The sequence below is a fragment of the Embleya sp. L77 genome (assembly GCF_055557415.1).
In genome coordinates this window covers 5,600,926-5,658,596 of record NZ_CM145709.1, presented here as the reverse complement: position 1 = coordinate 5,658,596, position 57,671 = coordinate 5,600,926, and the positions used below count along the sequence as shown (strand labels likewise).

The window sequence follows — 57,671 nt, the reverse complement described above, 5'->3', positions numbered from 1 at the left end:
GAATCGCGTACCTTATCGGCCATGACCTCGGCTCGCGCCTATGACGGCGGCATCTACTCGCCGTATTCGGAGACCCCGATCTACGACCGGCTCGTGGCTGAACGGGGTCGCCCGGAGATCGGCCCCTTCAACCTCCCTGTGCCGGACTTCGCCATGCACCCGCTCTTCGGCGAACGACCGGCGCTCCCGGCCCTTCCCGCCCTGCCGTCCTCGTACTCGTCGCCCGCCCCGGCGTACGGGTCCAGCTACGGCTCGGCCGCCCCGGGCTACGGCTACAACGCGCCTGCCCCGATGCAGTCGTTGCCCGCCCCGCTGCCGGTTCCGGCGCAGTACGGCGGTGGCTCCCCGCAGCAGGGCGGCCAGTACAACAACGCGCACATGTCCGGGTATGCGTCGATGGCCCCGGCCGCGCCGCAGGCACCCCAGCAGGCCGTGCACCAGGTGTCGCAGCCCGGCGCCGGGCAGTACGCCGCGCAGTACGTACAGCCGCCCCAGGTACCGACACCGCGTGTGCCGAACATGGGCGAGCCGGGCCAGTTCCCGCCTCGCTACTGACCTCGCTCCGCCCGTACGCCACGCATCACGCCACGCGCACGGGTCCCATCGCGAGCCGTACCACCCGCACACCGTGCGGCACCGTCCCCGGCGGGGAGGCGTCGTACCGATCCCCCGTCGGCTTCCCCTGGCCGGCGTGAAACAGTGAAGACATGCACCACCTCGCCTCCTTGCACGTGTATCCGATCAAGTCCGCACGCGGTATCGACCTCTCCGAGGCCGTGGTCGAACCGTGGGGCCTTGCCGGCGACCGGCGTTGGATGCTCGTGGACGAGGCCGGACGGTTCCTCAGCCAGCGCAAGCAGCCGCTGCTGGCGACCGTGACGGTACGTCAAGAGGCGGACGGCCGACTGGCCGTGTCCACGCCCTCGATGGACGACCTGCGGATCGAACCGACTGCCGAGCTCCGGCTCGTCCCGGTGACCGTCTGGAACGACGAATTCGAGGCCGCCCTGGGCCCGGACGACGCGCACACCTGGTTCGGGAAGATGCTGGGCTTCGACGTCCGACTGGTACATCTCGACGACCCGACCCGACGAACGCCCGATCAGCGGTACGCGGATGCGTCCGATCGGGTGAGTTTCGCGGACGGATTCCCGCTGTTGCTGACGACGACGGGTTCACTCGAAGCGTTGAACGCCGTAATGGATTCTCCGCTGCCGATGAACCGGTTCCGCCCCAACGTCGTCATCGACGAGCCCGAGGGCTGGGCCGAGGACCGCTGGCGCCGAGTCCGTATCGGCGACGTCATCTTCCGCGTCGTCAAGCCGTGTTCGCGCTGCGTGATCACCACGACCGACCAACGCACCGGCGAACGAGGCCCCGAGCCGCTTCGAGCCCTCGGAAAGCACCGCCGGTTCGGCAAGAAGCTGATCTTCGGCCAAAACCTGATCCCCGAACTCCCCCCGACCGGCACGGGCATCCTCCGGGTAGGCGACCCCTTCGAGGTCCTCGAAACCGCCTGATCGGCCGACGGCACCCGATCGGCAACCGCGCCCGATCGGCCCGACCCCACCGATCGACCGACGCCACCAACCCAGCCGATTCCCGGGCCGGTTCCGCCGTGGCGATATGCAACAGGCCGAGTTCCGCCGCCGTCCGATCAGCGGACGCACGAAGGCATCGGTGACATCGCGCCATCCACCCGACGAAACGCGGCACAACCGCACGTTGGGCCAGGGCCGCTCCGTCGCGTCACGAAGCCACCGGCAGGGGCGGGCCGTTCGACGCTCTCGGGCCGCCGCAACCGTACGACGGGCCGAACGGCGGCGTCGCGCCCATCTGCGGGGCGGCCCAGTCAGGAATGCCAACCGGAAGGCCGTACCGCCGGCAGCTGCGCCCGCACCCGAAGCCGCCCACGCCACGGGGCCATTCGCCGAGGTCGGGACGGGCCCTTCGACAAGGTCGGGCCGGGCCCGCCACACCGCGGGACGCCCTACGCTCAGCGCGGTGAACTGCGGCGGCCCTATCCCGTGCGCCGCCGCTCACCCACACCCAGACGTCGCGCCCGATCCCGAACCGCCGTACCTGCACCCGGCGCTCGTCCGCGCGGCACATACCGGGCCTGCATCGCGACGAAACCCGCGTGCGGCTCTGTCGTCGGACAGATGGACCTGCGGTGGGTGAGCAGACCTTGGGCATCCCGGACGCGGGCCGGTGGGCGACGGGCGCACCGGTGCCTGGGCCGGCGGGAAATACGGATGCCAGGCGCGCTCCGCGCCCACGAGAAGGCGGCCGGCACGCAACCGGCGGACAACGAAGGCGCGGGCCGAGAAACGGGAGGCAATCGCGTCGCACCAGATCGAGTGGGCACCTCACCGAGCGGCGGATCGCAGCCATCAGTAGACAGCAGCCAGCCAACGAACCGGCCGACGGCCGAACGAGCGGCAGTCGAACGAACCGGGAGACCGCCAAACAAGCGGCAAGTCGAATTCGAGTACCCGACCTGACGAAGTGGCATCGGGCCAGGCATTGGCCGCCCGACCGGCATGGGCTTTGAGTACACGGACACCCGGCCGACGTACCGACATTGACCTGCCAACGGGGGCGCACCGGACAATCGCGGGCCCGTGAGTCCGCGTGCGCAGCCCGCAGTCGGGTCCGGGTCCAGGTCCGACCCGAACCCGAGTCCAGCGTCGGCGTCAGCGTCAGCGTCAGCGTACGGTCGCCTGGTCTCGTGCCCGTACGCCACAAGAGCGTGCCGCGTGGGCCGCTTGGCGCAGGGGGCGTCACTCACGTGGGTGATACGTCCCGCGCGCCCCGATCCGGTACCGCTCGGCGCCCGGCACGCTGATGCCCCCACTACCTCGGACCGTCCGGCACGTTCCTGCCGGGTGAGGGGCAACGACACCATGGCTACCGTCACCTTCGACCGGGCCACCCGCCGATACACCAAGGGCGACAAGCCCGCCGTCGACGAGCTCTCGCTCGAAATCGGGGACGGGGAATTCCTCGTCCTGGTCGGCCCGTCCGGCTCCGGCAAGAGCACTGCTCTGCGCATGCTCGCGGGCTTGGAGGACGTGAATTCCGGCGCGATCCGCATCGGTGACCGCGACGTCACGAACCTCGAACCCAAAGAACGCGACATCGCGATGGTGTTCCAGAACTACGCGCTCTATCCGCACATGACGGTGGCCGAGAACATGGCCTTCGCGCTCAAGATCGCACACCAATCGAAGGACGAGATCACCCGTCGAGTCATCGAGGCAGCGAAGATCCTCGACCTGACCGAATACCTCGATCGCAAACCGAAGGCCCTCTCCGGCGGCCAGCGCCAGCGCGTCGCGATGGGTCGTGCGATCGTCCGCGAACCCCGCGTATTCCTGATGGACGAGCCGCTGTCCAACCTCGACGCCAAGCTCCGGGTTCAGACCCGCATCCAAATCGCCGGACTGCAAAGGCGGTTGGGGACGACGACCGTCTACGTGACGCACGATCAGGTCGAGGCGATGACCATGGGCGATCGCGTCGCCGTACTCAAGGACGGCATCCTCCAGCAGGTCGCCACTCCGCGCCAGATGTACGAGCGGCCCATCAACGTATTCGTCGCCGGCTTCATCGGCTCGCCCTCGATGAACCTGATCGACACGGACCTGACCGAGGACGGCATCCGCTTCGGCGACGTCCTGGTCCCACTCACCCGCGAGGCGCACGCGACCGCCCGGGCGCAGAACGCGGACCGAATCACCGTGGGCGTCCGCCCCGAGCATCTGGAGGTTGCGTCCGGTACGGAGGCGCGCGGACTCGCCATCACGGTGGACGTGGTCGAGGAACTCGGCTCCGACGCCTACGTATACGGCACCGCCACCCAGGTCGGGGATACCCCGATCACCCTGGTCGTCCGCGTCCCCGGTGACCGTGTCCCACGCAAGGGCGACACCCTGTACCTCACCCCACGCCCCGACGAGATCCACAAGTTCTCGACGTCCACCGGCGAACGCCTGGCCGACTGACGACCCGACGCTCCCAGCCCGGCCCCTGCGCCCCCCACCAGCGCCCGAGCACCCACGTCCTCACCCACCCGCCGAGGCAACCTCGCGGCTCCGACGCCCACACCGCAGCCCCGGCAGCGTGCCAAACCGAGAGCAGTGCTCTCGCGCGAACTTCGGCCCTGGCGCGGTACCGACCCAACCCGATTCCGAACTCGACCCCGACCCAATCTCAAACCGGACTGCCTCAGCCCGGCTCACCCGGGCCGCCGGGACCGCCCGGCCTTCCTGGCCTGCTCCGAAACCGCCCAGGCCGTCCCACCCCAACGAGAGCACTACTCTCCCTCACTTCACGACACCACAACCAAACGTCCAAATAACCAACCACCAGGCAACGCCACAACGCGGCGCTCCCGGACGACGAGAGCACTGCTCTCGTGCCTCCCCCAGGCAATCAAAATCCGACCCAAATTCCGAGAGCAGTGCTCTCGCTTTCGGCCGTAAGTAGCGCCCAGGCGGCCCCTGCCCGCGAGAGCACGGATTCGAGCCTCGCGGGCGAACGGCGCACCTGCACAACGCCGAACCGCGCACCATCTCGACAGCCGGCGGGCACCCACGCAACCGCGTGACCGCGCAACCGGCCCGATCAGGGCACCTGGAGCGCGGCCCCGTAGCAAGGCCGGCCACGTCCGACCACGGCAACCGGTTCGGCGATCGCCCGATCGGCGGGTGGGAACCGGGACTCGGCATCCTGCCCACTCCCCGGGCCGGCCACTCAGGACAATCGCGCCGGCCGGACCTCCCCCGCCCCAACGCAGTGTCGGCTGTCCCACCGGAGCACGACAAGCCGAGTCCCGCTCATGCCCAACAGCCGCCGGTGGGCAAGGTCCAGGCGCGGCGTCGGCGCGCCAAGGAGCGACACCCTCCCGAGCCCGCCGCAGGGACTCGTCCCGAACCGAATCGGGGCCTGCCGCCCTCCAAGTCTTGGCCGAAGCCGCGTCCGAGCCGTCGCTTCAGGCGGCCGCCTCGGACGCGGCGTCAGAGCCCCGGCTCAGTTCATCGCCTCCCGCATTGCCTGCTGAAGGTGGGTGGTTCGCCGACGGGTCGGGTCGGCGGCCACTGCGGCGGCAAGGGCCGGGCCTGCCGCGTGGACGATCGAGACATGGTGTGCACCTCGGGTGATCAGCGTGTACACGAGGGCTCGGGTGTAGGCGTCGGCGCCTTCGGACGGGAGTACGACCACCGCTCCCGGGCGGCGGACGCCCAGCGATTGACGGGCCGTCAAGGCCCAGCCGTGGCGCAAGTCGGTCCGGTGGATCGCTTCGGGAGCAGCGGCGCCGAACGCCACCACAACTCGGCCGTCCGAGAGCACATCGCGAACAACGCCTTGAACCACACCGCTACTTGGGTCGGGCGTGGCCCGAATGACGCAGTCGCCGACGTCGATCGCTCCGACTGCGCCCTGGTCCTGACGAGCCGAACTCCCAGCCCCGGCGCCGGATTCAGGGCTCGGATTGAGCCTTGCCTTGAGCACGGCGTTCAGTGCGGTCGCGCCGGCGGGGCCGGTTGCGAGCGGAGCGACCACGAGTACGTCCCGCGCCGCGATGCCGATCGCACGCGGAATCGAGTCGCAGACCAACTGCGCACACCGGTGGGCAGCCTCCTCTCCGGTGCGGACCGGGATCAGTACCGCGCGGCGCTCCGGATCCTGGATCGGAGGCAGACGACCGTCGCGAATCCCGTCGGCAAGTGCCTCCAGCGGACCTTCGGGGACGGTCGGAGCGACCAGGGCGCGGATCGTACCGGTCGCCGCGAGATCGGTGAACACCCGTCCCGGCCCGGTCGATTCGAGCCCCGCCGGATCGCCGGCGAGGAGAAGCCTGGCGCCGTCCGGTACCGCTTCGAAGATCGCGGCGGCGGCAGTGACGTCGAGGAGCGTTGCGTCGGTGACCACGAGGAGGTCGAGTTCGAGGGTGCCGTCCGGGCCGCGCTCCATCGCGGCGAGTTCCCGGAGTCCGATCGTGCCCGCGCCGAGCCGGTCCCGGCCGTCGATGGTCGGTGCGACGACGGCTACGCGCAGGCCGGCCTCCCGGGCGTGCGCGGCGACGTTCAGGACTGCGGTCGGGGGTTCCTCGCCGGGGCCCGCCGCGTACAGCAGAACTCCGTTCGTGCCCAGCGCACGGTCGAGCTTGGTGTCGCCGATCTCCGGCCATGGTTCGACCGTCGACAGCAGCCGGACGACCGCTTCGGCGATGGCCTCCTCGGCGAGGGCGTAGTCGTCCAGGGCGAGCAGGACACCCCCGACGGCCGCGAGTTCGTCGGGTTCTTCGAAGTCGCCCTCGAAGTCTTCCTCGAAATCCGACTCGAAGTCGTGATCGGATTCCCCGAGTTCGTCGATGTCGTCGATGCTGTCGCCCGGTCCGGGCGGGGCAGCGGCGAAGGCCATCACGCGGCCCTCGGCGAGTATGGCCCGAAGCGCCGTGTCCGGGTCGCTCACCTCGAAATGCGCGAGCGCGGCTCGCGCGGCATCGGCCTCGATCGCGGTATCGCCCTGCCGGGCGGCCCGTCGCAGCAACCACAACACGATCGCGCGCACACGACGGGGGTCGTCGGCGGCCCAGTGGGCGCCGAGGGCTCCGCGGGCGAGCAGGTCGGCCTGTTGGGGGGCGATTCCCGGTACTGCGAGTAGTGCCCAGGGGTCTGCCGCCAACAGTTCTGCGGCCTCGCTACCCAGGGCAGTGGCCACCTGCGGGGCCATGCGCTCGGGGGCGCCTGCGGCGGTCAGGAGCCGGGCGACATCCGCGACCACGTCGGCGAAGGGTCGCCGGGCCTGGTCGGTCGGAGTGGCCGGCGCCGCTGCGGGCGGCGTGGCGTCTGCCCGTGAGGGTCCCATGCCGGGGCCCACCCAATTGCTGCCGGCAGTCCCACCGTCGCCCCGCGGCGAACTCCGCCGGGCAGCGCCGCTGTCCGAGGCTGGGCCGACATGCGCTTGCGCCCAACCCGCTCGTTGCCACCGCTCTCCATCGAGAGCACCGCTCTCCTCACCCGAGCCGGCCCCACCACCGAAATGACGCCCACCGACGAGAGCACCGCTCTCGCGATCCCGAAGCGAGGACGCACCCGCGTCGTTCGAGTCGGCACGAGCACCGCTCTCGCCTGCCGAGCCTTCCGACATCGACCGACCGCCCGCCGATACACCGAGAGCACTGCTCTCGGCACTCGACCCCGACGACACAACCGCGCTACCCCGCTCCGCGAGAGCAGTGCTCTCGACATGCCGCTGCTGCGAAGACGCACCCACACCGATCGAATCACCGCGAGCACCGCTCTCGCTTACCGAGCCTTCCGACATCGACCGGCCGTCCGCCGACACACCGAGAGCACTGCTCCCGGCACTCGACCCCGACGACACAACCGCGCTACCCCGCTCCGCGAGAGCAGTGCTCTCGACATGCCGCTGCTCCGCGAGAGCAGTGCTCTCGCGATCCCGTTGCTGCGCGCTGCCACTAGTCACCGGACCAGCGAGAGCACTGCTCTCGGCATCCTGATTCGGCATCGCCTCGGGTTCGGCCTCGCCGACCGCGGCTGGCGTTGGGTGGATGACCTCCCGAGCATCGAGAGCAGTGCTCTCGATGTCCGGATTTGGCACTCCGGGCGATTGGGTGTCGCCCGCCGAGGTGGCGGCTGGGCTCGCGACGTCCGTAGCGGCGAGAGCACTGCTCTCGGCGTCCGCGCTTGTCACCGCAGCTGACGCATCATCTGCTCCCGTAGCCAACATCCGGCCTGCTTCGCCCAACCCGGTGAGAGCAGTGCTCTCGGTGTCCGGGTTCTGCGGTGCGATGGATTCATCGTCGGCAGTGGCAGATGACGTTGAGCGCGTCGGGTCCTGACTACGGAGAGCAGTGCTCTCGGCTTCCGGGGCAGGCGGCGGGTTCGATGCCTCATCCGCACCGGCGACCGGCATCGGGCTCGCGACCTTCGAAACGGCGAGAGCAGTGCTCTCGGGGTCCGGATTTGGTGCCGCCGCCGAATCTGCCTCGCTGGTCGTTGCCGATGTCGGGGTCCCGTTGGCCGACGTGGCGAGAGCAGTGCTCTCGGCGCTCGGGTTCGAGGTTGACGCGACTTCGGCGGGCGCGGACGTAGACGGCGTCGGGCCCGCATCGCCCGGGGTGGCGAGAGCGGTGCTCTCGCTGCTCGGAGTCGGGGCGGCGAACGACGCGGCGGCGGGCGGAGGCGTAGACGGCGTCGGGCCCGCATCGCCCGGGGTGGCGAGAGCGGTGCTCTCGCTGCTCGGAGTCGGGGCGGCGAACGACGCGGCGGCGGGCGGAGGCGTAGACGGCGTCGGGTCGGTGTCACCCGACGTGGCGAGAGCGGTGCTCTCGTTGTCTGAGCTGGGTGGGAGTTCGATGTCGCGAACCGATCGTGGGGCCAGAGCGGTGCTCTCCTCGTCGGGCTCCGACCGGCTGGTGACCGAGGGCTTTGGTTCTTGGCCGGTCTCCGCGCTGGTGGCGGCTTCGGCGGCAAGGGCTGCCGCCTTTGCGGCCTCGGCGGCCTCGGCAGCCAGTGCGGTACGTCGGCGGGCACGCTCGGCGCCGTCCGACTGAGGGGTGTCGATATGGGCAACGCCGCCGACGACTGTTGGCGCTTCGCCACGCGCCAACCTTGCGAGTTGGTCGCGCAGGAGGGCCACCGGGTCAGGCTTCGTTCGGCTATCGGAGGTCCTAGTCGGGCCTGCCTGCGCGATCGAGGAGGCGGGCTCGATGGTCTTTGGTGTCGCCGTGGCCGCGGACCGGTCCTCGCGATCCTTCGGCCCGGCCTCGACGCGGGCCTCGGCCGGCTCGCCGGAACGACCCTCGCGGTCCTCGCGACCTACGTCGGGTCCGGTCTTGGCCGCGGCCCCGGAACGACCCCCGCGATCCTTGTGCTCCTCGTGTGCAACGCCGGCATCGGCGTTGGCGTTGGCGTTGGCGTCGGCCGGCGCCCCGAGACGACCCTTACCGTCCTCGCGGCCGCCGTCCATCCCGGCCTCGGCCGCAGCCCCGGAACTGCCTGCGCGATCTTTGTGGTCCTCGCGCCCAACGTCGACCCCGGTATCGGCCGGCGCCCCGAAACGGCCCTCGCCGTCCTCGCGACCACCGTCCATTGCGGCGTCGGCCCCGGAACGGTCCTCGCGGTCCTTGCGGTCCCCGCGCCCGACATCGGCGTGGGCATCGGCGTCGGCCGGCGGGCCGAAACGGTCCTCACCGTCCGCGCGACCGGCCTCGACTTGTCCCTTGCCTGACACTCCGGAACGGTCCGCATCGTCCTTGCCCTCGGGCTTGACTCGGCCCTCGGCTGACGCCCCGAAACGACCCTCGCCGTCCTGGCGTCCGGGCTTGACTCGACCCTCGGCTGACGCCCCGGATTGGCCCTCACCGTCGCCGGGCCCGGGCTCGACTCGATCCTCGCTAGGAGCCTCGGACTGGGACGCGAGTCGATCCTGGGGCGCGCCTTCCTCGCCGTCGGCCAAGTCGTCGCCGTTCATGCCGACACCATCCGCTCCACCTGCACCGCCCGTACCATTCGCACCCTTACCATCCGCATCACTCACGTCACCCACATTGTTCGCACCACCCACACTGCCCGTACTACTGGTATCACCCGCGCTGCTTCGCACTTCTCGCCCCGCTCACCCCGCCTGCACCCTTCACACCGCCCGCTGCGTCCACTCGACTCGCGCCGCCGGCATCAGCCACACCACCGCCTGCTCCACCGGCATCACGTACTCCATCCGCACCGCAACGTCGCGACTTCAGCCGGGTCGACCTGCCCACCACGCCCCACCAGGGTCGCCCCACTCGCCGACCCACGCCCGCGACGCCACGCCGCGCCGGCTCACTCCGGCTCACTCGCCCAACCTGCGCCGCGAACCCGCCGCCCCCAAGGTCTACCGACTCGCCAACCCGCCTCGCGACGCGGCGCCCAGGCCGGACCACTCACCGCGCCGCGGCCGCCTCCTCGAAACCGCCTCCCGACCAGAGCCGACCCACGCCCGCGACGCCACGCCCACACCCACACCGGCTCACTCCCCCCGCCTGCCGGGAACCGACCGCCCACCAGGGTCGACCGACTCGCCGACACACCCGGAGGCCGCGCCGCGCCCAGACCAGCCCGCTCACCGCACCGCGCCCGGCTCCACGAACCCGACTCCCGACCAGGGCCCGACCGGCCCGCCGGCCCGCTCGGGACGCCACGTCGCGCCCAGGCCGGACCACTCACCGCGCCGCGGCTGCCTCCACGAAACCGCCTCCCCATCAGCGCCGACCCACGCCCGCGACGCCACGCCCACGCCGGCTCACTCGCCGCGCCTGCCGCGAACCCGCCGCCCGCTCAGAGTTGGCCCCGCGCCCGTCCCGCCGCAGCCTCACCCTGGACCGGGTCGACTCACTCGCCGACCTTGACCACGCCCGGCCCGACTCGGCCCACCCGGCTCGCCCCGTCCCCGCCCGCCGGCCTGTCCGACCCACCAAGCCCCACCAGCCCGACCGGCCTGCCCCCGGCTCGCCCGCACCCGGGTCGGCCGCACGCACCGGCCCGTCCGACTCACGAAGCCCCACCGGGCCCGACCGGCCCGGCTCGCCCTACCCTGCCCGGCTCGCCCCACCCGGCCCGGCCCGCCCGCAGCCCCGTCCGGCCCACCCGCCTCGCGCCACCCGGCTCCACCAGGCCCGGCCCAGCCCGCCCCTGCCACCAGGCCCCGGCGCCCCAGCCGGCCGGCCAGACTCCCGGACGCCCGGCGGGCCGGCGGGCCGGCGGTTCGTCCCGACCCGCGCGCCACCCCTACTGGGCCTGGCTCCAAGTGTGGTCCGGGTAGCCCGTCATCGGTTGGGAGACGTCTTCGAGGGCGGAGCGGATTTCGGTGGGGAGGGCGACGGTTTCGGCGGCGAGGGAGGCGCGGAGTTGGGTGGCGTTGCGGGCGCCGACGATGGGGGCGACCACGCCGGGGCGGTCGCGGACCCAGGCGAGGGCGACTTCGATGGGGGCGGCGCCGAGGCCGTCGGCGGCGGTGGCGAGGGCGTCGACGATGCGGCGGGAGTGCTCGTCGAGGTAGGGGGCGACGAAGGGGCCCATGTGGGCGGAGGCGCCTCGGGAGTCGGCGGGCATGGCGTGGCGGTACTTGCCGGTCAGGACGCCTCGGCCGAGTGGAGACCACGGGAGCAGGCCGACGCCCAGGTCGAGGGCGGCGGGCAGTACCTCGCGTTCGATGCCGCGTTGGAGCAGGGAGTACTCCATCTGGGTGCTGGCCACGACGACCCGGCCGGGGGCGGCGGATTGCCACGTGGCGGCCTTGGCGAGTTGCCAGCCGCAGAAGTTGGAGACGCCGACGTAGCGGGCCCGGCCGCTGGTGACGGCGAGGTCGAGCGCGTGCAGGGTCTCTTCCAGGGGCGTCGACGGGTCGTAGGCGTGTAGTTGCCACAGGTCGACGTGGTCGGTGCCGAGGCGGGCCAGCGAGTGGTCGAGGGCCTGGAGCAGGTGTCCGCGCGAGCCGTCGAAGCGGCGTTCGCTGTACGGGACGCTCGCGGCCTTGGTCGCGATGACCAGTTCCGAGCGGGGGATGTACCCGTCCAGGAGTCGGCCGATCATGTACTCGGCCTCGCCGTCCGCATACACGTCGGCGGTGTCCACGAGGTTGCCGCCGGCGTCCAGATATGCCTTCATCTGGTCGGCCGCGTCGTGCTCGTCCGTGTCTCGTCCCCACGTCATGGTGCCCAGGCCCATGCGGGAGACCCGCAGGCCGGTGCGGCCGAGATGTCGCTGCTCCATGGCACCGGAGACTAGCCGTTCCCTCCCCCGTGCCGGCGGTGGCGGGGCCGTTCGGCGGTATGCCGTCCGAGCAGGTTACCGGCGGGTAGGTCACACGGTATGGTCGGCCGAGGCAACCTGCTCGACCCACCCGGATCGTTCGCCCATCCGGGCACCACGAACGCCACCGGAACCCGGACACCACACCGACACCACACCGGCTCACCCGACGAACCCCGCCAAGCACGAAACCGCAGTACGACGACACCTCCGCGGCACCGCAACCGGCAACCCCGGCAGCCCCGGCAACCCCGGCAACCCGCGGCACCGCAACACCACGGCACCACAGGCACCACTACGCAGCGCCCGCAGCGCACGCACCGCACCACACCGCAGCGCCCGCACCACGCCGCACCACACAACATCACCCACCAGTCGAACCGCCTCGAATCGGTTCGAACCACGTCCAACAAGCAGGGGGTCCGCGAATATGCGACTCGGTATCAACCTCGGTTACTTCGGTGCCGGCAACGACGCCGACAACCTGGCGGTGGCGCAGGAGGCCGACCGTCTCGGCTATGCCGTCTGCTGGGCCGCGGAGGCCTACGGATCGGACGCGGCCACGGTGCTGGCCTGGGTCGCCGCGCAGACCACGCGGATCGACGTCGGCTCGGCGATCTTCCAGATCCCGGCCCGGACGCCCACGATGACCGCGATGACCGCCGCGACGCTGGACGTGCTCTCGGGCGGCCGGTTCCGGCTCGGCCTGGGCGTGTCCGGGCCGCAGGTGTCCGAGGGCTGGTATGGGGTCAAGTTCGACAAGCCGCTCGCGCGCACCCGCGAGTACGTCGAGGTGATTCGCAAGGCGATGCGCCGCGAGCGGGTCGACCACCAGGGCGCCAACTGGACGCTGCCGCTGCCCGGCGGTCCGGGCAAGCCGCTCAAGCTCACCGTGCACCCGGTGCGGGAGCACATCCCGCTGTACATCGCGGCGGTGGGCCCGAAGAACCTCGAACTGACCGGCGAGATCGCCGACGGCTGGCTGGGCGTCTTCTACGCCCCGGAGCACGCCGAGGAATCGCTCAAGCACATCCGCGCGGGCCGGGAGAAGGCCGGTTCGGCGATGGCCGACTTCGACGTCGTCCCCACCGTCCCGCTCGTGGTCGGCGACGACCCGCGGCAGGCGGCCGACCAGGTGCGCGGCTACGCGGCGTTGTACGTGGGCGGGATGGGCAGCAGGGACCAGAACTTCTACAACCGGCTCGCGGTCCGGATGGGCTACGAGGCCGAAGCCAAGGAGATCCAGGACAAGTTCCTGGCGAAGGACTACGCGGGTGCGGGCGCGGCAGTCCCGTACGACTTCATCGACAAGACCAGCCTGCTCGGCGGCAAGGAACGCATCGCCGAGCGCATGCAGGCGTACGCCGACACGGGTGTGACGACGCTGACGATCGCTCCGAACGGCACCACCCTGGACGAGCGGGTCGCCGCACTCCGGATCGCCGCCGAGGCCCTGGACCTGTCCGGCACGGGGTCCTAGCAGGTCCGCCGGCCCGAGGCCCGAGCCGAACCAACCCACCCCGGCCCGACCCACCCGGCCCGGCCCACCCGACCCACCCGGCCCGGCCCGGCTCGACCATCGCAGCCGGGCCGGAGCCGTCGACGTCGGCGATGGCGGCAACGACGACCGCGACAGCAAAAGCGGCAACCACGGCGACAGCGGCAGCGGCACCAACAGCCGCCCCAACAGCCGCAGCCGCAGCGACAGACCCACGCTCCGCGCCCGCCGCGGCCGACCCGTCAGCGCGGTCCCGGCACCCGTGCCGCGATCACCTCGGCGAATTCGAGGAGGCGGCGGATCTGGCCCGGTCCGCCGTCCTCCAGGGACTTGCTGAACCGGTACGCCTCCTGCCGGAAGCGCCCGGTGGACGCACCGTCCTCACCGCGCACGGTGGCCACCTCCTGGAGGGTCGGCGTGGCCAGGAACACGAACGCGCCGCGCAGTTGGCGTTGTCCGTCGTGGTCGGTGCCGACCAGGGTCCGTATCCCGACGTGCGACACCGAACCCAGCGGAATCACCTGCACGGAGGAATCCAACACCGTGCCGCCGGGCGCGGACGGGTCGGTCATGTCCTCGCTGTGCCACAACACGAGCCGTCGGTCGTCGCAGACCGCGGCCTCCTGCCACACCGAGGTGCCGTTCGCGTTGATGTCCACGACGCGTTCGAGGGTGAATCCGCGTACCGGGCGCCGGCCGAGCACCGAGCCCAGCGCCTCCAGGGCAACGTCCGGATGCAGCAGGTAGGACCGGACCGCGTCCTCCAGCTGGGTATGCGAGGACCAGTCGGCCCCGGCGGCTCCGGCCCCCGGAACCTGGGCCGGGCGCGTCCCCGATGTGCGCTGCCTGCCCGACTTGCCGAACATCCCCACCTGCTTCCGCCGCGTCTGTACAAGCAGAAGCCTACGAGAGTCCGGCGTGGGCGGTGCCGGCGTCCACCGCTTGATCGATCACAGATCGAAATCAGGCCGCGGCGGGGGAGTCCAGTGCATCCCCGCCACGGCCGGTACGTGGGTCAACGACCGCACCCCCCAAAGGACACGCCGAGAACACGCCGAGAACACGCCGCAGGACAGGCCAAGGCACGCCAAAGGGCACGCCAAACGACAGGCCGAAAGAACACACCGAAGGCCACCCCGAAGGCCGCCCCGAAGGCCACACCGCACGCCAAACCACACCACACGCCACCCCGCAGGCCACACCAAAGAACAGTCCGAAGCCCGCGAACCGGCGCTACAACCACCCGCTCCTGCGGAACAGCCGACGCAGCACGATGCACGAACACACCATCAGGGCGAGCGCTCCGGGATAGCCCCACACCGATCGCAGTTCGGGCATGTGGTCGAAGTTCATGCCGTACACCCCGGCGATCATCGTCGGCACCGCGAAGATCGCCGCCCACGCGGAGATCTTGCGCATGTCCTCGTTCTGCCGGACACCCACCTGCGCCAGGTGCGCGCCGAGCACGTCGGACAACAGGCGGTCGAAGGACTCGATCTGTTCGGTGACCCTGGTCACATGGTCGGCCACGTCGCGGAAGAAGGGCCGGGTCTCGGCGGGTACGAAGGCGACGTCCGCCGTGGCCAGCTTGCGTATCGGCTCGATCAGCGGCAGCGCGGCGCGGCGGCACTCCAGGACCTCGCGCTTGAGCAGGTAGATCCGCTCGGCGTCGTTCTCCCGGCTGGGTGAGAAGACCCGTGCCTCCAGTTCTTCGAGGTCGGTCTCCAATTCGCCCGCGATCGCGAGGTAGGCGTCCACGACGGCGTCGGCGACGGCGTACATCACCGCGCCCGGGCCGTGCTTGAGCAGCTCGGGCTGCTTCTCGACCCGACGTCGGACGGATTTCAGCTCCGCGCCCGGCCCATGACGGACCGTCACCACGAACGAGTCGCCGACGAACATCATCAGCTCGCCGGTCTCCACCGAGGAGGTCTCGTCGTAGTAGTGCAGGGTCTTGAGGACGAGAAAGATGGAGTCGTCGTACGTCTCCAGCTTGGGTCGCTGATGCGCGTGCAGCGCGTCCTCGACGGCGAGCGGATGCAGCCCGAACTCGCTGGTGACCAGATCGAACTCGCTCGGCGTCGGCTCGTGCAGCCCGATCCACAGGAACGAGTCGCCGACCCGCCGGGCCTGGTCCAACGCATCCGAGAAGTCGGCGGGACCCTGGGTCCGGTGGCCGTTGGTATAAATGGCGCAGTCGACGATCACCAGGCCATTTTGCCGGCTGCCCGTCGACAGGACAGCGAGCTCGCCGGGGCACACGCGTGGGCGCACCTTCGAAGGCCCGCACACCGAGGCACGCCGGCACACCCGCGGCAGGCACACGCGCGGGGGGGGCGACGGTACGAGCAAGCCGGCGTCGCGAGCACGGCGAGTCAGGCACCCCCGCCCCGCGGCACCACCCCGACCCGGAACACCGCCCGCGGCACCATCCCGAAGCACGCCCGACCCGCGCCACCCGCCCCCGACCGGCGGCCGCCCGTCCCGAGCCGACGCATAGGCTTACGCCCATGACGACGGTGCTCTTTGTTCGGCACGGGCGGACCACGGCCAACTCCACCGGAGTGCTCGCTGGTTGGACGCCGGGGGTGTTCCTGGACGAGCGCGGCGAGGAACAGGCCGCGGCACTCGGCAAGCGTATTGCCGAGGTACCGCTCGCGGCCGTGGTGACCAGTCCGCTGGAGCGGTGTCGGCAGACCTCGGAGGCGGTGTTGGCGGCGCGGCTCGGCACCAAGTTCGCGCTGGACGCCGGTGCGCAGGTGGACGAGCGGGTCGGCGAGTGCCGGTACGGCGACTGGACCGGGCAGGAGCTGAAGAAGCTTGCCGCGGAGCCGCTGTGGAAGACCGTGCAGAACCACCCGAGCGCGGTCACCTTCCCCGGTCCCGGCGGCGAGGCGCTGCGCACCACCCAGGCCCGGGCCGTGGACGCGGTGCGGGAATGGAACGAACGGATCGCCGCCGAGCACGGCCCGGACGCGATGTACCTGGTCTGCTCGCACGGCGACGTGATCAAGGCCCTGGTCGCGGACGCGCTCGGAATGCACCTGGACCTGTTCCAGCGGATCCAGGTCGATCCGTGCTCGCTCACGGTGATCACGTACGGCGAGCAGCGGCCGAGCGTCGGCCGGCTCAACGACACGGGCGGGTCGGTGGCCGGCCTGTTGCCGCCGCCCGGCGGGCGCCACGCGTCGGGGTCCGGTGACGCGGTGGTGGGCGGCGGAGCCGGCGCGCCGTAGGGTGCTTGGGAGGGCGTACTCCCCCCGCACGCCCTCGCCGACCCCGACCGGCGGGAACACCCGGACAAGATCGAACCCGGCAGGAACGGGCAGGATCACCCGGGAATACCGCCCCGGACCCGGCGGATATAACCGGGCGAGACCCACCTCGGGTCCACGCCCGGTCCACGCCCGATCCCATCGAGCACCACCCGCCCCACCGACAAACCACCGACAACCACCGAGAAAGCACCGGCAAAGCACCGGCAAGCACCGACAGATCACCGCCTGCACCGCCTGCACCGCCACGCCGGCAGCATCACCGCCGGCCCACCGGCACCGCCACCCACCCCCGTCCCGCTCTCGACAGAAACACGGAGCAGCTCGTGCCCCGCCAGGTCTTCCTGTACGACCCCCCGGAGCGGTTCGTCGCCGGCACCGTAGGTGAGCCCGGCCAGCGAACCTTCTTCCTCCAGGCCTCCGCCGCCGGCCGTGTCACCAGCGTCGCCCTGGAGAAGACCCAGGTGTCCGTCCTGGCCGAACGCGTCGACGAATTGCTCGACGAGTTGGTTCGTCGCACCGGCGGCGAGACCGCCGTGCCGGCCGTGACGCCGGCCGAACTGGAGGACTCCGGCCCGCTGTTGCCGCCGATCCTGGAGGAGTTCCGGGTCGGCACCATGGCGCTCGCGTGGGATGCCGACGACGAGCGGCTCGTGGTCGAGGCGCAGGCCCAGGTGCCCGACGACGACTCGCCCGAGGACACCCTGCTCGGCGATGACGACGACGAGGACGGCCCGCCGCTGCTCCGGGTCCGGCTCACCGGCGGTCAGGCCCGGGCGTTCGCCAAGCGTGCGCTGCTCGTGGTCGCGGCCGGCCGGCCCGCCTGCCCGTTCTGTGGGCTGCCGATGGACCCCGAGGGCCACATCTGCCCGCGCGCCAACGGATACCGGCGTTGACCGACACGGTTCTCGACGCCGCGGCCGTCCCGAAGCTGTTGCGCCGGGGCGAGTTGACGGTGCAGGCGCGTCTGGAGGACGCCTCCAACGCGACGCTGTACTGCATGGCGACGCTGGACGGGATATCCCTGCCGTGCGTGTGGAAGCCGGTGGCGGGCGAGCGGCCGCTGTGGGACTTCCCGGACGGCACCCTGGCGGGGCGTGAGGTGGCCGCGTACGAGGTGTCCGAGGCGCTCGGCTGGAACATCGTGCCGACGACCGTGTTCCGCGAAGGACCGTACGGGGCGGGCATGTGCCAGCTGTGGATCGACCACAAGCCGGCCGACGACGAACCGGAGCCGGTGGCGATCCTGCCCGCGGTGGACCCGGGCCCGGCCTGGAAGCCGATCGCGCGCGTGATCGTCCCGGACGAGCAGGGCAAGGAACAGCCCGCCCTGCTCGTGCACGCCGCCGCCGACGCGCTGCACCGGATCGCGGTATTCGACGCGGTGATCAACAACGCCGACCGCAAGGGCGGCCACCTGCTGCCCGGTCCCGACGGCCACGTGTACGGGATCGACCACGGCATCTGCTTCCACGTCGAGGACAAACTGCGCACGCTGCTGTGGGGCTGGGCCGGCGAGCCGTTGCCGGACACCGCACGGGAGGCGCTGACCTCGCTGGCGACCGACCTGGCGGGGCCGCTCGGCGTGCGGCTGGCCGAGCTGATTACGCCGGACGAGGTGGCCGCGACCGGCGAACGGGTGCGGGTCCTGCTCGCCGAGAACCGGCTGCCGCAGCCGGACGGCCGCCGACACGTGATCCCCTGGCCGCCGATCTGAACCCGGCCGGACGCACGGCCGTACGCACGACCGCACGCAGGGTCGGCCGAGCCCTGCCCGACGGGTGCGAGCGCCCCCGGCACGGTGCGAGCGAGGCCCACCCGAGCCGATCCCGGGCCCACCCCGGCGCCGAGACCCGATCGCCGGCGCCCGAGACCGTGCATGTCGTTCGGCAAAGACGCGGAAATTAGTCCGCCAACCCTGGAAGATCTTCCACCCCGGCGGACGTTAGTCTCATACGTATGTATGCCTGGCCTGCACCCGAGCTCCCCGTTCTCCCTGGTCAGGGTGCGTCCCTGCGCGTGCACGACAGCTCCGTGCGCGATCTCGTGACGATCACCCCGGGACCGGTCGCGCGGCTGTACGTGTGCGGCATCACGCCGTACGACGCGACCCACATGGGGCATGCCGCCACCTATGTCGCGTTCGACCTGCTTCAGCGGGTCTGGCGGGACGCCGGCCACGACGTGGACTACGTGCAGAACGTCACCGACGTCGACGACCCGCTCCTGGAGCGGGCCGAGCGGGACGGAGTGGACTGGGTCGAGCTGGCGCAGCGCGAGACCGCGCTGTTCCGCGAGGACATGGCCTCGCTGCGAGTGCTCCCGCCGGCCAACTACATCGGCGTGGTCGAGGCGATCCCGCTGATCGTGCCGCTGATCGAGGGCCTGCTCGCGAAGGACGCGGCTTACTCGGTGGACGGCGACATCTACTTCTCGATCGCGTCGGACGAGAGCTTCGGCGGCGTGTCCGGCTACACCGCCGCCCGGATGCTGGAGATCTTCGGCGAACGCGGCGGCGACCCGGAGCGGGCGGGCAAGAAGGACCCGCTCGACCCGCTGCTGTGGCGCGCGGCACGGCCCGGCGAGCCGTCCTGGGACGCGTCCTTCGGCGCGGGCCGGCCCGGCTGGCACATCGAGTGTGTGGCGATCGCGCTCAAGTACCTGGGCATGGGCTTCGACGTGCAGGGCGGCGGCACCGACCTGGTCTTCCCGCACCACGAGATGGGTGCGTCGCACGCGCATGTGGTCACCGGCGAGGTGCCGTACGCGAAGGTCTACGTGCACGCCGGCATGGTCGCGCTGGACGGCGAGAAGATGTCCAAGTCGCGCGGCAACCTGGTGTTCGTGTCCAAGCTGCGCCGCGAAGGCGTGGACCCGATGGCGATTCGCCTGGTGCTGCTGGCCCACCACTACCGCAGCGACTGGGAATGGACCGACGAGGTCCTCGCGGACGCCCAGACCCGACTCGCGACCTGGCGCGCGGCGGTCGGCCGCCCGGACGGGCCGGACACCACCGAACTGCTCGCCACGATCCGCGAACGCATGTCCGACGACCTGGACGCACCCGGTGCACTGGCCGCGATGGACGCGTGGGCGGCCCGGCAACTCGCCGACGGCGGCGACGACATGTCCGCCCCGGGCGTGGCCTCACGCGCCCTGGACGCAATCCTCGGCGTGGCCCTCTGACCCGAGGGTTGACCACCCGCGGCGAAACAGCGCGACCGAACAGCGAGTCCGTATACCGGGCCGACCACCCGAGAGACAAGCGCCGAGACGAACGCTGAGACGAACGTCGAGACAAGCACCGAGACATGCACCGAGACGAGCGTCCGGAGCCGCGCCCACGGCGCGAGCACCCGGCGGCCGAACCCTGGTAGACCGTGGCTACTCGTCGCGAACGAAGGCCCCGACCGGGATTTCCCGGTCGGGGCCTTCGTTCGCGACGAGCCGGTCGAACCGACTCCTTCGCCACTGCGGACGTCGAATCACCGCTCCACCCGGCCACACCCCCGCGACGGCCGACCGGAGCGGCTCCTCGTCCACGACCCCAGCAGATCACGTGTGCCACTCCCGGCACTTCAGGGGAAGCCCTCATCTTCCGAGGAGCCGACGAGGGAGTCCCGCACCGTGCGCCGCACCGTGCGCCGCCCCGGGCGCGCAGCCGGGCGGCCCCCGCCTCCGGTCATGCCTCCATCAGCAGGTATTGCCGCACGTCCAGGTAGCCGGACCGGAAACCCGCCTCGGACCAGGACAGATACAGGTTCCACATACGCCGGAACACGTGGTCGAAGCCCAACTCCTCCACCTCGTCCGCGCGTCGGTTGAACCGCTCGCGCCACAACCGGAGCGTCTCGGCATAGTGCAGGCCGTACGACCTGCTGTCGGCAACCCGCAGCCGGGTGGCGGCGGTCGCCTTGCGCACCGCGTCGTCGGAGGGGATCAGGCCGCCCGGGAAGATGTACTTGTGGATCCAGGTGTACGTGGCCCGACTGGCCACCATGCGGTCGTGCGGCATGGTGATCGACTGGAGCGCGACCCGTCCACCCGGTGCGAGCCGTCGGTCCAGCACATCGAAGTAGATCGGCCAGTACTCCTCCCCCACCGCCTCGATCATCTCCACGCTGACGATCGCGTCGTAGGTGCCGCGCACCTGGCGGTAGTCGCACAGTTCGACCTCGACCCGGTCGGCGAGACCGGCCCGGGCGATCCGCTCGATGGCCAGGTCGCGCTGCTCGGCCGAGATGGTGATGGTGTGCACGTGGGCTCCCCGTTCGGCCGCGCGCAGGGCCAACTCGCCCCACCCGGTGCCGATTTCCAGCACGCGCGCGCCCGGACCGACGTCCGCGAGATCGAGCAGGCGGTCGATCTTGCGGTGTTGCGCCTCGGTCAGCGCGTCCTCCACGGCCCTGGGCCCGCCGTCCGCACCCTGCTCGAACACCGCCGACGAATAGGCCATCGACTCGTCCAGGAACGTCGCGAACAGTTCGTTCGACAGGTCGTAGTGCCGATGGATGTTGCGCTTGGCACCCGTCACGGTATTGCGCTGCGAACGCGGCATCCGGGGCACCACCACGGGGCGAAGTCGCTGTAGTGCGGGCGGGATCAGCGTGCTCACCCGGGACGCGAAGACGGTCAGCACGGCGGTCAGGTCGTCGGCCTCCCAGTCGCCCGCCTGATACGCCTCACCGAAACCGATCAGCCCGCCCGCGCCGACCCGGTTGAAGAACGCCTCCGGTCGCACGATCCGCATTTGGGGCGCCGCCGCGCCGCCGCTCCCGAACACCGCACCGTCGATCCACACGCGTAGCGGCAACCGCGCCACCGCCCGCTCGAACAGGAACCGGGCGGCCGCCGCACGCACCGGCCGCCTGGGCACCTCGGCCACGTCCGGCCAGCGCACCGGGTCGATTCGAGTCGGGGCAACCTCGATCACACTCAACGCAGACTCCCTCCAGTCCTGTGCCGCTCCACGGGGTGCCGCACAGCCCCGAACCGACGCCACACCGGCGGATCCGCGCCACGTCGAGGCGCGACGCCACCGGGTGGCGCAGGGTCGGGACCGGGCCGGGATCGCACCGTGTACGGGCCCGCTCCCCTCGCACCCGAGCCACAAACGGCCGCGCACCCGGATGGTGCAACGTGACCGTCGTCGCCGAGTCCCCGTCCGACTCGGGCAGATTCGGTCGACGGCTGCCCGATACGGGGAGGAACGGCGACACGTAGAACTCCTTTTCGGTCATGCCTCTTCCCGGATCGTCGGTGTGCGGTGTACATCCGCATACCGGCCGCCGTGGCCGTGGTGGGCGCCCGCGAACGCGAGCCTGACCCGGGGCGGTCCGGTTCGGCCGAGAGTCATGTCCCGCTCGCCCGACGGAAGTTCGGGTTCCCCGCTCAACGGAATCGGCACCGCGGCGGGCATCCGCGGGCGGGCGGGTCGGCTCGCGGTTCCGCCGACTACGGCGAGGTGCCCGGGAACGACGAGGTGCCGCGAACGGCGAGGTGCCGGGAACGGCGAAGCACCCAGAACGGGCAAGCATCCGGCTACGGCGAGGCGCCCGCGTACGGCCAAGTACCCGGCTACGGCAAGGCATCCGGTAACAGCCAAGCCCCCGGCTACGCCGAGGCACCCGCGTACGACAAAGCCCCCGGGAACGACGAGGCCCCGGGCGCGTCCCGCGCCGCACCCGGGAACGAATCGGGCCCGGCGGGATCGGGGTCGGCCTCCGCCGCCGTCCCGAGCCCGCCGGGCCGATCATGTTCGTCCGTCCGGGGCCGACCCATCGCGTGCGCCGGGCCGGTGCCGCGTCCTCGGGCGCGGATTCGGCGCCGCGCGGTGCGCGAACGGAGGGGTACGGTCCCCCGGTTCAGCCGCCGCAGCCGCCGCCACCGCCACAACCGCCGCCCCCACCGCAGCTGCTTCCCCCGCCACAGCCGCTTCCGCTGCCACCGTCTCCGCCGCCGCCACCGCCACCGCTGCTGCCGCCGTAGGCCACCAGCGCGGTCCGGGCATCCGGGTCGGGGTGCGCGGCCAGGCCCAGGCAGGCCACCGTGAACAGGCCCGCCAGCGCACCGGCGCCGACCAGGACGCCGGAGCGGCGGTCCGCACGCAACTGTGTGGTCAGGTCGCGCAGTGCCCTGCGCCCCGCGCGGGTGGCCCGGAACGGCGTGCTGAGGATGCCCGCAAGGACGAACGTGAGCACGACCAGCGGGACCAGGAATCCGATCGGCCTGCCGTGTGCCAGGCCGTTGACGAAGCGGGCGATGCCCACCAGGCCGAGCACGAGCATCAGCCGCGGTGGCACCTTGCCGATCCGTCGGGCCAACCGGGAGTGCACGAGGCCGCGTTCGACCAGGCTTTCCTCGATCTCGGCGAGCATGGTGCTGCGGTTCCAGGCCCGCAGGAGTGCGAGCCGGGTGCCCCGGGTGGTGCGCACGCAGTCCATCACGGCCGCCGCGACCGGCTCGGTCGGCCGTGACCCGGTGGCGGCGGTGACCTGCCCGGCGCGCTGGACGTGTACGTATCCCTCGGTGATCAGCGAGGCCACCGCGGTCTCGACGACCCGGACGGGTCCGCCTGCGAGGTAGGCGGCGTCGTATGCGCCGAGTGGCGCCCGGCTCGCCTGGCCCCGGATCGCCCAGGCCATCACGATCCGGAACACGATCGCCAGGACGATCAGGCCGGCGAGCAGGCCGCCGTAGAGCTTGAGGAATTCGGGACCGGTCAGGCCCCATGCTGTGCCGTTCATGCGACGTCCCTCCCGATGGCCCGACTCGCGGCTTTCCACGTCTTGTTCGACTTGTACGGCTTGTTCTGTGTTCGGCTGTTCCGCCTGATCCGGAAGGTAGCAGCGGCCCGTCGCACCCGGTCAGAGGCATCTCCCTACGTTCGTGCGGAACGGTCGCCGACGCCGTTGCCGAGGCGTCACCGACACAGCCGCCGAGGCAGCCGTCAACGCCTTCACCGAGGCCGCCGCCGAGGCTTCGCCGGAGCCGCCGGCGAGGCCCGCGTCGAGCGCTTGCCCCCGCCCGTCGCCGTCCCGCTCGACTGACTGGACGTCAGAACGCCGCCCGGGACGTACCCACTCCGCGCGCGGGTGCAGGATGGGGGGTACACCCGTACACACGTGCCGTTCCGCCTTTCCCGAGGAGCCCGTCATGACGGAGGCTGTCCGTCCCCAGCCCACCACCACCGCGGAAGACGAGGTCGTCGACCTGTGCCGCGATCTGATTCGGATCGACACGAGCAACTACGGTGACGGCTCGGGTCCGGGAGAACGCGCCGCCGCGGAGTACGTCGCCGAGAAGCTCGCCGAGGTCGGCCTCGAACCGCAGATCTACGAGTCCGAGCGCGGCCGGGCCAGCACCGTGGTCCGGATCGAGGGCACCGACCGGTCCCGGCCGGGGCTGCTGATCCACGGCCACCTGGACGTGGTGCCCGCCCACGCCGCGGACTGGACCCACGACCCGTTCTCGGGCGAGGTCGCGGACGAGTGCGTGTGGGGTCGCGGCGCGGTCGACATGAAGGACATGGACGCGATGGTGCTCGCGGTGCTGCGCGACCGGGTGCGTACCGGCCGGTTGCCCTCGCGGGACATCGTGCTCGCCTTCGTGGCCGACGAGGAGGCCGGCGGCCTCTTCGGGGCACGGCATCTGGTGAACAACCACGCCGACCTGTTCGAGGGGGTCACCGAGGGCATCGGCGAGGTCGGCGGTTTCTCCTTCACGGTCAACGACGATCTGCGGCTGTACCTGGTCGAGACCGCGCAGAAGGGCATGGACTGGATGCGGCTTATCGTGGACGGCACCGCCGGCCACGGGTCGATGATCGCCAAGGACAACGCGATCACCGAACTGGCCGAGGCGGTCGCCCGGGTGGGTCGGCACAAGTTCCCGATCCGGGTCACCAAGACGGTGCGGGCATTCCTGGACGAGATCTCGGACGCGCTGGGCATCGAACTCGACCCGGACGACATCGAGTCCACGATCGAGCGGCTCGGCCCGATCGCGAGCATCATCGGCGCGACCATCCGCAACACCGCGCAGCCGACCATGCTCAACGCCGGATACAAGGTCAACGTGATCCCCGGCCAGGCCACCGCGCACCTGGACGGCCGGTTCCTGCCGGGCTTCGAGGACGAGTTCCACGCCGAACTGGACGCGGTCCTGGGCCCGCGGGTGCGGCGCGAGACGGTGCACACCGACCAGGCCCTGGAGACCGGCTTCGACGGTGCGCTCGTCGAGGCCATGTCGGCGGCGCTGCGGGCGCACGACCCGGCCGCGCGGGCGGTGCCGTACTGCCTGTCCGGTGGCACGGACGCGAAGTCCTTCGCCGATCTGGGCATTCGCTGCTTCGGCTTCGCGCCGCTGAAGCTGCCGGCCGACCTCGACTTCGCGGGCATGTTCCACGGCGTCGACGAGCGGGTCCCGGTGGACGGCCTCAAGTTCGGCGTGCGCGTGCTGGATCACTTCCTGGACAACGCATGAGCCCATACAACGCATGAGCCTTCACCGCGCATAAGCCTTCACTGCGCATGAGCCTTGACAACGCGTGAGCCTCGAACGTGCGGGCGTCGACGCCGCGTGAGCCGCGCCGGCCCACGAGCCTCGACAACACCCGAGTGCACGGCGCGCGGACGGGGCGCCGGGAGCGCTCCCGGCACTCCCTCCGCGCGCCGGCTCGGCCCCGTGGCCCGGCGTTTCCGGGGCCGGGCCCGAACGAGTGAATACCTCGGCCGACGCGTAGCCTCCGTCCGGTCCCATCGTTTCCCCTTGTGCGGCGCGCAAGCGCGTCGTGGTGTCGACAAGGAGGACGAAAGAATCATGAAGAAGATGGGCAAGGTCGCGTTCATCGTCGCGGCCGGCGGTGGTCTTGTGCTCGCCGGCGCCAGTGGCGCCATGGCGGACTCCGAGGCGCAGGGTGCGGCCGTCGGCTCCCCCGGTGTGCTCTCGGGCAACAACATCCAGGTCCCGATCCACGTGCCGATCAACCTGTGCGGCAACACCGTCGACATCATCGGTGTGCTGAACCCCACATTCGGCAACACCTGCATCAACGCCTGATCCAGGCCCACACGCTCGTTGGCGTGCGGACGGCCCCGAGACCCACACGGTCTCGGGGCCGTCCCGCTGTGCGGTGATCCCGGGCCCCGAGGACGCCGCCGCGACCCGGCTCGCCGACGTCCCGCCGGCCCGCGCGGGCGTTGATCGCCATCGGTCAGCCGAGCGCCCGACTGGGATGAAAAGCCTCCAAAAACGATCAGATCCTGGTTGCAGGGAATCCCGAAACTCAGCCGTACGAGCGAATCGACTGCGCGTCGGTGACCTCCTGTGTCGGCTCTCGTTGACGTCCGTGCGGGGTCATCGTCCCCCGCCCCTCGCGAGAGAGACACAGGGGTACTTACATGCATCAGTTCGCAAAGAAGGGGCTGTTGGTCGTCATCACCACCACGGGCGCACTCGCGTCCGCGGCGGTGGGCGTGGCCAACGCCGGCAGTGCGGCCGATGGCGCGGCCGTCGGCTCGCCCGGTGTGCTCTCGGGCAACAACATCCAGGTCCCGATCCACGTTCCGGTGAACGTGTGCGGGAACACGGTGAACGTGATCGGCGCCCTGAACCCGGCGTTCGGCAACCACTGCGTGAACGCGTCCAACCCCACGCGCCCTCCGCACACCGAGCCGCCGCACACCAAGCCGCCGACCTCGTGCCCGCCGTGCACGAAGCCGCCGACCACGCACCCCCCGACCACCAAGCCACCGACCACCAAGCCCCCCACCACGAAGCCGCCGACCACCAAGCCGCCGACCACCGGCGGCAGCAACGGTGGCACGACGGGCGGCGTCACGGGCGGGACGACCGGCGGCAGCACGGGCGGTAGCACCGGCTCGGGTGGTGCGACCGGGGGCGACACCGGTGGGTCCACGAGCCACGCCGGCTCGCTTGCCGAGACCGGTTCGAACGCGCTCACGGTGGCCCCGATCGGCGCCGCGCTGCTGCTCGGCGGCTTCGTGCTGTACCGCCGGTCCCGCCCCGCGCAGGACTGAGCGCGACCCGTACGACGGATGAACGCGAGGACTGCTCGCCCCTGGGAGGACAGGGGCGGGCAGTCCTCGTGGTGTGACGGCCCGTCACATGGTCCGCACCTGTCGGATGATCCGGCGCCGCAGCACCACTCGTCGGCTGCCGTCGCCGCGCAGCAGCAATCGGTCCAGCTCCCAGTAGCCGTACTCCGCCTGCTCGGTCAGGATGCGACACGCGTCGGTCCGGGAGGTGCCGCGCGGGATGTCCAGTTGCCGAAACTCGTATTCCGCCATGTTTCCGTTCCCCGGCAGCCGCGCCGAGGCACGGTGACCGGTCTTTTGGTGACTCTCCGACTCCGCCATCAGTGAACCATTGTGCGCGCGTGGGGGTCTTGCGGATAACGTCACCCCATGACCGGTGTTGCGCAGCCCACGCCAGAGCAGGTCCGTGCCGCCGCGGACGTTCTCAAATCGGCGATCGACGACCATTTGGCCGCCGTCGAAGCCCGCCAGGGCGAGAGCGACCCGGCCGTGTTCGCCGCGTACGACGCGCTCGCGGCCGCCGCGGAGGCGTACGACGAGTTGTTGTACGACGCCTACGACGAGGTCACCCCCTTCGAAGTGCCGAGCAGCAGCGAGGAAACCGAGTACGAGGGCCCCACCAACCCGGAGGCGGTCACCGTGCTGATCCGCCGGGACTACGCGATCAAGGATCTGATCACGCTGGTCGACCACGCCCGCCGGGCCGACGCGGAGGCGGGCGACACCGAACCGTCGGCGTCCCCGCGCGACACCGGCGCCGACAGCGCGTCGAGCGCGGTCGCGGTGCTCTTCGACGTGTACGACCCGGACGAGATCGCCCAGCGCGCCGACGAACTCGGCCTGGAACCGGGCGATTCCACCCTGTGGGTATCGGCGATCGAGCCGACCGAGCCGGGCGAATGGCTGGACGCCCCGTTCGACGACGCGGATCCGCGCAGCATCATCTACCGATTCGAGACCAGTACGGCGTACGAGGACGACCTCGAGGCGCTGGAGCGCGACCTGCACTGACCGCTCGACCGAGCCGTCGACCCGCTCCCCGGACAACTCTCGACGACCGAGTGCGGCGACGACCCGCGAAGGGCCGCCGCCGCACTCGTCGTTCGCCGGGCCGGTGCGACGACCCACGATCGGCCGCCGCACGCCCCCCACCACGACACGATCCGCCGAATATGGCCGCGGTGCTCGGCGTGGGATCGAAGACAGGCGCGGCCCTAGTAGCGCAGCGCCAGCGCGATGCCGCCGGCGTCCGCGAGCGTGTCGTCGGGCACGAAGACGACCTTGCCGTCCGCCTCCAGGGTCGCCTCGACCACGGTGTCCACGATGTCGTCCTCGGCTCGGCCGGCCAGTACCGCGTCCTCGGCGTGCGGGCCGGTGAGCACCTGGAGCGCGACCTCCCCGGTGCGATCGACCGTCACCAGTCGACCGGTCACCCGCAGTCCCTCCTCCACCACGAGCAGCGCGCCGCGGCCGGCCCGGGAGGGCGCCCACACCTCCTGGATGCCCTCGGCGTACCGCTTGCCGCTGCGCGCGTCGTCCAGCGCCCGCAGTGCGGCGGCGGTCGCCTCCGCGGCCAGCGCGGTCCGCGCCGGCGCGAGGATCTCGGCGAACTGGCCGGGCGTCGCCTCGCTGACACCGCCGACCTCCAACTCGGTCTCGGCCAGGTGCGCGCCGTTGCGGGTGCTCTCCCGGAACGCCTTGACCTGCGGTCGCAGACCGACCAACACGACCTTGTCCTCGCGTCCGGCGAGCGCGCGCGCCAACTGCTCGTCGGCCTCGTTCAGCAACCGCCGGAAGTCCTCGCTCACGCCCAGGCCGCCGCCCTCGCGCGTGGGCGGTCCGTCCCGCTCCGGACCGGCCGAGGTGATCGGGAAGCCGCCGTCGCGGACCTCGTGTACCTCGTCGCCGCGGCCGTGCCACAGGTGCACCTCGTGCTCGCTGAGCACCAGCGCCCAATAGGGGGTGAGCCGTTCGGCCGCGGCCACCAGGTTGCGGGTGAGGTAGGTGGTGGCGAGCACCACCCGCTCACCGACCGGTGCCTGCACGGTGAACGCGTAGTGTTCGTCGGCCGAGGCGTAGAGCACCAGGCCGTCCAGGAAGTGTTCGGGATCCAGCTCCGCCACCGCGGCCTTGAGCCGGTCGACGGTCTTGATCCGGGCCTCCCGGCCTACCTCCGGATCCGCCGCGAGCCGCTTCTCCGCCTCGGCAAGCACGTTCCGCAGTCGGATGTGGTCCTGCTGGTTCTCCGGGCGGTGCCGGTGCGTGGGCAGCGTCAGGGACACCGCGGGGTACGCGCGCGGGCGGCGCAGCTCGGCGAGCAGTTCCGGCGACAGTGCGGCGGTCGTCATGCGGTCTCCTGGCGTGCGTTCCGGCCTCTGGCATCGACAAACACAGCGTCCTATGCCCGATTCGACAGGGAAATCGCATGAATCACCCGACCGGCCCGCAACCGGCGCCGCGACCTCGGCCGCACCCGGCCGCCTCATCCGCCGATCACTCTGCATGGAACAGTTGTTGACGGTGAGTCAGGAGGGACCTAGGTTGATCCTCGCTGATCCTTGACACGCAGCAACCACGAAGACCCAGGGTCTGCCCGACCCCGGTGGGCCCGTGCGAGGAGAAATCACCGTGCGTTCCGTGCCCACCCGGCAGGCGGCCCTGTTCGCCGCGTTGACCGGACTGATCCTGACCACCGCCGCGTGCGGCTCCGACGACGGCGCCGGCGGCTCGGCGCGCGGCGCGATGACCGTCCTGGTCACCCAGGAGGCGCGCAGCCTGGACCCGATCGTGGCGAGTTTGTCCCAGATCACCGGCGGCACCCAGGCCGCGGCCGTGTTCGACGTGCTGCTGTGGATCGACCCGAAGACGGGTCGCGCCCAACCCCAACTCGCCGAGAGCGCGACCGCGGCGGAGGGCGGGCGGGTCTGGACACTGCGGCTGCGGCCCGACCTGAAGTTCTCCGACGGCACCGCGCTGGATGCCGAGGCGGTCAAGTTCAACTGGGAGCGGCACGCCGATCCGGCGAACAAGTCGCTACAGGCCCGCGTGGTCACCGGGCTCGGCATATCCGTCACCGACAGCCGGACCGTCAAGGTCACGCTGCCGGCGCCGAACGCCCACTTCGACAAGGTGATCGCGCACAATCTCGCGTTCATCGGCTCGCCGACCGCGATCCGGGCCGACCCCAAGGGCTTCGGCGCCAAGCCGGTGGGCGCCGGGCCCTACCGGCTCAAGAGCTGGGTGCGCGACCAGCAGATGGTTCTGGAGCGCAATCCGAAGTACTGGCAGGTGGGCGGTCGGCCGCCGCTGAAGGAGTTGACCCTCAAGCCGGTGGTCGACCAGTCGCAGCGACTGGCCATGCTGGCCGCCAACCAGGCCCAGGTGCTGACCACGGCCCAGGCCAAGCTGCTCGGCGATGCGCAGAAGGCCGGTCTGCCGGTGCTCACCGAGGGCAAGAGCGGCGGGTTCATGACGCTGTTCAACACCAGCCGGCCGCCGTTCGACGACCCGCGTGCGCGGCGCGCGTTCGCGCTGATCATGGATCCGGCGGCGCGCGCGAAGGTGGTCACCGACGGCACCGGCAAGCCGCTGAGCACCTTCCTGCGCCCGGGATCGGACTTCGCCGCGCCGGAGGCGACGCTGCCGTCGAACAATCGGGTCGAGGCCCAGCAACTGCTGGACGCGCTCGCCGCCGAGGGCAAGCCGCTGGCCTTCACGTACAGCACCTACAACAGCCCGGGCTCGCATCTGACCGCCGAGTACTGGCTCGCGCAGGTGGCCGACATGAAGAACATCACCATGAAGACCGAGTTCCTGGAGGGCACCCAATACCTCCAGAAGGTGCAGATCCAGCGGCAGTTCGACGCGGGCGAGTTCGTGTTGTCCTTCGACGACCCGGAGCCGGTGTTGTACAACTTCCTGCACTCCAAGGGCCAGGACAACCACATGCAGTGGAAGAACCCGGCGGTGGACCAGGCACTGGACCAGGCCCGGGCCACCACCGACGCCGCGACCCGGCGGGCCGCCTACGCCGTGGTGCAGCGCGAACTGGCCAAGGATGTCCCGATGTTCGCCTACGAGCAGGCATTTACCGCGGCGATCCGGGCGAAGGACGCGAAGGTGGCCGACCTGACCGTGTTCGAGGACGGGCTGATCATGTTCGACCGGTTGGGTCCGGCGTAGCCGCACCGGATCGGGGCTCGACGGCCCGGGCGGGGCTCGCCGATTCGAGCGGGACCGCCACGGCCGTCGGGCCGGCGGGTTCGGGGATGCACAGGCACGCGACGAGTGCGCAGCCGGCCACGACGCCGGCGATCACGAAGACGACCATGTAGGCGTGCAGGGTGGGCAGCACGCGGCCGCCCACGGACATCGTGTACGACGTGAGCACCGCCGCCACCACCGCGCTGCACACGGCCTGGCCGATCGTGCGCATCAGCGCGTTGATGCCGTTGGCGGCGGCGGTCTGCGCGGCGGGGATGGCCCGGATGACCAGCATCGGCAGCGCCGAGTAGCACATCGCGGTGCCGGAGGCGACGACCGTCGCGCCCATGACGATGGTCCACAACTCGTGGCTGGTGAAGATCCGCACCACGTAGCCCAGGCCGAGCAGGATCGCGCCGATGCCGAGGCAGAACCGGGGTCCTCGGGAGGCGGTCAGCCGGGTGGAGATCGGTGAGAGCACGACCATCATCACCCCGCCGGGCAGCAGACACAGCCCGCCGATGGCGACCGAGACGCCCAGTCCGTAGCCGCTCTCCTTCGGCGTCTGCACCAATTGGGCGGTGGAGAGGCTGTTCGCGTAGAACGAGAAGCCGATGAACAGCGCGGCGATGTTGGGCAGCAACACCGCCGGTCGCGCGGTCACCCGCAGGTCCACCAGCGGGGCGCTCACCCGCCACTGGTGCATCCCCCACGCGAGCACGATCAGCACGGCGGCACCCAGCAGGCCCAGCGTCCGGGTGCTCGTCCAGCCCCAGGCGGTGCCCTTGGACACCGCGAGCAACAGGCAGACCAAGAACGCGGCGAGGCCGAGCGAGCCGACCACGTCGAACCGGCCGGGACTGCGCACCGGCGATTCGCGGACGACCAGCAGGACCAGCCCCAGGACCAGCAGGGCGAGCGCGGTGGCTCCCCAGAACATCGCGTGCCAGTCGGCGTGGTCCACGACCAGGCCCGCCAGGGGCAGTCCGACGGCCGCGCCGATCCCCAGCGTCGAACTCATCATCGCGACGCCGCCGCCGACCTTGGCCGGCGGCAATTCGTCGCGCAGGATGCTGATCCCCAGCGGGACCACGGCGGTGGCCATGCCCTGGAGGGCGCGGCCGACGATCAGGACGCCGATGTCCGAGGTCAGCGCGCACATCACCGAGCCGATCGAGAGCACGCTCATCGCCACGACCAGCATGCGCTTCTTGCCGAACATGTCGCCCGCCCGGCCGAGCAGCGGTGTGCACACCGAGCCGCTGAGCAGGGTCGCGGTGACTGTCCAGCTGACCGTCGAGGCGGAGCTTCCGGTCAGCGCGGGCAGGTCCGGGAGCAGCGGTACCACGACGGTCTGCATGAGCGCGGCGACGATGCCGCACGAGCCCAGGACCGGTACCAGGAAACGTTGTCGCGGGTCCTGCGGGGTTGAAGCGGGGCCGGCCACGGGACGCGCTCCTGGGTGGGGACGAAAATGGTCGGCCCCACCCTAGAGATAGATGTAGAACACATCAATCGTTTGCACGCACCTTTGTCCGCCACTTTGCCGTCCGCGCTCGGGCGTGTGTCCTCGGGTGTCTGCGCTCCGCCGTCCGCCGTTCCACCGTCCGCCACGGTGCCGGCGCGGTCGTCAGCTCGCGTGCCCGGTCGGCTCGCCGCGTCCGGTCCGCTCCGCGCGCAGGGAGGCGCCCACGTCGTGCATGTGGCCCAGTGCCTGCCGGTAGGACTGCACCAGGCTCGTCTCCAGGTAGGGCACGCCGAGCCGGGCGCAGTGCGCACGCACGATCGGCTGCGCCCGCCGCAGGTTCACCCGCGGCATGTTCGGCACCAGGTGGTGTTCGACCTGGTAGTTCAGTCCGCCGAGCATCCAGTCGGTGACCGGGCCGCCCGCGACGTTGCGCGAGGTCAGCACCTGACGCCGCAGGTGGTCCCACTTCACGCCCGGCTCGGGCGCGGGCATGCCCTTGTGGTTGGGTGCGAACGCCATGCCCAGGTGCAGGCCGAGCAGCGCGTGCGTGACCAGGACGAAGACCAGCGCCTTGACCGGGGACATCGCGATCAGCAGCACCGAGAGGTACACGGCGTAGTGCACGGCCAGTACCGAGCCCTCCACCAGACGCTCGCGCGGGGTCCGCTCCTTGAGCGCCATCAGGCCGGTGACCTTGAGGTTGAGCCCTTCGAGCAGCAGCAGCGGGAAGAACAGCCGGGCCTGGTGCCGGGTCAGCCAGCCCATCAGGCCGGTCCGCCCGGCGGTCTGGTCGGCGTCCCAGACCAGCACGCCGACCGAGACGTCGGGGTCCTTCTCCAGGTGGTTCGGGTTGGCGTGGTGCTTGTTGTGCTTGGCGTTCCACCACCCGCAGCTCATGCCCATCAGCAGGTTGCCGTGCAGCAGCGCGAGCACGCGGTGGGTACGGGCCGAGCGGCCGATCTGCTGGTGGCCGGCGTCGTGGCCGACGAAGGATGCGCGGGTGGTGAACAGCGCGACCGGAACGGCCATGGCGAGCTGCCACCACGAGTCGCCCACCCACACGACCGCGGCCCAGGAGCCGAGCAGGAAGAGCAGGTTCAGCCCGATCATCCGGGCGTACCAGGCGGTGCGCCGCTCCAGCAGTCCGGCCGCCTTGAGATCGGCGAGCAGCGGCGCGAAGTCGCTGCCCCGACGCGGAGGCGGCGATATCTCCGGATTGTCCAGCACGGGTGCGGTCAAGGTCATGGGGGCGTCCCTGTATCTGGTGAAGGGTGGTCGGTTGAGCGCGGTGGCTTGGCGCCATCTCGACGCTATTGACCGCCCGTCCGAGGGACGATCCGACAAGCCCCCCGATTGCGGGGGGAGGCTGCGCCCCCCGCGAGGGGGTCGAGCACCATGGACACACGCGGCGCGATCCGGTAAGGGCCGGCACGGGGTCTGGGCACCGTCGCCGCGTTATTCGAACTGTCGCATCTTGATCGGGGTGCCGGCTACCCGTTCCGCCTGCGAATATCCCGGAATCGACCGACCCGTACCCACGCGCGGCGGTGCGCGCGGTGCCGCGCGGGCGTCCAGCCGGCGTGCTGCTCCCGGGCGAACCGCCGCAGCAGGGCATGCGGTGGCGCGCCCGTGGCGCTCAGTCCGGATCGAGCGCCGCCTCCTCGCCGAGCGCGGCCCGCAGCGCCGCGGCCTGATCACCGATGCAGGCCAGGAACGCACTCACCGCCGGCGTCGGCGTGCGGTCCGCCATCAGCGTGGTGCCCACCGTGCGGCGCACCGACTCCAGCGGCACCGGCAGCACCGCGAGCCGCTCGTCGCCGGTGACCACGAGTTCGGGCAGCGCGGCGATCATGTCGGTGGCCAGCAGCAGCGCCCGCACGGTCAGGATCGAGGTGCACTCGACCCGGTCGGCCGGCAGCGGCAGCCCGCTGCGCGTGAACAGCTGGGCCAACTCGCTGCGCAGCGCGGTCTGTTCGAGCGGCAGGATCCACGGGTGGGCGATCGTGTCGGCGAGCACGCGCGCGGTCTCCAAAAGCGGGTGACCGCGCCGCACCACCAGCCGGATCGGCTCGCGATACAGCGCGGTCTGCCGTACCCGCCCGGCGTCCTCGGCCCGGCCGAGCCGGCCGACCACGACATCGATCTCGCCGGCGAGCAGTTGCGGATACAGCACGTCGTAGGTGGCCTCGCGGACGATCACGGTGATCCCGGGTCGGTCCCGCTTGAGCGCGGACACCGCGCGTGGCAGCAGCACGCTGGTGCCCGCGAGCAGCGTGCCGACCGTGACCGTACCGGTCTGCCCCTCGCGCAGGCTCGCGATGTGGTCGCCCGCCCGGCGCACCTCGGCCAGGATCACCCGCGCGTGGGCGACCAGGGCCTCGCCGTAGAGCGTGGGACTCATTCCGTGCGGACCCCGCTCGAACAGCGGGACGCCGACCATCGTCTCCAACTCGCGCAGGGTGCGGGTCGCGGCGGGCTGGGTCAGGTGCAGGGCCTCGGCCGCGCGGCTGACTCCCCCGTGCTCGGCGATCGCCGTGATCAGGGTCAGATGCCGGAACTTCAGGCGTCCGTCGAGCAGGTCCACGCAGGCTCCCGTACCGGTTCGGTGCTGCGTACCGCACGGGCACGCATACCTGTTTGGTGATGCAGTGGCGCCGGATCGGCATTGGATGGACATGCGCCGGCGCAGCCATCATGCACGTGGCGACAGCTTCTTGACGAGCCATCCACCGGGTACGGATGGCCGGATCGAGTCCGGCGCGCCGTCGTTGTTCGGCCACGACGCCGACCCGTTCCGCCCCGGCGGAGCGGATCGGTCCGTCGCACCGCGGTCCTCGACCAACGCCCGACGACACCGGAACATCCGGGGTCACCGGGTCGGGTTCCTTCGCAGGAGGTGCACTTCGCCTGCGAAGAGGTGACGAGGGCGGTTCGGCCGGCCATCACGGCGCGCTCGCCACGCAGCCCGCCGGATCGGCGGCGGGCCGAACCCGCCTCGGCACCCTCGGCCCGCGCCCGCGAAACACCGCCCCACGCAAGCGCACTCCCCCGTCATCGTCCCGTGTCGGAAGGTTCGTCAGATGCGCCGTACGCCTGCCCTCGGCAGCAGATCCCGCAGGTCCCGCAGGTCCCGGAGATACGGCAGGTCGGGCGCGGTCGCGCTGGCCGCCCTGGTGGCCGTCACCGGCAGCACCTACCTGGGCGACCCCGGCCGCACCGCCGCCTCCGGGCCGCACACCGCGAATGCCGCCGGCGCCGCGCCGGACCCGAACATCCCCTTCGTCTGCCAGGAGCGCCGACCGCAGCCGGCCGACCCGAACGCCTACGGCATGCAGCTCGACGGCTCGTTCCTGGCTCCCGCGTCCACCCCGCTCGACGAGGAGAACCCGCACCCCTTCGCGGGGCGCCGTGCCGACTACGACGGCAGGCAGTACGTGAAGAACATGAACGTCGAAGCCGCCTACGAGGGCTACGACTTCACCCCGGACTTCTTCCACACCTGGCAGAACATCGTCGACTTCGGCGGACGCCGGTACATGTTCCAGTACGACCGCTCCGAGGGCCGCGTCTACGACATCACCGACGTCAAGCACGTCACGGTGGTGGAGCGGATGTCCCGCGAGGACGTGGGCGGCGACGAACTCAAGGCCAACGGCACCTGGGCCGCGGGCGATTACTGGGGCGCGTCCACGATCCAGTGGAACAAGCGGCTGAACGCCTATGTGATGGTGCAGTCCTTCGAGGACAAGCGGCAGATCAGCGAACTGACCGACGAGCCGGGCCACGACAAGTACGGCAACCCGGAGGGCGTGGCGAAGCTGCGCACCAAGCCCGGGCTCAAGGGCTTCAAGGTCTATCGCCTGGACGGGCCCAGGAAGGCCGATTGGCGGCTGATCTCGACCGTCAGCACCGACTCGACCCAACCGAACCCGCTGAACAGCGACCCGACCAAGGCCCAGCAGGGCTCGGGTTCGCTGGACGTGCCGTACTGGGACGGCGGCAAGTACATGTTCATCGCCGTCGCGCCGAACGACACCTTCGCCAACACCGAGTACCCGACCAACCTGCACTCGGCCGGCTACCAGTCCTACGACATGTCCGACCCGGCCGCACCGAAGCTCCTGGACACCTGGCACCTGCCCGGACAGGTCACCGGCGAGGAGGACGCGTACGCGAAGAACCCGCGCTGCGGCAACCGGACCAGCTGGCTGGGCGCGCGGATGTCGCTGTTCGTGCCCAAGCCGGTCGAGCACGGCGGCCGTTACGGCTTCGCGGTGCAGGGCGGTCTGGGCATGACCGTCCTGGACATCTCGGACCCGGCGCACATGCGCCAGGTGGGCCACGTGGACCTGCCGCCGTCGGTGGCGGGTACCGAGGGCGACAACATCGACGTGTCGCAGTACGAGAAGACCGGGATGATCTATCTCTCCGGCTACCCGCTGACCGAGGACTGCTACGAGCCGTACAAGCCGATCTACCAGATCGACGCGCGGGACGTGGCCAACCCCCGGATCGTCGGCCAACTGCCCCGACCCACCCCGCCGCGGTCGGCCGGGATCACCGACTACTGCCAGCGCCGGGGCAGCTTCGGGCCCAAGCGCACCGGCTACTACACCAACCCGGGCCGGCACGACGACGGCACGCTCGTGTACGGCTTCTACAACGCGGGCGCCCAGGTCTTCGACGTCAAGAACCCGGCCCGGCCGGAGATCGAGGCCTACTTCGTGCCCAAGGCGTTCGGTACCAAGACCAGGGACTGGCCGACCGAGGACGGCGCCTTCCCGGAGTGGGCGATGGGCAACCAGACGCACGGCGTCTACGTCGAGTGGGACCGCAACGTGGTGTGGGTGCTGACCAACCACGGCATCTACGCGCTGTCGGCCAAGGACGTACTCGGCAAGCCGAACCTGGGCAAGCCGAAGGAGCCGTTCCGCAACAGCCAATTCTGATCCGGATCCCGATCCGGGCCGGGCAGTGCGGCCGAGGCTCGGCGTCCCCCGTGCGGGGCGCCGGGCCTCGGTCCGTCGTAGGCGTCGGGAGCGTCGGCGCATCGGGGGCGCGGGCCTTGAAGTCCTTGGAGTCCCGGGGTCCCGGGCCCTCGGCACGCCCGGTCAGGCGGCCGGCTCCCCCTCGTCCTCGTCCTCGCCGCAGACCACGTCGAAGAAGTACTCCATGTCGTCTTCCGTGCGGGCTCGGAACACGATCATCCCGCCGTCGTAGCGGGCCAGCAGCTCGGCGCTCGCGAACCAGCGCACCCGGTTCCCGGGCTCCTCACACTCGGGGTACCCGGGGAAGGGCAATTCGCGCATCTTCTCCGGCAGTCGTTCGATCTCCTCGGGCGCCAGCTCGATCGCCTCGACGAGTTCGTCGTCGAACAGCAGGACCTCGGACAGCACGATCTCCACCGCCGCGACCGACAACCGCGGCAGCCAGGCCGACCAGGTCTCCTCGGCCGGCTCGGCCAGGCTGTAGCGCGCGAGCACCGCGGGATCGTCGCCGTCCGGCCGCACCCCCCACCACGCGACGCCCTGGTTCTCCTCGCGAAAGACCAGCACCCCGTCCTCGACGTAGAGCTTGTCCGGTGCCAGCAGCACGTCGTGATTGCTCGTCAGGTCGTGGCGCCGACCCAGGAGTTCGTACAGCTCCCGAAGCGCGGTCGGCACCGGCACGCCCAGCCGCGCGGCGCTCGCGTCCAGTTCCGCCCGGTCGTATCCGTCCGCGGCGCCGATCGCCTCGGTCCGGTCGGCGGCGAACGCGCGGATGAACTCCCAGGCCCCGGCCCGATCCGCGAGCGCGGCGGGCAGTGCCGCGTGGATGTCGAAAGTCATGCCCGGACGCTACCGGGTCGCGCGGACGATCCCCGGGGGGAGCGCCGTTCGGGGCAGCGTGCTAGCGAGGCATCGAGGTACGGCCCTTGCGCAGGTCCAGGAAGGCGACCACGAACGCGGCGAGCACGAAGCCCACCGAGACCATCAGCCCGTGGCGCAGCGGCCCGGCCCAGTCCCGGCCCTGGTCGGCGGCCAGCCGGGAGAAGAAGACCGACCCGACGGCCGCGATCCCCATCGCCGAACCGATCCGCTGCCCGGTCTGCAACACCCCGCCCGCGGCGCCGCCCTGCACGGGCGGCACCTCGGCCAGGGTCAGCGTCTGGTTCGGCGAGATCACCAGGCCGCTGCCCAGCCCGGCACACACCAGCGGCGCCACCATCGCCCAGCCGACCCGATGCCCGGGCACCGCGTCCACCGCCACGATCGCGCCGACCAGACCGACCACGACCATCAGCAGCCCACCGGTCACCAGCGCGTGGCCGAACCGGTTCACCAGGCGCCCGCCGATCGAGGCGCCCACCGCCGAGCCGAGCGCGAACGGGGTGATGGCCAGGCCCGCGAGCAGCGCGCTGTAGCCCAGACCGGACTGGAGGTAGAGGGTGAAGACGAAAAAAATCGAGGTGAAGCCGGCGAAGTAGAACAGCATCACCAACAGGCCGAGCGTGTACGAGCGGACCTTGAACAGCGCCAGGTCGACCACGGGCATGCGACCGCGCCGGCCCTGGCGGATCTCCCACCACACGAAGGCGCCGAAGAACACCGCCGCGATCGGCACCAGCAACCACTTGACGGGGCCCTCCCACTGCCGCGCCTCGACCAGCGGCAGCAGCAGCAACGACACGCCGGAGCCGAGCAGGAGCACGCCGATCGGATCCAGATCGCGCAGGCAGGCCCGGTTCTCGTGGTCGGGGCCGGGCAACAGCCGTTTGGCCAGGACGAGGGCGACGATGCCGATCGGGAGGTTGACGTAGAACACCCAGCGCCAACCCTCGTCGGCGCCGAACGCCTTGATGATCAGGCCGCCGAGCAGCGGACCGACGGCCGTGGAGATGCCGATCACCGTGCCGAACATGCCGAACGCGCGCCCGCGTTCGCGGCCGGAGAACATCTGCTGGATCAGCGCGGACACCTGTGGGGTGAGGATGCCGCCCGCGATGCCCTGGAGCAGTCGGGCCAGCACCAGCCACAGGGACGTCTGCGCCGCGCCGCACAGCGCGCTGGCGCCGGTGAACAGGGCCAGGCCGGTCATGAACATCATCCGGCGACCACGCGCGTCGCCGATCCGGCCGGCCGGTACCAGGACGAGTCCGAAGGTCAGCGCGTAGCCGGAGAGCACCCACTGGATGTCGCTCTCGCTCGCGCCGAGGCCCTCGCGGATGGACGGCAGCGCGACGTTGACGATCGACACGTCCAGCAGGGTGATGAATCCCGCGATCAGACAGACCGCGAGCGCCTTCCAGCGACGCGGGTCGGGCTCGTCGCGCTCGGTCACCGTCGCGCACCCCTCCTCCGGAGCCACCCACGTGGTGGCCATCCGAAGGACGGTGCCCCACATACCGGACCGGCAAGGCCGCCGGGCGGGTGACCTCGGGGCCGTGCGGGCGAACCCGGCCTTCGGCCGGGTTCCTCGTACGCCGGGCGGGCGGTGTCGTCAGTACACGAGCGTCACGGCGACGGGAAGGTGGTCGGATGCCTTCGACGGTGGGGAGTCGACGGCGGCGATCCGCAACCTGGGGTCCACCAGGACCTGGTCGATCTCCTCCTTCGGCTTGTCCGCGGGGTAGGTGCGGATCGGTCGGGCCCGGGCCAGGCCGTCCACGAGTCCCCGACCGGTGAACGCCTTCAGTTGCGGGCTGTCGATCGTCGCGTTCATGTCCCCGAGCACCACCACCGGCGCCGAGGTGCCCATCCGCACGGCGAATTCCGCGGCCCGCTCGGCCTGTACCCGAGGCACCTCGTCATCCGCGTCCTGAAGGTGTGTGGACACCACGGCGACCGACTTGCCGGGCGCCGCCTCGACCACCACGCCCAGGGCCTGTGCACCGGTCGGCGCACCACCCGCCGGAAGCTTGATCGACTCCAGGTGCCGGATCGGCTTGCGGGTGAGCACCGCGTCGCCCCACTGCGGATCGGCCGCCGGCGCGAACCGGTACGGCAGGTCGAGCCGGCGGGCGAGCAGCGTCAGCACATCGTGGCCGCCGTTGAGGAACCAGGCCCGGTCCACCTCGTTGAGCAGCAGCACGTCCGGCTTCAGCGCCCGGATCGTGTCCGCCGTGCGGTCCGGATCGAATCGGCCGTCCACGCCGAAACCCATCCGGATGTTGTAGGTGACCACCCGCAGTGTCCCGGCCGCCGCGTCCGGCACCGGCGCCGACCCGGCGGCCGGACGCAGTCCGAACGCGGCGAGCGCGATCAGTACCGGAAACACGGTCGCCAGGGCGAGCGGCGCATGCATCCGTTCGGCCAGGGACGGGGGCGGCGGGACGTCCCGAAGCCGATCCGCCTTGCGGGCACCGGCTCCGCCGGCCGTGGGCGCGGCGGGCGGAGCGGGCCGGCTGCCCGCGCGACCGGGCGCGGGCTTGGCCCCGGGGCGCGTGCCGGCCCGCCGGCCGGGTCGTTGCGCATCCCGGCCGGCGCGGGTTCGGCCGCCGAGCGGGACGTCGGAGCGAACCCCGCCGTGCCCACCGCTGTGGGCGACCGTCCGGCCTCGGGCCCGCGCGGGTGCGCGAGCGGGTACCGGTGCGGCCTCGGCTTCGGCCGGAGCGGGTGCGCGCAGATCCCGCACCGCCGCGAGGCCGGCCGGCACCGCGAGCGCGAGCACGCCCAGGAGCAGCACCCGGCCGCGGGCCAACACGTCGATCTCGATGTCGTAGCGGGCGTAGTGCAGGAAGGTCAGCGCGAAGAAGCCGACCATGCTCCAGGCCGGCGCCCAGCGCACGGCGGGCCGCACCCGCCCGGCGGCGTCGCCCAGGACCAGGCCCACCCCGAGCACGCCGAGCGCCTGCCAACCGGCCGCGCCGCTCGGCGCCAGGCCGACGATGCCCTCGTGGGCGCTCGTCTCCAGGTAGCCCGCGCCGATCACACCGGCCACCAGCAACACCAGGCCGAGCGGCAACACCCACACGCCGCGCAGCCGCGACACCGGCACCGCGAGCGCCCATGCGCCGACCAGCAGCGGTACGCCCCAGCGCGGTTCGCCGGCCGCGGCGTGCGCGACGCCGACGTTGCCGAACAACACGCCGGTGAGGAACAGCACCGGCCCGAGCACGGCCCACAGCACCGGCCGCGGTGCGGGCACCGCCGGCGCCGAGATCCACACCTGCGCGGCCACGAACACCACGGCGAGCGTGCCCAGTACGGCCCAGCCGCGCCAGACCTCCAGCCACATCGGGTCCAACGTGCCGAGCCCCGCGTGCAGCGCCACCGCCGCCGCCAGGCCGGCCACGACCCCGACACCCGCGTCCCAGCCGGTGTACGCCACCGCCACCAGCCAGCACAACGCGGCGACCAGCGCCGCACAGGCGAGGTAGAGCTGCGCGTCACCACCGTCGGTGAACTGCAACCACAACCGCACCATCACCATCGCCACACCGGCCACAACCGCGACCGGCCGCCCACCGACCCGCCGGCACAGCGGCACCACCGCGAACGCGACCACGAACCAGGCGATCGCGAACAGGCCCAGCTGTGCGGCGGGCGTGGCCCCGGCATCCCCGAACACGGTGATCAGCGAGGGCAACCACACCCGCAGGATGTCGACCAGAAAGACGATCCCCAGAGCGATCACGATCACAGGCACGTGCAACCCCCGTCTCGATGGCGGGGTCAGCATAGAGCGGCGAAACACCGTTCGGGAGGCCACTCTTGACGATCGATCAGCCGATCCCCGGTCGGTCCTGTCGAACCGGCGGAGGTGACCGGCGAACGGCCGTGCGACGCACGCGCGGCCCGGGGCGGAGCGGCCTGCGGGTCGCGCTCAGCCGTGGGTGACGCGGGCCGCTTCGGCGAGTGCGGTCAGGGCGGCGGTGATGGCCCCGCGTACGTCCGGGTCGGTGATCAGGCCGTCCGGGCCCACCGCGTCGCGGGCCACGCCCACGCGTACGCAGGCCGCGTCGACGACGTCGGCTCCGGTGTAGCCGAGCACGATGCGCAGCGACTCGTGTGCCTTGGCCGCGCCGCCCGGGTTGGCGGAAGCGTTGATCCAGGCGACCGGCTTCTCGCTGGTCTCCACGCCGCCGACGGTCCAGTCGAGCAGGTTCTTGAACGAGCCGGGCAACGCGCCGGCGTATTCGGGGGTGGAGAACAGCACCGCGTCGGCGGCCTCGATCGCGGCCCGCAGTTCCACGACAGCCGGCGGCAGCGGCTCGTGGTCCTCGTCCGGGTTGAAGTGCGGCAGTCGACCGAGCCCCTCGTACACGACCGCGTCCACGCCGGGCGGCGCGACCTCCCGGGCGGTCCGGACCAGCGCGGAGTTGGTGGACTCCGCGCGAAGCGACCCACTGATCAAAAGCACCCGACGATTCGCTGTCATGGCCGGTCAAGGTAGCACCGCGGGAGTACTACCCTCACCTCATGAACACGCCGGTCGAGAAGGTCGCCGAGGCGCTGCGGGCGCTCGATGCCACGGGAGAGATCCGGGAATTCACCGAGACGGTGCCGACCGCGGCGGCAGCCGCCGAGGTGCTGGGTTGCGACGTGGGCGCGATCGCCAACAGTCTGGTGTTCTCCGCCGACGGCCAACCGCTGCTGGTGATCACCAGTGGGTCGCACCGGGTGGACACCCGGGTGATCTCCCGCCTCCTCGGCATTCGCAAGATGCGTCGCGCCGACCCGGCCTTCGTGCTCTCCGCGACCGGCCAGGAGGTGGGCGGGGTCGCCCCGGTCGGCCACCCGCACCGGATCCGCACGCTGGTCGACACCTGGCTGGCCAAGCACGACGTGGTCTGGGCCGGCGCCGGCGACCACAACCACATGTACCCGACCACGTACGCGGAACTGTTGCGGATGACGGGTGGGCAGGCCGCGGACGTGGAGGCGTAGGGCCTGTCGCAGCTTGGCGGGGTCGCGTCGGCGCGTCAGCGGCCGGTCCACTCCGGCGCCCGCTTCGCCAGGAACGCGGCGACGCCCTCCTTCATGTCCTCGGACGCGGCGATCGTGGCGAATCCCTCCGCCGTGCCGGCCCAGTTCGTCTTCGGCCGCGACCACGGGCTCGACCACATGACTGGCTCCTTCGTTTGGTCGATCGGCCCGGTTGATGATCTTCAGCCCAGGTCGCTCGGCCCCGGATGAGCGGTGCTCGCCGTCTCGGCGGCGGTTCGTCTCGGTCCTGCATCGCAGGCGCCGGCGCCGCCACAACCCGCGGGAGTCGTGCATCGGGCGCGCGTCCCGCAGCCGCTGCGAGAGGCTGCCCGGCCGTCGGCTGAGCGGGCACGCACCCGTCACCCCGGCCTGCGCACGATGGTCTCCCAGTGCGCCCAGATGCCCGGCGGCGGCTCGCGGCGCTCGGTGCGCTCCGCGCGCAACGGCAGCACCGGCTCGAAGTCGGCGAGCAGGGCCTCCAGTTCGCGGCGCCCGTAGTAGTGCACGGTGAGACCGGCCTTGAAGCCCGCCAGGTAGCGGAAGGTGTGACCGCCGTCCTCGTCGGCGTCCAGGACCTCGTGCGCCTCGACCGCCTCGGTGTCGGCGGAGGCGGTGCGCAGCGCGAACAGGCCGCCGGGCGCGACCCGGGCCAGCGAGCCGCGCAGCAGCGCATGCGCGGCGGCACGGGTACCGTGCTGGTGCACCTGGATGCCGATCACCAGGTCGTAGCATCGACCGGGCGGCAGATCCTCCTGGGTGCCGTGCACGAGGGTCGAACCCGGTGCCCGGTCGGCGAGTTGCTCCAGCGCGATACGGGAGGGATCGACGCCGACCAGGTCGAGGCCGGCGCGGGTCAACGGGATCAGGTTGCGGCCGTTGCCACAGCCGATCTCGACGCCCGAGGTGCCCGGCGCGGCAACCGCCAGGATGCGGTCCACGAACGGATCGGGCCCGTCGTCCGCATACATCCCGCCCGCATAGGCGTTGTCCCAATAGTCCACGGCGAGGCGATTGCGGTCCATGCGGCCGAGCCTGCCAGATCCGACCCGGCCCTTCGAAGCAGCACGGGAACGGCTCGCCGGCCCGAATGGCGGGGTTGCCGGATTGCCGGGAACGGTCAGGCCAGTTCTCCCACGAACCGGCCCAGTTGGGTCAGGTTGCGGCACTCGATCATCGGGATCCGCCGGCCGTATACGCCGGCGATCGAGTCGCCGGTGTCCCAGTCCCGTTCCGGCTCGGGGTTGAGCCACCAGGCGTGCCGGGCCGGCGCCACCATCGCCGCGAGCGCTGCCAGGGCCGGGTCCTGGTAGTTGTTCCGCGCGTCGCCCAGGATCAGCAGCGAGGACTTCGGGCCGATCACGTCGCCGTAGCGCTGCACGAAGACGTTGAACGCGTGGCCGTAGTCGCTGTGTCCGCTCAGCCGCACCAGGTTCGCCTCCGCGGTCAGCCGGCGCATCGCCTCGGTGACGTCGCCGCCCGGCCGCTCGAAGAATCGGGTCACCTCGTCCACCGTGTCGATGAACGCGAACGCCCTTACCCGGGCGAACTGTTCGCGCAGTGCGTAGGCGAGCATCAGGGTGAAGTGGGCGAACGAGGAGACCGATTCGCTCGCGTCGCACAACACCACCAGCTCGGGCTTGTGCGGTCGGCGCGGGCGGTGATGCGTGGTCAGCGGTACGCCACCCGTGGACAACGACGCGCGGACCGTCCGGCGAAAGTCCAGGCGGCCGTGTCGGCCCGCCCGTTGCCGGATCGTCAACCGGGTGGCCAGCCGCTGGGCGAGCGGTTGGATCTCCCGGCGCAGCGCGATCAGGTCGGTCCGGCTCGCGCGCAGGATGTCGAGGTTCTCCACGGCGGGCTTGACGGCGGTCTCGGCGACCCGCTCGACGCCGCGCTCCTCGGCGAGCCGGCGGCGCACGTCGGCGAGGATGTGCTCGTTCAGCCGGTCCACCCGGGCCTGGATCATCCGCCGCGCGTTGCGTTCGGCCACCCCGCCCGGGAGTTGCCCGCCCAGCACCGCGCGCAGGAGTCCCGCCATCAGCGTCCGCGGGTCGAGCGCCCGACCGACCATGTGCGCGGACCACGAGGCTCCCGAGGGCCCGTCGAAGGCACCGAACCGCCCGACCGCCTCGCGCGCCAGCCGGCGCAGCGCGATGTCGTCCTCGCCGAGCAGGAGTTCGCGCAACCGGTCGCGAAACACCTCGGCGTCGATGGCGTCCACATCACCCTCGGCCGCGCCGCTCGGCTCCTCGTGGGCCGCGTCGTCCGCTTGATCGGCGTGCTCCTCGGTCGCCGTGCCGACCGGAAACCACAGCTCGAACAGCGTGTCGAAGACCGCCCGGTGGGTGTGCCGCTTGCACAGCGAGGCCGCATATGCGGCCCGTAGCGTCTCCCGGTCGGCGAGGTCGAGCACGGTCAACGCCCGTGCGGCGTCCAGTCCTTCGGCGAGCGACACCGGCAATCCGCCGTGTCGCAGCGCCCGGACGAAGCCGGTGTGTCGGTCGAGGAGGGACATCGGCGGTCAGCCGCCGAAGCCGGGCAGGCCGAGTTCCTTCGCGGCCCGCGTGTGGTCGGAGGCGTGCTTGAGCACGACGCCGAGTGTGCTCGCGATGGTTTCCTCGTCCAACTCGTCGGCCGCCAGCGCGATCAACGTCCGGGCCCAGTCCAGCGTCTCGGCGATCGACGGCGCCTTCTTGAGCTCCAGCGCCCGCAGCGACGCGACCGTGCGCACCACCTGCTCGGCGAGTTGCGCGCGGATCCCGGGCACCCGGGTGAGCACGATGTCCCGCTCGCGCTCCGGCGTCGGGTAGTCGATGTACAGGTACAGGCAGCGCCGCTTCAGCGCCTCGCTCAACTCGCGCGTCGCATTCGAGGTGAGCACCACGAACGGGCGCCGCGAGGCGGTTATCGTGCCCAGCTCGGGGATGGTGACCTGGAAGTCGGAGAGCACTTCGAGCAGCAGTCCCTCGACCTCGACGTCCGCCTTGTCCGTCTCGTCGATCAGCAGCACGGTCGGCTCGTCCCGGCGGATCGCGGTGAGCAGCGGCCGGGCCAACAGGAACTCCTCGGCGAAGATCCCGGCCCGCGCCTCGTCCCACCCGTCCACGCCCGCCTGGATGCGCAGCAGTTGCTTGCGGTAGTCCCACTCGTACAGCGCGCGCGACTCGTCCAGGCCCTCGTAGCACTGCAACCGGATCAGCTCGGCGGACGCGGCCGCCGCGACCGCCTTGGCCAACTCGGTCTTGCCGACCCCCGCCGGGCCCTCGATCAGCAGCGGCTTGCCCAGGGCGTCGGCCAGGAAGACGGCGGTGGCGATGCCGGGGTCGGTCAGGTAGTCGACGGCTCCGAGCCGGGTACGGGCGTCCTCGGGCGAGGCGAACATCGTCATGGTGGTGCACTCCTCGCGGGGCGATCTGCGGCCGGCCGGTGCGCCGGGCTCCGCCGGCTGCCTCTCAAGCTAGCAAGAGGCCCGTGGGGCGAAGGCAACGGCGTGACTGCCCCGCCGCTGGTAAAAGCCCGGCAAGATGAGGGGTTTCCACCCTCCGGCGACCGGTGCGGCGCTGCTAGCTTCCCGATCGTGGCGACCTTTGTGATGCATGGCACGCGAGTTCTCGCGGTGGGCATGAGCGGAGAGGCGGTCAAGGCCCGAAACGGGACGATGATCGCCTATGACGGACGGATGTCCTTCAAACGACTGTCCGGTGGGGGTGAGGGCCTGCGCGGAATGGTGACCCGCCGACTCACGGGTGAGGGCATGACCCTCATGGAGGTGAGCGGTGAGGGCACCTGCTGGTTCGCCGACCGGGCCACCGAGATCAACCTCGTCCAGTTGACCGGCGAGACGCTGCACGTCGAGTCGAGCAACCTGCTCGCCGTCGACCAGAGTCTGCGCACCGGCACCGAGTTCACCGGCCTGAGCGGCGCGACCAGCGGGCAGGGCCTGTTCACCACGACCGTGTCGGGCCAGGGCACGGTCGCGGTCACCTCCGACGGGCCGGCCATCGTGCTGCGGGTCTCGCAGAACGAGCCGCTGTCGGTGGACCCGGGAGCGTATGTCGCGCACACCGGCCAACTCCGCAAGGAGTTCGTCAAGGACGTCAACTGGCGCACCTTCATCGGCGAGGGATCCGGCGAGAGCGTGCAGTTGCGCTTCCAGGGCGACGGGCTGGTCTACGTACAGCCCGCCGAGCGGCAGACCATCGGGGGCCAGACGTGACGTTCGACCGGATCAACTCCAAGATGATCGAGGCCACCGTACGGCCGGGGCAGACGCTGTACTGCCTGCGCGGTGCGATGTTGGCCTACCGGGGCGAGGTGTCCTTCACCCCGACCACCACCGGGGCGCAGGGCGTCGGTGGGATGATCGGGCGGCGGCTGGCGGGCGAGTCGGTACCGCTGATGAAGGCCGAGGGCGACGGCACGGTGATGTTCGGTCACGCGGGCCGACACGTGCACCTGATCGAGATCACCGGCGACACGCTGCACGTCGAGGCGGACCGGCTGCTCGTCTTCGAGGACTCGCTGCGGCAGGGCACCATGTTCATGGGCTCGCAGGGCGGCGTCCGCGGCATGATCCGCGGCCAGGTGACCGGCCAGGGGCTGTTCACCACGACGCTGACCGGACACGGCTGGTGCGGGGTGCTCGCGCACGGCGGCGTGATCGAACTGCCGGTCCAGCCGGGTCGCTCGATCCACGTCGACCCGCAGGCGTACGTGGCGCATCGAGGGCAGATCGACAACCGGATCGGCGCCAACGTGGGTTGGCGCGACGTGATCGGGCGCGGTTCCGGCGAGGCGTTCCAGTTGGAGCTGTCCGGCACCGGAACCGTCTACGTCCAGGCGAGCGAGGAGAAGTTGTGACCGCCCCCGGTTCCGGCCCCGCGGTGTTCGACGCGCGAACGCTGCCGCAGGACGACAACGTCAATCCGTACACCTTCTGTGTGGCCCTCGACGGCGAGTGGTTCGTGCAGAAGGGCAAGATGATCGCCTACTACGGGCGGATCAAGTTCGAGGCCCTGGGCGTGGGCGCACTCGACCGGCTGGTCACCGCGAACTTCAACTCGCCGCTGTACATCCAGGACTGGATCGTCGCGCAGGGCAAGGGCCAACTGTTGCTCGCCGACCGCGGCTTCGACGTCAACTCGTTCGACCTGGAACAGGGCAACCTGACCATCCGGGCCGCCAACCTGCTCGCCTTCCAGCCCGGCCTGGACCTCAAGCAGTCGATCGTGCCCGGGTTCGTCACGCTGATCGGCACCGGCAAGTTCGTCGCCGCCTCCAACGGCGCGGTGCACTTCGTCGAGCCGCCGATCCGGGTGGACCCCGAGGCGCTGCTCGGCTGGGCGGACTGCCCGACGCCGTGCCACCACTTCGACACCAAGTACATGCGCGGCGCGCTGGGCATGGCGCGCCGGCTGACCGGCCTCGGCGGCGCGTCCGGCGAGGAGCACCAGTACGACTTCGTCGGGGCCGGCACGGTGCTGATGCAGTCCTCGGAGATCTCGATCGACCCGAACCTGATCCCGGCCCAGGCCGCGGCGGGCACTCAGCCGCCCGGCGGGCAGCAGGGCGTGCCGGGGATTCCCGGGCTGCCGAACATCCCGGGTCGGCTGGGGCGCCTGCTGCAATGAGATCGGCCCGGCGGGAACCGGCGCCGGGGCCGCGCCGTTGACCTGGGGAGGCCCTTCACTGGGGACGGTGAGGGGCCTCGCCAATGCTTCGGGTGGGCGGACGGCGCGGAGCGGCCGAGGTCGCTTCGCGCGCTCGGGTCGCCTCGGACGCTCGGGCCGGTTCAGGCGCGTGGGTCGCGGGTCGCTTCCGACGCCCGGATCACGCGGGTCGCCTTCGGTGGCCCGTTCGCTCACAGCTGGTCGGCGAGGTCGCTGGCCGCCGCCACCTCGCGCAGCAACTGGACCAGCACGCCGACCCCCTCGTGCTCCTGGTCGGCCCGCCAGAACGCGGTGACCGCGACGTCCGGCGCCCCCGTCAGCGGCACCTGGACGACCCCGCGGACCGGACGCTGCCGGGCCCACCCGCGCGGCGACAGGCCCACCCCCTGGCGGTCCACCACGCGCGCGATCACGTCGTCCACGCTGCCGTACGCCTCGACGATCTCGGTCGCGCCCGAGCGCCGCAGCGCCTCGGTGACGCGGGTGTACAGCCTGGGGTGCGGCTGGCGCGGCCACACCACGATCGGCTCACCGCATCCGACCAGTTCGGTCAGGTTCACCGACAACCGCCCGGCGAGCGCGTGTTCCTGCGGGAGCAGCGCGACGAAGGCGAACGTACCGACCCGGGCGGACTCGAAACCCGCGCCCAGATCCGGCAGCCAGCCCAGCCCCGCGTCCAGGACGCCCTCGCGCACATCGGCCACCTGACGGGCCGTCGGCTCGCTCGTCCACTGCACGCGCAGCGCCGGGTGGCGGATGTGCAGCGCGGAGATCGCGGCCGACACGAGCGAGGGGCCCAGACCGGAGGTATACCCCACGCGCACCTGTCCGGCGTCCCAGGTGGCCCGCCGACGGACCTCGGCGCACGCGTCGTCGAGCACCCGCAGCGACTCGTCGAGCCGACTGCGGAACACCTCGCCGAGCGGCGTGAGCGCCACCGGCAGCGAGGATCGGTCCACCAGCCGGGCGCCGAGCTGCTGTTCCAGGCGGCGCACCGCCTTGCTGACCATCGGTTGGGACAGATACAGCCGTGCCGCGGCGCGGCCGAAGTGCCGTTCCTCGGCAACGGCCAGGAAACATCTCAGGTCACGCAGTTCCATGGAAACCCACCTATGCCGTGTCGGCATAACGTTAGCAACAACAGGGGCTTGGCTGACGCCCCGTCAGCAGGTTTCCTGGATAGCGCAGGGTCCACGCGTCGCAAGCGGGGCCACCGCCATCAGGCCCACGCAGTCGCGCCCAGTCGCGCCCGTCCCACCCGATCGCAATGAGGAGCAGGCCATGACGCTCGAGATCCCGCGCATCATCTCCGTGGACGACCACGTGGTGGAGCCCCCGGACCTGTGGACCTCGCGACTGCCCGCCAAGTACAAGGACCGCGGCCCGCGCGTGGTGCGCGACAAGGCGAAGTTCAACTTCATCGGCGGCGTGTTCTCCTACGAGCGCGGCGTCGAGGACGGCGAGTGGTGCGACTGGTGGCTGTACGACGACCTGGTCTACCCGTTCCCCAAGCTCTCGGCCGCGGTCGGCTTCGACACGCTGGACGTGACGCCGGTCACCTTCGACGACATCCGGCCGGGTGCGTGGATCCAGTCCGAGCGGCTCAAGGACATGGACACCAACCACGTCGACGCGTCGCTGTGCTTCCCGAACATCCTGCCGCGGTTCTGTGGCCAGGCGTTCTACGAACGTGAGGACAAGGAACTCGCGCTGCTGTGCGTCCGGGCCTACAACGACTGGATGATCGACGAGTGGTGTGCGGGTGACGGCAAGGGCCGCCTGCTGCCGATGACGATCGTCCCGCTGTGGGACGCGAACCTGGCCGCCGCGGAGGTGCGCCGGTGCGCGGCGAAGGGTTCGTTCGCGGTCGCCTTCTCGGAGAACCCGGTCCCGCTGGGCCTGCCGTCGGTGCACGACAAGGACCGCTTCTGGGACCCGTTCTTCCAGGCGTGCGAGGAGACGAACACGATCGTCTGCATGCACATCGGGTCGTCCTCGAAGATGCCGTCCACGTCGCCGGACGCGCCGTTCATCGTCTCCTCGGTGCTGACCTTCCAGAACGCCATGGGCTCGATGGTCGACTACATCTTCTCCGGCGTCTTCGACCGCTTCCCGAAGATGAAGATCGCCTACGCCGAGGGCCAGGTCGGCTGGATGCCGTACGTGATGGAGCGCGCGGACAAGCTGTGGGAGGAGCGCGACGACAACGCGTTCGGCTCGTCGCTGAGCCAAAAGCCCAGCTCGTACATCCAGGACCGGATCTACGGCTGCATCTTCGACGACGAGATCGGCCTGCGGAACCGCGACGTGATCGGCATCGACCAGATCTGCTTCGAGGTCGACTACCCGCACGCGGACTCGACGTTCCCGAACACCCACAAGGTCGCCCTCGACATCGCCACGAAGGCGGGCCTGACCCAGGCCGAGTGCGACAAGCTGTTCCGCACCAACGCCATCAAGGCCTTCGGCCTCGAACGCTTCGGGATCACGAAGTAACCCTCACCGACCCCCCGCCGGCCGCCCCCACTCCCCCGGGTGCGGCCGGCGGCCCCCGTCCCGGTGACGTTCACGGTCGGATCACCGGGGCCCGGGGCATACCGCGCGGGTCGGTCAGGGCCGTGGGCCGGTCGTCGGGATCGGAAGGGGCGCGGCCGGGGCGGTGCGGGCGAGCGGTGCGGGTGCCGTGGGCGGTGTGCCGCGTTGCATGCCGGACAGCGCGATGCCGGTGAGGACGATGGCGGCGCCGAGCGTTTCGATCAGACTCGGGCGTTCGCCGAGCACGGCCCAGGCGGTGAGGATGCCGACGATCGGGACGAGCAGGCCGTACGGGGCGACCGCGGAGGCCGAGCGGCGCCCGAGCAGGGCGAACCACAGGCCGTAGCCGAGCCAGGAGGACAGCACGACGGTGAAGGCCAGGCCGCCCACGCCGCTCCACGAGGCCGAGGTGAGTGCGTCCAGGTCCTGCCCCGGCCCCTCGACGGCCAGCGACAGGGCCAGCAGCGGCAGCGGCGCGACCAGGGCGGACCACACCACCAGGCCCGTGCCGCCCGGGATGCCCGCCTTCCGGGTGAGCATGTTGCCGAAGCCCCACGACGCGCCCGCGCCGATCATCAGGACGAACGGCCACAGCGACGCGCCCTGGCCCCGGCCGAATGCGATCACGCCCATTCCGAGGGCGGCCACCGCGAGCGAGATCAGCCGGGTACGGCCCGGGATCTCGCGCAGCATCAGCACCGCGAACAGCACCGTGAACATCGCCTGGCATTGGATCACCACCGAGGACAGCCCGGCCGGCATCCCCGCGTGCATCGCGCTGAACAGGAACGCGAACTGGCCCACGTTCACCGTGAGCCCGACCCCGACGATCAGTCGCCAACTCGTCTGCGGCCGCTTGACGAACAGCACCGCCGGAAACGCGACGAGGGTGAACCGCAACGCGGCCAGCAGCAAGGGCGGGAAGTCGTCGAGGCTCGCGTCGATCGCGACGAAGTTCACGCCCCAGATCACGCTGACGAGCGCGGCGCACAGGGAATCGGTACGGGTCATGAGGCAAAGTGTGTGACTCGACCATCCATCGGGTCCATCTACATTTTCCGGACCTCAATCGGTAGTTTTCCTGCATGGAACTCAAGCGGCTGAACATCCTGCGCGCGCTCGACCAGCACGGCACCGTCGTCGCCGCCGCGCAGTCGCTGCACCTGACCCCGTCCGCCGTGTCACAACAGCTCGCCGTGCTCGCCCGCGAGGCGGATGCGGCGCTGCTGGAGAAGCACGGCCGCGGGGTGCGGCTGACCGCCGCGGCGCACGTGCTGCTCGGCCATGCCGACGCGATCGCGACCCGCCTGGAGCAGGCGCGCGCCGACCTCGCCGCGCAGCGGGACGGGCGGATCGGCCGGGCTCGGATCTCCGCTTTCCCATCCGGCATCTCGGGCCTGGTCGGGCCGGCCCTGGCCCGGCTGAAGGTGACCCACCCGGGGTGGCGGTTCGAGGTGGTCCAGTACGAGACCGAGGAGGCGCTCCCGTTGTTGCCCGCCCGGGAGTTGGACGTGGCGGTCGTGATGACGCACCCCGACATGCCCACGCCGGACCACCCGCGGATCGAGTTGCACCCGCTGTTGGACGAGCCGTTCGAGATCGCGCTGCCGACCGGCCACCCGCTCGCCGAGCGGGCCGAGGTCTCGTTGGCCGCCGACCTCGCCGACGCCGACTGGATCATCACCGCACCGGGGACGGCATGCCACGGACTGCTGCTGACGGCCTGTCATCAGGCCGGATTCCAGCCGCGTCTGGTGCACACGTCGACCGACTTCGGCGCGCAACTGGCCCTGGTGGCGGCCGGTCTGGGGGTGACGATCATCCCCCGGCTGGCCCAGCCGGCGCTGCCGCCCGGCGTGCTGCTGCGCCCGATCGCCGCGCCCGCCCCGCGCCGACACCTGATGGCGGCGGTCCGCCGAGGCTACGGCCCGTCCCCACTGCTGACCACGCTGCGCGCGGTCGGTGCGGAATTGCGCGCCGGGGATACCCGCGAGGCCGGCGCGAGCCGTGCGGTGGCCGGTCCGACCGGTTGATCGGGGATCGATGCGGCCCCTTACCTTGCGATGCCGACCGGCGCCGCCCGATGCGGCACCGGATCAGCCCCGGGCGGCGGCCCCGGTGTCGGCCGCCGGGTTCGCGTCCGTACCCGTTCCCGCCCCCGGTCCCGAACCCGGTCCGGCGGAGGGCTCCTCCGGTTCGTGCTTGCCGAAGTAGGCGACGGCCACCGCGCCGGACACCGCGAGCACGAAGCCCATGACGGCCATCCAGGCCAGTCCGTCCCGCGAGGTGTCGCCGAGCCACAACACGCCCACCGCACCCGGCACCACCGTCTCGCCGACCACGAGCGCCGCCGTCGCGCCGTTCACCGAGCCGATCTGGAGCGCGATGGTGTGCAGGTACATGCCGCCGATGCCACCGATCAGCACCGCGTACAGCGCCGGGTCCGCGGCCAGCTTGCCCAGGTCGAACGGGTCGACCCCGTCCAGGATCCGCACGCCGATGCCCAGCCCGCCGAAGCCGAGCCCGGAGAGCAGACCCGCGACGATCGCGCCGTTGGCGCCCAGGAAGCGGACCAGCAACGTGCCGCCGACGATCACCACGAACGTGATGATCAGCACCCACCAGTGGGTGGCCCGCGGACTGTGCCCGTCGCCCTCGGGACCGGCCGCGATGCCCAGCAGCACGAGTGCTCCGCAGACCACGCCGATCGAGGTCCAGTCGGCCCGATACAGCTTGATCCCGAGCAGCTTGATGCCGAGTACGGCGGTGATCACCAGGTTCGCGCTGATGATGGTCTGCGACAGGAACAGCGGCAGCAGCCGCGCCGCCCACGCGCCGAGCGCGAAGCCGACGAAGTCGAGCACGGTCCCGACGATGAACTCCCACGTGACCGCGGCCTTGGCCGTGGAGGACAGGCTCGGGCCGCCGTACCCGGTCACCTGGGCGCTGCCGCCGCCCCGCTCGGCCCGTTTGGCCGCCTCCTCGCGCGCGGATCGCCGCGACCCGACCGCTTGCAGCACCGACCCCACGCCGTAACACGCGGAGGCCGCGACAGCGGTGACCAGACCGACGATCACAGAAGACTCCCATTCACCCGGATTCGGATATGCCGCGAGGGCGGCTACGGACACCCTGCCGGCCGCGCGAGGGTCCGACCCGCGACCCTCGTGCCGACCGGCCCGCGGCGGACCGGTTCGGGCCCGACCGCGGAACCCTCCCCGCCTCGTCTCGCCACGCCAACGATCGTGTTCCGCACCCGGTTTCCGATTCCGGCTCGTGGATCACATCCCATACCTGCGGCGTACTCGGGCCGTACGCATCTCGGTTGACGACGGGCGAAGCACCCTGTCGGCAGGGGCATTCGGGGGAACCTTCTGCGCGCCTTGTGACGATTTGTAGACTTATATCCGATTCTTCGTGAATGCACAGGAAACCGAACGCCCGGCTCCGCGCGACGGGCCTCGCGCTGTCCGGAGTCGTCACCCTCGGCGGTGTGATCCTCGTCTGCGTGTTCGCTGTCATGGGTTTCGCCAAGCCGCTGCCCGGCGGACTTGGCCCCTGCGTTCCCGGCAGTTGTCCGGCCGTGAATCTCGAACCCAACAACGGCCCGATCGCGGGTCGCGACAACGGCATCAACATGTTCGTCGGCGGCGACTGGTCCGTGAGCGGATCCGCCGCGGAGGCCGAGGGCAAGCTGGTCGCCCTCGGCAACTTCGACATGAACAAGACCTCGGGGTCCAGCATCTACAACGTGGGCATCGTGGGTGTCGGCACCCGGGTGCCCCCCGACAACGGCACCGACTTCCTCACCGTCGGCGGCAACCTCACGGTCGCCAACGGCCAGAGCGTGATCGCCGAGGAGGGAACCGTCAGCGGCGTGGTGCGCTACGCCGGCACCCTGACCGGTACGGTGACGCCCACCGCGGTCAAGGACGGGTCCGCCGCGGCCCCGTACGCCGGCCTGCGTCCCCAGCTGACCGATTCGTCGAGCTGCTACGCGTTCCCGGACGGACGGCCGCGCGCGGCCACCGGCACCGCCACGAACGTGGGCTTCGAGACGCTGTTCACCGGTGACGGCACGTCCCCGCTCCAGGTGTTCAACGTCGACTTCGACATGGTCAATCCCATGGGCGGCGGGGACCAGGGCATCTCGTTCGTCGGGATCCCCGCGGGCGCCACGGTCCTGGTCAACCTGACCGGGCCGACCCGGGTGATCAGCACCTTCATCGGCAGCGCGGACATCCCCACCGGGCTGCGCGAGCACCTGCTGTGGAACTTCCCGGAGGCCACCTCGGTGACCATCAAGGGCAGTGCCCAGTTCCAGGGCAGCGTGCTGGTGGGCAACCCGGCGAGCACCACGACGGTGTCCGTGCCGGGGATGAACGGGCGGTTCTTCACGGCCGGTTCGCTGATCCACCAGTCGACGTCCGGGTCCGAGTTCCATCGCTACCCGTTCGACGGCGACCTGCCGGACTGCGGCGGGTCCACGTCGGCGTCGCCGTCGGCCTCGCCGTCCGCGTCGCCGTCCGCTTCGCCCTCCGCTTCGCCGTCGGCCTCGCCTTCGGTCAGCCCGTCGGCGTCTCCGTCGGCGTCTCCGTCGGCCTCGCCATCGGCGAGTCCTTCGGCCGGCCCGTCGGCGAGTCCGTCCGCTTCGCCGTCGATGAGCCCGAGCGCCAGCCCCTCGGCTTCGCCGTCGGCGAGTCCTTCGGCCAGTCCTTCGGCTTCCCCGTCGGCTTCCCCGTCGGTCAGCCCGTCCGCGTCGCCGTCCGCCTCGCCGTCGGCATCCCCGTCCCGCTCCTCCTCGGCCTCGCCCTCCGCCAGCCACTCGGCGGTGCCCTCCGGTGCACACACCAAGCCGCACGGCGGCGGTGCCGGTGGCCCGGGCGGCCACGGTGGCGGCCCGGGCGGCGGTAACGGCGCCGGCCACGGTGGTGGCATCGGCGGATCCGGCGGATCGCAGCTCGCCCACAGCGGCATGACGGGCAACGCCGCGATGTTGATCGCCGGCAGTGCGATCGCCATCGTCCTCGGCGTGATCCTGATGTTCGCCTACCGCGTGCGCAGCCGTAGCCGCGCGTAGTCCGCATCCGACCCGAATGGCCCCCGCTCTCCCCGGAGAGCGGGGGCCATTCCTACGCCCGGCGCCCGGCAATCCACGTCCGACGCCCGGCGATCCACGCCCTGCGCGCCCGGCGTCGCCCGGCGGGTCCGGCTACCCCAACCAGACGCCCGCCGCGACCAGCAGCGCGCGTACGCCGGTCTCGATGGTCGGCTCGATCACCGGCGCGAAGTGCGGCGAGTGATTGGCCACCACGGACTTCGTGGGACCGTCCGGGCCGAAGTCGGCCGGGTCGTTGCCGCCGAACATCCAGAACACCGACGGCACTCCGGCCTCGGTCGCGAACAGGCCGAAGTCCTCGCTCGCGGACGCCGGACCCATCAGCCGCACCCGGTCCTCGCCCAGCGCCGCCGCGTGCGCCGCCCGGACCCGCTCGGTCTCGGGCACGTCGTTGACGGTGACCGGGAAGCTGTGCAGCGTGGTGATCTCCGGCTCCTTCGGCGCGCCGGCCCCGCGTGCCTCGGCGACCGTCAGCCGCTCGATCGCGGTCAACACCCGGGCCCGCACCCCCTCGTCGAAGCTGCGTACGTTGACGCCCAGTTCGGCCTCGGCCGGGATGATGTTGTCCTTCGTACCGGCCTGCAACCGGCCCACCGTGACCACGGCCTGCTCCATCGGCCCGACCGTGCGCGAGACCACCGTCTGCAACCGCATCACCAGCGATGCGGCCATCACCACCGGATCCACCGCGTTCTCGGGCTGCGAGCCGTGCCCGCCTCGGCCGTGCAGCCGGATGGTGAGCGAGTCGGCGGCGGCCAGGATCGGCCCCGGGCAGTGCGCGAGCATCCCCGCGGGACCGGGGGACACATGCTGACCGAGCACCACGTCCGGTCGCGGGAAGCGGTCGAGCACCCCGTCGTCGAGCATCGCCCGTGCACCCCGGCCGATTTCCTCGGCCGGCTGGAACAGCGCGACCACGGTCCCGTGCCAGGCGTCGAGATCGGCCGCGAGCAGCTCGCACGCACCCAGCAGGCACGTCACGTGCATGTCGTGTCCGCACGCGTGCATCACCGGTACGCCGCTCTCGTCGGTGACCGTCGAGGCATAGTCGAGCCCGGTCTCCTCGCGGACCGGCAGCGCGTCCATGTCCGCGCGCATCCACACGGTGGGCCCG

At 71.3% G+C, this 57,671-nt stretch carries 44 protein-coding genes (1 of these 44 running past the window's edge); 21 read left to right on the top strand and 23 right to left on the bottom strand.

Going from position 1 to position 57,671, the window contains the following annotated elements:
- The first annotated feature begins 21 nt into the window (after nt 1–21).
- From ACZOOI_RS24195 to ACZOOI_RS24185, 3 genes are all read left to right on the top strand, one after another.
- Nucleotides 22–555 carry a DUF6643 family protein gene (locus ACZOOI_RS24195; protein WP_465277784.1) on the top strand — a complete coding sequence of 178 codons (534 nt, stop codon included), beginning with the start codon at nt 22–24 and terminating at the stop codon, nt 553–555.
- A 152-nt stretch (nt 556–707) separates the two neighbouring features.
- Nucleotides 708–1,520 (top strand): MOSC domain-containing protein, encoded by an 813-nt coding sequence (locus tag ACZOOI_RS24190; protein WP_465277783.1) that lies wholly within the window; start codon nt 708–710, stop codon nt 1,518–1,520.
- Between the two features lie 1,386 nt (nt 1,521–2,906).
- The gene (locus ACZOOI_RS24185) at nt 2,907–4,007 is read left to right on the top strand and encodes an ABC transporter ATP-binding protein (RefSeq protein ID WP_465277782.1); all 1,101 of its coding nucleotides are present in this window, start codon (nt 2,907–2,909) and stop codon (nt 4,005–4,007) included.
- A gap of 1,027 nt (nt 4,008–5,034) precedes the next feature.
- On the opposite strand, the gene ACZOOI_RS24180 is transcribed toward ACZOOI_RS24185, so the two are convergent.
- Nucleotides 5,035–9,507 carry a helix-hairpin-helix domain-containing protein gene (locus ACZOOI_RS24180; protein ID WP_465277781.1) on the bottom strand — a complete coding sequence of 1,491 codons (4,473 nt, stop codon included), beginning with the start codon at nt 9,505–9,507 and terminating at the stop codon, nt 5,035–5,037.
- A 1,295-nt stretch (nt 9,508–10,802) separates the two neighbouring features.
- The gene (locus tag ACZOOI_RS24175; RefSeq protein WP_465277780.1) at nt 10,803–11,786 is read right to left on the bottom strand and encodes an aldo/keto reductase; all 984 of its coding nucleotides are present in this window, start codon (nt 11,784–11,786) and stop codon (nt 10,803–10,805) included.
- 469 nt (nt 11,787–12,255) lie between these two features.
- Here ACZOOI_RS24175 and ACZOOI_RS24170 point away from each other — a divergent pair, with 469 nt between their 5' ends.
- A complete protein-coding gene (locus tag ACZOOI_RS24170; protein WP_465277779.1) occupies nt 12,256–13,305 on the top strand; it encodes an LLM class F420-dependent oxidoreductase in 1,050 nt (349 codons plus the stop codon).
- Between the two features lie 260 nt (nt 13,306–13,565).
- On the opposite strand, the gene ACZOOI_RS24165 is transcribed toward ACZOOI_RS24170, so the two are convergent.
- On the bottom strand, nt 13,566–14,189 hold the full coding sequence (locus tag ACZOOI_RS24165; protein WP_465277778.1) for a hypothetical protein: 624 nt from the start codon (nt 14,187–14,189) through the stop codon (nt 13,566–13,568).
- Between the two features lie 367 nt (nt 14,190–14,556).
- Entirely contained in the window at nt 14,557–15,531 is a 975-nt protein-coding gene (gene corA, locus ACZOOI_RS24160; RefSeq protein WP_465277777.1) for a magnesium/cobalt transporter CorA, read from the bottom strand.
- Nucleotides 15,532–15,833: 302 nt separating this feature from the next.
- Here corA and ACZOOI_RS24155 point away from each other — a divergent pair, with 302 nt between their 5' ends.
- The 4 genes from ACZOOI_RS24155 (at nt 15,834) to mshC (ending at nt 19,784) form a co-directional block, all read left to right on the top strand.
- Nucleotides 15,834–16,559 carry a histidine phosphatase family protein gene (locus ACZOOI_RS24155; RefSeq protein ID WP_465277776.1) on the top strand — a complete coding sequence of 242 codons (726 nt, stop codon included), beginning with the start codon at nt 15,834–15,836 and terminating at the stop codon, nt 16,557–16,559.
- Nucleotides 16,560–16,924: 365 nt separating this feature from the next.
- Nucleotides 16,925–17,494 carry a DUF3090 domain-containing protein gene (locus ACZOOI_RS24150; RefSeq protein WP_020551213.1) on the top strand — a complete coding sequence of 190 codons (570 nt, stop codon included), beginning with the start codon at nt 16,925–16,927 and terminating at the stop codon, nt 17,492–17,494.
- The gene (locus ACZOOI_RS24145) at nt 17,491–18,315 is read left to right on the top strand and encodes an SCO1664 family protein (protein WP_465277775.1); all 825 of its coding nucleotides are present in this window, start codon (nt 17,491–17,493) and stop codon (nt 18,313–18,315) included. The genes ACZOOI_RS24150 and ACZOOI_RS24145 overlap by 4 nt, the downstream gene beginning before the upstream one ends.
- 242 nt (nt 18,316–18,557) lie before the next feature.
- Nucleotides 18,558–19,784, top strand: coding sequence for a cysteine--1-D-myo-inosityl 2-amino-2-deoxy-alpha-D-glucopyranoside ligase (gene mshC / locus ACZOOI_RS24140; RefSeq protein ID WP_465277774.1), 1,227 nt, complete (start codon nt 18,558–18,560; stop codon nt 19,782–19,784).
- Between the two features lie 496 nt (nt 19,785–20,280).
- On the opposite strand, the gene ACZOOI_RS24135 is transcribed toward mshC, so the two are convergent.
- Nucleotides 20,281–21,537, bottom strand: a complete 1,257-nt coding sequence (locus ACZOOI_RS24135) for a class I SAM-dependent methyltransferase (RefSeq protein ID WP_465277773.1) — start codon at nt 21,535–21,537, stop codon at nt 20,281–20,283.
- Between the two features lie 925 nt (nt 21,538–22,462).
- A complete protein-coding gene (locus ACZOOI_RS24130; RefSeq protein ID WP_465277772.1) occupies nt 22,463–23,344 on the bottom strand; it encodes a TIGR04222 domain-containing membrane protein in 882 nt (293 codons plus the stop codon).
- A 409-nt stretch (nt 23,345–23,753) separates the two neighbouring features.
- Between ACZOOI_RS24130 and ACZOOI_RS24125 the strand changes: the two genes are divergently transcribed.
- The 3 genes from ACZOOI_RS24125 to ACZOOI_RS24115 all read left to right on the top strand — a co-directional run bounded on the left by ACZOOI_RS24125 (nt 23,754) and on the right by ACZOOI_RS24115 (nt 26,638).
- Nucleotides 23,754–25,082 carry a M20/M25/M40 family metallo-hydrolase gene (locus ACZOOI_RS24125; protein ID WP_465277771.1) on the top strand — a complete coding sequence of 443 codons (1,329 nt, stop codon included), beginning with the start codon at nt 23,754–23,756 and terminating at the stop codon, nt 25,080–25,082.
- A gap of 336 nt (nt 25,083–25,418) precedes the next feature.
- Nucleotides 25,419–25,658: a chaplin gene (locus ACZOOI_RS24120; RefSeq protein ID WP_465281276.1), complete on the top strand. Its 240-nt coding sequence runs from the start codon at nt 25,419–25,421 to the stop codon at nt 25,656–25,658.
- A 341-nt stretch (nt 25,659–25,999) separates the two neighbouring features.
- Nucleotides 26,000–26,638, top strand: a complete 639-nt coding sequence (locus ACZOOI_RS24115) for a chaplin (protein WP_465277770.1) — start codon at nt 26,000–26,002, stop codon at nt 26,636–26,638.
- Between the two features lie 84 nt (nt 26,639–26,722).
- Here the strand turns inward: ACZOOI_RS24115 and ACZOOI_RS24110 are convergent, their stop codons facing one another.
- Nucleotides 26,723–26,908: a DUF5703 family protein gene (locus tag ACZOOI_RS24110; protein WP_020551221.1), complete on the bottom strand. Its 186-nt coding sequence runs from the start codon at nt 26,906–26,908 to the stop codon at nt 26,723–26,725.
- Nucleotides 26,909–27,025: 117 nt separating this feature from the next.
- Here ACZOOI_RS24110 and ACZOOI_RS24105 point away from each other — a divergent pair, with 117 nt between their 5' ends.
- Entirely contained in the window at nt 27,026–27,667 is a 642-nt protein-coding gene (locus tag ACZOOI_RS24105) for a hypothetical protein (protein WP_465277769.1), read from the top strand.
- A gap of 203 nt (nt 27,668–27,870) precedes the next feature.
- On the opposite strand, the gene ACZOOI_RS24100 is transcribed toward ACZOOI_RS24105, so the two are convergent.
- Nucleotides 27,871–29,004, bottom strand: a complete 1,134-nt coding sequence (locus ACZOOI_RS24100) for a baeRF3 domain-containing protein (RefSeq protein WP_465277768.1) — start codon at nt 29,002–29,004, stop codon at nt 27,871–27,873.
- Nucleotides 29,005–29,284: 280 nt separating this feature from the next.
- Here ACZOOI_RS24100 and ACZOOI_RS24095 point away from each other — a divergent pair, with 280 nt between their 5' ends.
- Nucleotides 29,285–30,838, top strand: a complete 1,554-nt coding sequence (locus ACZOOI_RS24095; protein WP_465277767.1) for an ABC transporter substrate-binding protein — start codon at nt 29,285–29,287, stop codon at nt 30,836–30,838.
- Here the strand turns inward: ACZOOI_RS24095 and ACZOOI_RS24090 are convergent.
- From ACZOOI_RS24090 to ACZOOI_RS24080, 3 genes are all read right to left on the bottom strand, one after another.
- Nucleotides 30,810–32,219 (bottom strand): MFS transporter, encoded by a 1,410-nt coding sequence (locus tag ACZOOI_RS24090; protein ID WP_465281275.1) that lies wholly within the window; start codon nt 32,217–32,219, stop codon nt 30,810–30,812. The two genes, ACZOOI_RS24095 and ACZOOI_RS24090, sit on opposite strands and share 29 nt — an antisense overlap.
- Before the next feature lie 270 nt (nt 32,220–32,489).
- A complete protein-coding gene (locus ACZOOI_RS24085; protein WP_465277766.1) occupies nt 32,490–33,572 on the bottom strand; it encodes a fatty acid desaturase family protein in 1,083 nt (360 codons plus the stop codon).
- 391 nt (nt 33,573–33,963) lie between these two features.
- On the bottom strand, nt 33,964–34,911 hold the full coding sequence (locus tag ACZOOI_RS24080) for a LysR substrate-binding domain-containing protein (protein ID WP_465277765.1): 948 nt from the start codon (nt 34,909–34,911) through the stop codon (nt 33,964–33,966).
- Nucleotides 34,912–35,407: 496 nt separating this feature from the next.
- Here ACZOOI_RS24080 and ACZOOI_RS24075 point away from each other — a divergent pair, with 496 nt between their 5' ends.
- A complete protein-coding gene (locus ACZOOI_RS24075) occupies nt 35,408–37,276 on the top strand; it encodes an LVIVD repeat-containing protein (protein ID WP_465277764.1) in 1,869 nt (622 codons plus the stop codon).
- 162 nt (nt 37,277–37,438) lie between these two features.
- Here the strand turns inward: ACZOOI_RS24075 and ACZOOI_RS24070 are convergent, their stop codons facing one another.
- The 4 genes from ACZOOI_RS24070 to ACZOOI_RS24055 all read right to left on the bottom strand — a co-directional run bounded on the left by ACZOOI_RS24070 (nt 37,439) and on the right by ACZOOI_RS24055 (nt 42,686).
- Nucleotides 37,439–38,155, bottom strand: coding sequence for an SMI1/KNR4 family protein (locus ACZOOI_RS24070; RefSeq protein ID WP_465277763.1), 717 nt, complete (start codon nt 38,153–38,155; stop codon nt 37,439–37,441).
- A 61-nt stretch (nt 38,156–38,216) separates the two neighbouring features.
- On the bottom strand, nt 38,217–39,689 hold the full coding sequence (locus ACZOOI_RS24065) for an MFS transporter (protein ID WP_465277762.1): 1,473 nt from the start codon (nt 39,687–39,689) through the stop codon (nt 38,217–38,219).
- Nucleotides 39,690–39,806: 117 nt separating this feature from the next.
- Nucleotides 39,807–41,954, bottom strand: a complete 2,148-nt coding sequence (locus ACZOOI_RS24060) for an endonuclease/exonuclease/phosphatase family protein (RefSeq protein ID WP_465277761.1) — start codon at nt 41,952–41,954, stop codon at nt 39,807–39,809.
- 177 nt (nt 41,955–42,131) lie between these two features.
- Complete coding sequence (locus ACZOOI_RS24055; RefSeq protein WP_465277760.1) at nt 42,132–42,686, bottom strand: NADPH-dependent FMN reductase; 555 nt, start codon at nt 42,684–42,686, stop codon at nt 42,132–42,134.
- Nucleotides 42,687–42,727: 41 nt separating this feature from the next.
- Between ACZOOI_RS24055 and ACZOOI_RS24050 the strand changes: the two genes are divergently transcribed.
- Entirely contained in the window at nt 42,728–43,195 is a 468-nt protein-coding gene (locus tag ACZOOI_RS24050) for a YbaK/EbsC family protein (RefSeq protein ID WP_465277759.1), read from the top strand.
- Nucleotides 43,196–43,230: 35 nt separating this feature from the next.
- On the opposite strand, the gene ACZOOI_RS24045 is transcribed toward ACZOOI_RS24050, so the two are convergent.
- From ACZOOI_RS24045 to ACZOOI_RS24030, 4 genes are all read right to left on the bottom strand, one after another.
- The gene (locus ACZOOI_RS24045) at nt 43,231–43,374 is read right to left on the bottom strand and encodes a hypothetical protein (RefSeq protein ID WP_465277758.1); all 144 of its coding nucleotides are present in this window, start codon (nt 43,372–43,374) and stop codon (nt 43,231–43,233) included.
- A 219-nt stretch (nt 43,375–43,593) separates the two neighbouring features.
- Entirely contained in the window at nt 43,594–44,256 is a 663-nt protein-coding gene (locus ACZOOI_RS24040) for a class I SAM-dependent methyltransferase (protein WP_465277757.1), read from the bottom strand.
- 95 nt (nt 44,257–44,351) lie between these two features.
- Nucleotides 44,352–45,749, bottom strand: a complete 1,398-nt coding sequence (locus ACZOOI_RS24035) for a vWA domain-containing protein (RefSeq protein WP_465277756.1) — start codon at nt 45,747–45,749, stop codon at nt 44,352–44,354.
- 6 nt (nt 45,750–45,755) lie between these two features.
- Nucleotides 45,756–46,616 carry an AAA family ATPase gene (locus ACZOOI_RS24030; protein ID WP_391587160.1) on the bottom strand — a complete coding sequence of 287 codons (861 nt, stop codon included), beginning with the start codon at nt 46,614–46,616 and terminating at the stop codon, nt 45,756–45,758.
- Nucleotides 46,617–46,826: 210 nt separating this feature from the next.
- Here ACZOOI_RS24030 and ACZOOI_RS24025 point away from each other — a divergent pair, with 210 nt between their 5' ends.
- From ACZOOI_RS24025 to ACZOOI_RS24015, 3 genes are read left to right on the top strand one after another with little or no spacing between them, the layout of a single operon-like run.
- Nucleotides 46,827–47,450, top strand: coding sequence for an AIM24 family protein (locus tag ACZOOI_RS24025; RefSeq protein WP_465281274.1), 624 nt, complete (start codon nt 46,827–46,829; stop codon nt 47,448–47,450).
- Nucleotides 47,447–48,094 carry an AIM24 family protein gene (locus ACZOOI_RS24020; protein WP_465277755.1) on the top strand — a complete coding sequence of 216 codons (648 nt, stop codon included), beginning with the start codon at nt 47,447–47,449 and terminating at the stop codon, nt 48,092–48,094. Before ACZOOI_RS24025 ends, ACZOOI_RS24020 begins: the two co-directional genes overlap by 4 nt.
- A complete protein-coding gene (locus ACZOOI_RS24015) occupies nt 48,091–48,864 on the top strand; it encodes an AIM24 family protein (RefSeq protein ID WP_465277754.1) in 774 nt (257 codons plus the stop codon). Before ACZOOI_RS24020 ends, ACZOOI_RS24015 begins: the two co-directional genes overlap by 4 nt.
- 230 nt (nt 48,865–49,094) lie before the next feature.
- Here the strand turns inward: ACZOOI_RS24015 and ACZOOI_RS24010 are convergent, their stop codons facing one another.
- Nucleotides 49,095–50,003: a LysR family transcriptional regulator gene (locus ACZOOI_RS24010; RefSeq protein ID WP_465277753.1), complete on the bottom strand. Its 909-nt coding sequence runs from the start codon at nt 50,001–50,003 to the stop codon at nt 49,095–49,097.
- A 181-nt stretch (nt 50,004–50,184) separates the two neighbouring features.
- Between ACZOOI_RS24010 and ACZOOI_RS24005 the strand changes: the two genes are divergently transcribed.
- The gene (locus ACZOOI_RS24005; RefSeq protein WP_465277752.1) at nt 50,185–51,399 is read left to right on the top strand and encodes an amidohydrolase family protein; all 1,215 of its coding nucleotides are present in this window, start codon (nt 50,185–50,187) and stop codon (nt 51,397–51,399) included.
- A gap of 114 nt (nt 51,400–51,513) precedes the next feature.
- Here the strand turns inward: ACZOOI_RS24005 and ACZOOI_RS24000 are convergent, their stop codons facing one another.
- The gene (locus ACZOOI_RS24000) at nt 51,514–52,449 is read right to left on the bottom strand and encodes an EamA family transporter (protein ID WP_465277751.1); all 936 of its coding nucleotides are present in this window, start codon (nt 52,447–52,449) and stop codon (nt 51,514–51,516) included.
- Nucleotides 52,450–52,523: 74 nt separating this feature from the next.
- On the opposite strand from ACZOOI_RS24000, the gene ACZOOI_RS23995 reads away from it, so the two are divergent.
- The gene (locus ACZOOI_RS23995; protein WP_465277750.1) at nt 52,524–53,471 is read left to right on the top strand and encodes a LysR family transcriptional regulator; all 948 of its coding nucleotides are present in this window, start codon (nt 52,524–52,526) and stop codon (nt 53,469–53,471) included.
- Nucleotides 53,472–53,534: 63 nt separating this feature from the next.
- On the opposite strand, the gene ACZOOI_RS23990 is transcribed toward ACZOOI_RS23995, so the two are convergent.
- Nucleotides 53,535–54,515: a hypothetical protein gene (locus ACZOOI_RS23990; protein WP_465277749.1), complete on the bottom strand. Its 981-nt coding sequence runs from the start codon at nt 54,513–54,515 to the stop codon at nt 53,535–53,537.
- Between the two features lie 344 nt (nt 54,516–54,859).
- Between ACZOOI_RS23990 and ACZOOI_RS23985 the strand changes: the two genes are divergently transcribed.
- Entirely contained in the window at nt 54,860–56,518 is a 1,659-nt protein-coding gene (locus ACZOOI_RS23985; RefSeq protein WP_465277748.1) for a choice-of-anchor A family protein, read from the top strand.
- A 132-nt stretch (nt 56,519–56,650) separates the two neighbouring features.
- On the opposite strand, the gene ACZOOI_RS23980 is transcribed toward ACZOOI_RS23985, so the two are convergent.
- Nucleotides 56,651–57,671: the 3' portion of an amidohydrolase gene (locus tag ACZOOI_RS23980; RefSeq protein WP_465281273.1), read on the bottom strand. The gene runs 188 nt beyond the window's last position; only the last 1,021 of its 1,209 coding nucleotides appear in the window; the start codon falls outside the window, past its right edge — the gene reads right to left on this strand; its stop codon occupies nt 56,651–56,653.

Excerpts from the sequence above, each read along its gene's own strand:
- ACZOOI_RS24195 (WP_465277784.1), top strand. The coding sequence starts at position 22 with ATGACCTCGGCTCGCGCCTATGACGGCGGCATCTACTCGCCGTATTCG.
- ACZOOI_RS24190 (WP_465277783.1), top strand. The coding sequence starts at position 708 with ATGCACCACCTCGCCTCCTTGCACGTGTATCCGATCAAGTCCGCACGC.
- ACZOOI_RS24185 (WP_465277782.1), top strand. The coding sequence starts at position 2,907 with ATGGCTACCGTCACCTTCGACCGGGCCACCCGCCGATACACCAAGGGC.
- ACZOOI_RS24180 (WP_465277781.1), bottom strand. The coding sequence starts at position 9,507 with ATGAACGGCGACGACTTGGCCGACGGCGAGGAAGGCGCGCCCCAGGAT.
- ACZOOI_RS24175 (WP_465277780.1), bottom strand. The coding sequence starts at position 11,786 with ATGGAGCAGCGACATCTCGGCCGCACCGGCCTGCGGGTCTCCCGCATG.
- ACZOOI_RS24170 (WP_465277779.1), top strand. The coding sequence starts at position 12,256 with ATGCGACTCGGTATCAACCTCGGTTACTTCGGTGCCGGCAACGACGCC.
- ACZOOI_RS24165 (WP_465277778.1), bottom strand. The coding sequence starts at position 14,189 with ATGTTCGGCAAGTCGGGCAGGCAGCGCACATCGGGGACGCGCCCGGCC.
- ACZOOI_RS24155 (WP_465277776.1), top strand. The coding sequence starts at position 15,834 with ATGACGACGGTGCTCTTTGTTCGGCACGGGCGGACCACGGCCAACTCC.
- mshC (WP_465277774.1), top strand. The coding sequence starts at position 18,558 with ATGTATGCCTGGCCTGCACCCGAGCTCCCCGTTCTCCCTGGTCAGGGT.
- ACZOOI_RS24130 (WP_465277772.1), bottom strand. The coding sequence starts at position 23,344 with ATGAACGGCACAGCATGGGGCCTGACCGGTCCCGAATTCCTCAAGCTC.
- ACZOOI_RS24125 (WP_465277771.1), top strand. The coding sequence starts at position 23,754 with ATGACGGAGGCTGTCCGTCCCCAGCCCACCACCACCGCGGAAGACGAG.
- ACZOOI_RS24120 (WP_465281276.1), top strand. The coding sequence starts at position 25,419 with ATGAAGAAGATGGGCAAGGTCGCGTTCATCGTCGCGGCCGGCGGTGGT.
- ACZOOI_RS24115 (WP_465277770.1), top strand. The coding sequence starts at position 26,000 with ATGCATCAGTTCGCAAAGAAGGGGCTGTTGGTCGTCATCACCACCACG.
- ACZOOI_RS24110 (WP_020551221.1), bottom strand. The coding sequence starts at position 26,908 with ATGGCGGAATACGAGTTTCGGCAACTGGACATCCCGCGCGGCACCTCC.
- ACZOOI_RS24105 (WP_465277769.1), top strand. The coding sequence starts at position 27,026 with ATGACCGGTGTTGCGCAGCCCACGCCAGAGCAGGTCCGTGCCGCCGCG.
- ACZOOI_RS24100 (WP_465277768.1), bottom strand. The coding sequence starts at position 29,004 with ATGACGACCGCCGCACTGTCGCCGGAACTGCTCGCCGAGCTGCGCCGC.
- ACZOOI_RS24090 (WP_465281275.1), bottom strand. The coding sequence starts at position 32,219 with ATGCAGACCGTCGTGGTACCGCTGCTCCCGGACCTGCCCGCGCTGACC.
- ACZOOI_RS24085 (WP_465277766.1), bottom strand. The coding sequence starts at position 33,572 with ATGACCTTGACCGCACCCGTGCTGGACAATCCGGAGATATCGCCGCCT.
- ACZOOI_RS24075 (WP_465277764.1), top strand. The coding sequence starts at position 35,408 with ATGCGCCGTACGCCTGCCCTCGGCAGCAGATCCCGCAGGTCCCGCAGG.
- ACZOOI_RS24070 (WP_465277763.1), bottom strand. The coding sequence starts at position 38,155 with ATGACTTTCGACATCCACGCGGCACTGCCCGCCGCGCTCGCGGATCGG.
- ACZOOI_RS24065 (WP_465277762.1), bottom strand. The coding sequence starts at position 39,689 with ATGGCCACCACGTGGGTGGCTCCGGAGGAGGGGTGCGCGACGGTGACC.
- ACZOOI_RS24055 (WP_465277760.1), bottom strand. The coding sequence starts at position 42,686 with ATGACAGCGAATCGTCGGGTGCTTTTGATCAGTGGGTCGCTTCGCGCG.
- ACZOOI_RS24050 (WP_465277759.1), top strand. The coding sequence starts at position 42,728 with ATGAACACGCCGGTCGAGAAGGTCGCCGAGGCGCTGCGGGCGCTCGAT.
- ACZOOI_RS24045 (WP_465277758.1), bottom strand. The coding sequence starts at position 43,374 with ATGTGGTCGAGCCCGTGGTCGCGGCCGAAGACGAACTGGGCCGGCACG.
- ACZOOI_RS24040 (WP_465277757.1), bottom strand. The coding sequence starts at position 44,256 with ATGGACCGCAATCGCCTCGCCGTGGACTATTGGGACAACGCCTATGCG.
- ACZOOI_RS24035 (WP_465277756.1), bottom strand. The coding sequence starts at position 45,749 with ATGTCCCTCCTCGACCGACACACCGGCTTCGTCCGGGCGCTGCGACAC.
- ACZOOI_RS24030 (WP_391587160.1), bottom strand. The coding sequence starts at position 46,616 with ATGTTCGCCTCGCCCGAGGACGCCCGTACCCGGCTCGGAGCCGTCGAC.
- ACZOOI_RS24025 (WP_465281274.1), top strand. The coding sequence starts at position 46,827 with ATGCATGGCACGCGAGTTCTCGCGGTGGGCATGAGCGGAGAGGCGGTC.
- ACZOOI_RS24010 (WP_465277753.1), bottom strand. The coding sequence starts at position 50,003 with ATGGAACTGCGTGACCTGAGATGTTTCCTGGCCGTTGCCGAGGAACGG.
- ACZOOI_RS24005 (WP_465277752.1), top strand. The coding sequence starts at position 50,185 with ATGACGCTCGAGATCCCGCGCATCATCTCCGTGGACGACCACGTGGTG.
- ACZOOI_RS24000 (WP_465277751.1), bottom strand. The coding sequence starts at position 52,449 with ATGACCCGTACCGATTCCCTGTGCGCCGCGCTCGTCAGCGTGATCTGG.
- ACZOOI_RS23995 (WP_465277750.1), top strand. The coding sequence starts at position 52,524 with ATGGAACTCAAGCGGCTGAACATCCTGCGCGCGCTCGACCAGCACGGC.
- ACZOOI_RS23985 (WP_465277748.1), top strand. The coding sequence starts at position 54,860 with ATGCACAGGAAACCGAACGCCCGGCTCCGCGCGACGGGCCTCGCGCTG.